This is a genomic window from Kitasatospora sp. NPDC091276 (genome assembly GCF_040684355.1).
Lineage (GTDB): Bacteria > Actinomycetota > Actinomycetes > Streptomycetales > Streptomycetaceae > Kitasatospora.
The window spans coordinates 1-56,676 of record NZ_JBFBFU010000015.1 but is presented as its reverse complement, the minus strand read 5'-3'; the positions used below and the strand labels follow the sequence as shown (position 1 = coordinate 56,676).

Sequence of the window (56,676 nt, the reverse complement as noted above, 5' to 3'; positions counted from 1 at the left end):
GCGCTGCGCGAGGGTGTCGGCGCGCAGGTCGTCGACCGCTTCTCGAAGGTCGCCTTCGGCTCGGTCGCGGTGCTGGCCGCCACCGGCGTCTACCAGTCCTGGCGCGGCCTCGGCAGCTGGGGCGCGCTGACCGGCACCGAGTACGGGCGGCTGCTGCTGGTGAAGACCGGCTGCGTGGCCGTGATGCTCGGCGCCGCCTGGTTCTCCCGCACCTGGCTGGCCCGGCTGCGCGCGGCCCCGACCGAGGCGGCGGAGGTCGAGCCGGCCGCTGTGCCGGAGCCGGTCGGCGTCGCCGCCGCGCACTCCGAGGACCCGCTCCGGCAGGCCCAGCTGGCCCGCCAGCAGGCGGCCCGGGAGAGCGCCGGGCGCGAGCGCGGACTGACCCCGACCCGGGCCGGGCTGCGCCGCTCGGTGCTGGTCGAGGCACTGGTCGCGGTGGCGGTGCTGGTGGTCACCACGATGCTCACCAACTCCCCGCCCGGGCGGGTGGCGAGCGAGGTCAAGGCCGGTGCCGCCGCACCCGCCGCCGGACCGGCCGCCGGGGGCGCGCCCGCCCCGCAGACCGAGCCGGGCCGCACCGTGGAGCTCAAGCTCCCGTACGACACCAAGGGCCGCACCCCGAACGCCAAGGGGACGGCGACCGTCACCCTCAACCCGGCCCGGACCGGTCCGAACGAGGTGCACCTCGCGCTGACCGGCGCGGACGGGCAGCCGGTGGACGTCCCCGAGGTGCAGCTCGCCTTCACCCTGCCGGACCGCGACCTCGGCCCGCTGCCGGTGGCGCTCACCCCGGAGGGCACCGGCCGCTGGAGCGGCACCGCGCAGCTGCCGCTGGCCGGCACCTGGGTGGTGTCGGTGCAGATCCGCTCCTCCGACATCGACCAGACCACCCCGACCCAGCAGTTCAAGATCGGCTGACCGCGATGGAGCACACCTCGACGGACCGCACCACGGCGGACCGCACCACGGCGGACCGCACCACGGCGGACCGGGCCACGGTGCCGAGGCCCGCGGCACAGGGTGCTCAGGCGCCCGGCCGCGCCGGCTTCACCCGGCGGGCCCTGCTCGGCACCGCCGGCGCCGGGCTGCTGGCCGGCGCCGGAGCCGGCGTCGCCGGGGCGGTCGCCCTGGACCGCCGCCCCGGCGCGGCGCCCGCCGCCGGGCCGGGCGGCGCGCTCGGCGCGGCCCGGGTGCCGTTCCACGGCGAGCACCAGGCCGGCATCCTCGAACCCCAGCAGGCCCGGGTCCAGCTGGCCGCCTTCGACCTGGCCGAGGGCGCCGGCCGGGACGGGCTGCGCGCCCTGCTCCAGCGCTGGACGAAGACCGCCGAGCGGCTGACCGCCGGGGAGCCGGCCGAGGACGCCGACAACCAGGTGGCGCTGGACGCCGGCCCCTGCTCGCTCACCCTCACCGTCGGCTTCGGCGCCGCCCTGTTCGACAAGGCCGGGCTGGCCGACCGCCGCCCGCAGGCGCTCGAACCGCTGCCGCCCTTCCCCGCCGACGCGCTCGACCCCGCACGCGGCGACGGCGACCTGTTCGTCCAGATCGGCGCCGACGACGCCCTGGTGGCCGTGCACGCGCTGCGGGTGCTGCAACGCCAGGCGGCCGGCACGGCGGCGCTGCGCTGGCAGTCGGCCGGCTTCGCCCGTACGCCGGGTGCCACCGCGCGCCCGATGACCGGCCGCAACCTGATGGGCCAGATCGACGGCACCAACAACCCCCGGCCGGGCGAGGACGGCTTCGCCGCCAAGGTGTTCTGCACCGCCGGGCCGGACCAGCCGGCCTGGCTCGCCGGCGGCTCGTACCTGGTGTTCCGGCGGATCCGGATGCTGCTGGACAACTGGGAGGCGCTGCCGACCGACCGGCAGGAGCGGGTGATCGGGCGGCGCAAGTCGGACGGCGCGCCGCTCGGCGCACCCGCCGGGGCCGGCGAGCGCACCCCCGTCGACCTGGCCGCGCAGGGCCCGGACGGCGCGCTGGCGATCCCCGCCGACGCGCACGTCCGGGTGGCCGCCCCGGCCGCCAACGGCGGGGCGGCGATGCTGCGGCGCGGGTTCTCGTACCACGACGGCCTGCTGCCCGACGGCTCGCCGGACGCCGGGCTGCTCTTCCTCGCCTTCCAGGCCGACCCGCGCAAGGGCTTCACCCCGGTGCAGCGCAAGCTGGCCCGGGGGGACGGACTCTCCCGCTTCCTGCGGCACGAGGCCAGCGGCCTGTACGCGGTGCCGCCGGGCGTCCCGGCCGGCGGCTACCTCGGCCAGCAGCTCTTCGAGTAGCACGCCCCCGGCGGTCTCCGGTCCCGGCCACCGAAACGCTTTCCTGGCCGACGGGCGGAGTCGTTATGGTGACTTCTTCGGCAACACCCCTGCCCCGGTTCCCCCCTGTTTCCCACGGAGGCGTCATGTCGGCCACCCGCTACACCTACCTCGGCCCGGCCGGCACCTTCACCGAGGCTGCGCTGCGCACCCTGCCCGAGGCCGCGACCCGGGAGCTGGTGCCGCTGGCCTCGGTACCGCTGGTGCTGGACGCGGTGCGCGGCGGGGACGCCTCCGGGGCGTTCGTCCCGATCGAGAACTCGGTCGAGGGCGCCGTCACCGCGACCAATGACGAACTCGCCGCCGGTGCACCGCTGATGATCTACCGTGAGGTCCTGCTGCCGATCTCCTTCGCGCTGCTGGTGCGGCCGGGCACCGACCTGGCGGGGGTCAAGACGGTGACCAGCCACCCGGTGGCCCAGGCGCAGGTGCGCCGCTGGCTGGCGGCCAACCTGCCGGACGCGCAGTGGGAGTCGGCCGCCTCCAACGCGGACGGCGCCCGGCTGGTCGCCGAGGGCCGCTACGACGGGGCGTTCGCGGGCGAGTTCGCGGCGCCGATCTACGGCCTGGACCCGCTGGTCAAGGACATCGCGGACGCGCAGACCGCGACCACCCGGTTCGTCCTGGTCGGCCGCCCGGGCCGGGTCTCCTCGCCGACCGGCGCGGACAAGACCTCGATGGTGGTCTGGCTGCCGGACGACCACCCGGGCGCGCTGCTGGAGCTGCTCCAGGAGTTCGCGGTGCGCGGGGTCAACCTGATGCGGATCGAGTCGCGGCCGACCGGCGAGGGCATCGGCAACTACTGCTTCCTGATCGACTGCGAGGGGCACCTGTCCGAGCGCCGGGTGGCGGAGGCCCTGATGGGGCTGAAGCGGATCAGCCCGCAGGTGCGGTTCCTCGGCTCCTATCCGCGCGCCGACCGGCAGGTCTCCACGCACCGGCGGCCGGGGACCTCGGACGACGATTTCACGGCCGCCGCCGACTGGCTCTCCCGGTGCCTCGACGGGCGCGGCGACATCTGATCCACGCGAGGGCATTGTGACGACATCTGATCGATGCCCTTTGTCTTTCCACCCTTTTCCGATCGTTTTCTCCCGGCCGGACGGAAGGGGGCGGGTGACCGCACCCTTCGTCCACAGGGGCCCGCGGCGCCGGAACCCGCCATCCACAGGGGCGGGGACTATCCACAGCCGAAAGTTATCCACAGGCCTGGGGATGAGTCGACAAACCGGTATAGCCACTGCAGGTTTCGGTCGGATCATTGGTTAGCGGCGTAGAGATGACTAATCGGACCAGAGTCACCCGTGTGCCAGCAAATCACCCGTCTGAGTGCTTCAATTCCCTCACCCGAGAAGGTCAAATGAGGTTTGAAACCTCAATTCCCTGGCTTCGGTGATCGGAGGGCCAACCTCCCCTTCAATCCACAGGCACCGCCCGGATCCTGTGGATAACCCCGGCCCCGCCCGTTCCCCACAGAAGTTATCCACAGGATCCGGGCGGTTATCCCCAGGGGAAAACCCGTACCGGTGGATGAGCCTCCGCCCGGTACGCTTGGGCCTGTGATTGACCTTCGCCTGCTTCGTGAGGACCCTGACCGAGTGCGCGCCTCGCAGCGCGTCCGTGGCGAGGACGTCGACCTGGTCGACGCCCTCCTCTCCGCCGACGAACGGCGCCGGTCCTCGGGCAGTCGCTTCGACGAACTGCGCAGCGAGCAGCGGACGCTCGGCAAGCAGGTCGCCCAGGCCAAGGGCGAGGAGAAGGCCGCCCTGCTGCAGCGCACCAAGGAGCTGGCCGCCGAGGTCAAGGCCGCGGACGCCGAGCAGGGCGCGGCCAAGGAGGAGGCCGATCGCCTGCTCCGCTCGCTGGCGAACCTCATCGACCCGGCCGCCCCGGTCGGCGGCGAGGAGGACTTCGTCACCCTGGAGGAGATCGGCACCCCGCGCGACTTCGCCGCCGAGGGCTTCGAGCCGCGCGACCACGTCGAGCTCGGCCAGATCCTGGGCGCGATCGACACCGAGCGCGGCGCCAAGGTCGCCGGCGCCCGCTCCTACTACCTGACCGGCGTCGGCGCGCTGCTGGAGCTCGCCCTGGTCAACATGGCCATCGCCCAGGCCACCGCGGCCGGCTTCATCCCGATGATCACCCCGACCCTGGTCCGGCCCGCCGCCATGGACGGCACCGGCTTCCTCGGCCAGGCCGCCGAGAACGTGTACCACCTCGCCGAGGACGACCGGTACCTGGTCGGCACCAGCGAGGTCCCGCTCGCCGCGTACCACATGGACGAGATCCTCGACGCCGAGAAGCTGCCGCTGCGCTACGCCGGCTACTCGTCCTGCTTCCGCCGCGAGGCCGGCACCTACGGCAAGGACACCCGCGGCATCATCCGCGTCCACCAGTTCGAGAAGGTGGAGATGTTCGTCTACACCACTCCCGAGGACGCCGAGAACGAGCACCGCCGCCTGCTCCAGTGGGAGAAGGACTTCCTCAACGCGCTGGAGCTGCCCTACCGGGTGATCGACGTCGCCTCCGGCGACCTCGGCGCCTCGGCCGCGCGCAAGTTCGACATCGAGGCCTGGATCCCGACCCAGGGCAAGTACCGCGAGGTCACCTCGACCTCCAACACCACCGAGTACCAGGCCCGCCGGCTCGCCATCCGGATGCGCGAGGAGGGCAAGACCCGCCCGCTGGCCACCCTGAACGGCACCCTGGTCGCCGTCCCGCGCACCATCGTGGCGATCCTGGAGAACCACCAGCAGGCCGACGGCTCGGTGGTCGTGCCCGAGGCACTGCGGCCGTTCCTCGGCGGGCGGACCGTCCTCGAACCGGTCAAGTAGCACCGCGCCACCCGCACCACCCGCAACTCCCGGGAGACGTACGGCCCATGAGCACCACCAGCCCCAGCCCCGTCTCCCCCAACGGTGAGCGCCCGAGCGGTGAGCGCCCGAGCGGTGGCGACCTGCCCTACCGGCTGGTCGCCACCGACCTCGACGGCACCCTGCTGACCAGCACGGAAACCGTCTCCGAGCGCACCCGCGCCGCCCTGGCCACGGCCACCGGCGCGGGCGCGCTGCACATCGTCGTCACCGGCCGCTCCGCCGCCTGGGCCCGCCCGGTCTTCGACGAGATCGGCTACACCGGGATAGCCGTCTGCGGCCAGGGCGCCCAGGTGTACGACGCCGGCGCGCACCGGCTGCTCACCTCCCTCACCCTCGACCGCCGGCTCGCCGCGCTCGCCATCGCCAAGATCGAGGCCGAGACCGGCCCGCTGGCCGTCGCCGCCAACCAGGACGGCCTGGACGGCCAGGTGCTGGCCGGCCCCGGCTACGAGCTGCTGATCGGCTCCGACCTCCCGGTCGTCCGGGTCGACCGCGACCAGCTGCTCGACGCCCCGGTGAGCAAGCTCTACATCCAGCACCCCGGCCTGACCGACGACGCGCTCGCCGAGGCCGCCCGCCGCGTCGCCGGGGACCTGGTCGGCGTCGTGATGGCCGGCGCCGGAGTGGTCGAACTGCTGCCGCTGGGCCTGTCCAAGGCCACCGGGCTGGCCGTCGCCGCCCGCCGCCTGGGCGTCCGCGGGGCCGACACCATCGCCTTCGGCGACATGCCCAACGACGTACCGATGTTCGGCTGGGCGGCCCGCGGCGTGGCGATGGCCAACGCCCACGAGGAACTGCTCGCCGTCGCCGACGAGGTCACCGCGAGCAACGACGAGGACGGCGTCGCCGTCGTCCTGGAACAGCTCTACCCGGGCGTCTAGGCCCTCCTCCTCCCGACCTCGCCGTAGTGTTCGGCGGGGGTTCACCTCCAGTTGTAGGATGACCGGGCAAGCGGTTGTAGGATGACCGATGACCGGCGTTGACCAGCGGCGCGGTGACCGACAACGAAGGGAGTACCGGCATGACCAACGACGGCAACAGCCTCCAGGCGGCCGGACGGCGCTCCCTGGTGGACACCGCGATCGACCAGCTGCGCGAACAACTGGCCGGCGGCGTCTGGCCGGTGGGATCGCAGATCCCCACCGAGCACGAACTCGCCGAGCGGCTCCAGGTCGGCCGGAACACCGTCCGGGAGGCGATCCGGGTGCTGGTGCACGCCGGCATGCTGGTCTCCCGCCAGGGCGAGGGGACGTTCGTCCGCTCCACCAGCGACCCGGCCGCCGTCCTGCGCGGCGTCCAGCGCTCGGGCATCCGGGACGTCCTGGAGGTCCGGGCCGCACTGGAGACCGAGGCCGCCCGGCTGGCCGCGCTGCGGCACACCCGCGAGGACGTCGAGCGGATGCGGGCCGCACTGGCCCGCGAGGCCGAGGTGATCGCCTCGCACGCCGAGCGGACCGACCGCGAGGCCACCGTCGAGCACGACCTGGAGTTCCACACCGCCATCGTCGAGGCCGCGCACAACCCGGCGCTCACCGAGGTCTACCGCTACTTCGGCGCCTCCGTGCGCGAGTCGATGACCTCGGCCTTCGGCGACCACGACATGCCCGAGGTGGCCGTGGCCACCCACGCGGCGCTGGTCGACGCGATCGAGAGCGGCGACCCGGACCGTGCCGAGGCCGCGTGTCGTGCGCTGCTCGCCGAGCCGACCGCGGCCGTCGAGCAGCTCCTCGCGGCCATCGCGGCCCGGAAGTGACGTAGGCACCCGCCTCCCTTCCGTCCTCCGCGCCCTCTCGCACATTCACGAAAGAACAGCACACCCATGGCCGTCACCCGTGCCCAGCAGCCGGTTGCCACCACGTCCCTCCCGCTTCCCGTCCGCACCCGGCTGGCCCACCCCGCGCTGCTGCTGACCGGCATCCTGCTGGTCGCGCTGAACATGCGCGCCTGCCTGGCGGCGGTGTCGCCGATGGTCGGCGAGATCCAGCGGACCTTCGGACTCTCCGCCACCGCGAGCGGACTGATCACCACCGTGCCGGTGCTGTTCCAGGGCGTCGGCGCCCCGCTCACGCCCCGGCTGACCCGGCGGTTCGGCACCGAACGGGTGGTACTGGGCGCGGTCCTGGTGCTGGGCGCGGGCGTGCTGCTGCGGGTGCTGCCCTCGGTGGCGGCGCTGTACGCGGGCTGCGTGGTGATCGGCGTGGCCATCGCGGTGCTGAACGTGTCGATGCCGGGCCTGGTGAAGCGGGAGTTCCCGGACCGGGCGGCGGCGATGACCGGCGTCTACTCGACCACCATGCTGGTCGGCGCGACCCTGGCGGCCGGTCTGTCGGTGCCGCTGGAGCACGCCCTCGGCGGCGGCTGGCAGGCCTCGCTGGGCACCTGGTCGCTGCTCGCGCTGATCGCCGCGGTGGCCTGGCTGCCGCAGGTGCTGCGCTCCCGGCAGGAGCGGGCGGCGGCGTCCGGGGCAGCGGCGTCCGGGGCAGCGGCCCCTGCCGGTCCTGCGGCCGGTCGTGTGGCCGGTCGTGTGGCCGAGAAGCCCATCGAGGGCATCTGGCGCTCGCCGATGGCCTGGCAGATCAGCCTCTTCATGGGCATCTCGTCGCTGCTGGTGTACACCCTGGTCGCCTGGATGCCGACCATCCTGGCCGACCACGGCATGGACCGCGGCGAGGCCGGTCTGGTCTTCGCCTTCTCCAACCTGGTGCAGGTCGCGGGCGCCTTCCTGGTGCCGCTGCTGGCCGGCCGGATGACCCGCCAGCGCGGGCTGGCGGTGGCCATGGCCGGGCTGAACGGCCTCGGCATCGCCCTGCTGCTGATCGCGCCGGTGTCCGGCGCCTGGGTGTCGGCGACCATCCTGGGCGTCGCCCAGGGCGGTTCGCTGGGCCTGGGCCTGGCCTTCATCGTGCTGCGCACCGGCAGCGCGGCCGGCGCCGCCCAGCTGGGCGGGATGTCGCAGGCGGTCGGCTACCTGGTCGCGGCGGCGGGCCCGGTCGGCGCCGGCGCGCTGCACCAGCTCACCGGCGGCTGGACGGCCACCCTGGTGCTGATGCTGGTGCTGGCCACCGTGGTCGGCGCGGCCGGCTGGGGCGCGGGCCGCAACCGGACGCTCGGCTAGCACCTCCGCTCGGGCCGACCCCGACTGCCTCGGGTCGGCCCGACTGCCTCGGGTCGGCCCGACTGCCCCCGGTCGGCCCCGTCCGGCTACTCCTCGGCGGCCAGGGTCAGTCCGGCCAGCTTCACCGAGGCCAGCACCGTCGCCGCCACGGTGACCGCCAGCAGCAGCGGGACGGCCACCCCGAGCGAGACGTCGGCGCCGATCGCGGCGTCCCCGGCGACCGCCTCGGCCACCGACCGGCCCCACTGCTGGACGCTCAGCGTCCGGGCGCCCGACACGAAGTTGCCGATCAGCGACTCCCAGACCAGCGCGTACCCCAGCCCGGCCACCACCGCGTGCCGGGTGACCACGCCGAGCAGCAGGAACAGCGCGCTGTACGCCGCCCCGGCGACCAGCACGGCCACGGTGTAGCCGAGCGCGATGCCGTCCCTGGTGCCGATCAGCAGCAGGCCGCAGAGCAGCGTCGGGAGGGCGGCGAACACCCAGGTGGTGCCGATCGCGACGACCAGCTTGGTGGTGACGATCTTCCACCGCGGCAGCGGCTTGGCCAGCAGGTAGACGATCGAGCCGTCGTCGATCTCGGTGGCGATCACGCCGGTGCCGACGACCAGGCCGAGGATCGGCACCAGGGTGCCGAGGCCGAGCTGCCCGAGGATCTTGACGGTGAGGTCGTGCTCGTTCCCGCTGGCGGTGCCGCTCGCGACGGCCGAGATGACCAGCAGCAGGGCGGGGACCACCAGCAGCAGGAGGCCGCGGCGGCGGCCCAGCAGGCCGCGCAGGGTCAGCCTGGCGACGGTCGGGTTCATGGTCGGTCGGCCCTTTCCTGGGTCCGGTACGGGAGTTCGGTGGCTCGGACGCCGGGCCTCACGCGGTTGCCCGGCCTCACGCGGACGCCGGGCCTCACGCGGTTGCCCGGCCTCACGCGGATGCCCGGCCTCACGCGGATGCCCGGCCTCACGCGGACACCAGGTAGGAGAAGACGCTCTCCAGCGACTCGTCCGCCGGCGAGACGGTGTACAGCCGGATGTCCGCCTCCCGGGCGACCCGGGGCAGCAGGGTGGTGAAGCCCTGGAAGTTCACCGCCTCGATCCGCAGCGCCCGTTCCCGCGCGTCCACCTCGACACCGGTCGTGGAGCCGTCGGCGATCAGCGCGGCGGCCAGCCGGCGGTCGTCGCTGGAGCGGACCAGGTAGCGGTGCGGCCGGTCGGTCATCAGTCGGCGGATCTTCCGGAAGTCGCCCGAGGCGGCGTGCCGGCCGGCCACCACGACCTCGATGTGCCGGGCCAGTTGCTCGACCTCCTCCAGGATGTGGGAGGAGAACAGCACCGTCCGGCCGTCCGCGCCGAACCGGCGCAGCAGCTCCATCAGCTGGAGCCGCTGGCGCGGGTCCATGCCGTTGAACGGCTCGTCGAGCAGCAGCACGGCCGGGTCGTGGACCAGCGCGGAGGCCATCTTGACCCGCTGCTTCATGCCCTTGGAGTACGTCCCGGTGCGGCGGTCCTTGGCGTAGGCCATCTCCACCAGGTCCAGGGCGCGCCGGGCGGCGGCGCCCGGGTCGGCGAGACCGTGCAGTTCGGCGTTGGCGAGCACGAACTCCCAGCCGGTCAGGTAGTCGTACATCGACTCCCGCTCCGGGACCAGGCCGATCTGCCGGTACACCTGCTGGTTGCGCCAGATCGGCGCGCCGTCCAGGGTGACCGCCCCGCTGGAGGGCGAGAGGAAGCCGCTCATCATGTGGATGAGGGTCGACTTGCCCGCGCCGTTCGGACCGAGCAGGCCGGTGATGCCTGGGCCGATCGTCATACTGATGTCGTTGACGGCGACCACGTTCCCGAACCAGCGGGAGACCTTGTCGATGGTGATGGTGGCCATGACGCCCTCTCAAACTCCTCGGTTCATCAGACGCTGCGATAGCGGCGCAGCAGCAGCCCGTACGAGCCGGACACCATCGCGAGGACGGCGGCGGTGAAGACGACCACGCCGAGCCCGCCGGGCGCGTGCATCCGGCCGTCCATCCCGCCGACGTCGAAGAGCTGGTTGGTCAGGCTCTCCACCAGGTCGTTCGGCGACAGCAGCGCGATCCACTGGGCGGAGTCCGGGACGGTGAGCTCGGTGGCGGTGCCGATCCGGGTCAGGATCGCCACCACGGCCGTGCTGATCGCCAGGTAGCCCATGATCCCGGCCACCCCGAAGCCGCGGCGCGGGGTCGCGGCGGCGACCACCAGCGCCACCGAGGTCGGCACCAGGGAGTACAGCAGGGCGGCGACCAGGCCGGACAGGAAGTGCCCGGTGTTGTGCCCGAAGTCCAGCCCGCCGAGCAGCGCCCCGATGTAGAGGACCAGCAACGGCGCCGCCATCAGCAGGAACTGGGCGCTGACCATGGCGGCGAACTTGGCCCGGACGTAGTCGGCGCGGGTGATCGGGCGGGAGAAGTACAGCGGGACGGTGTGGTGCCGGAGATCCCGGGAGAACAGCACCGGCGCCTGCGAGGCCAGGAAGATCGACACGACCAGCACGAACGAGGACAGGTACCGCGGGTAGTCCAGCGGCAGCTCCTTCGCGCTGGTGGCGAGCGCGATCGCCACCATGACCACGGCCGGCATCGTGACCACGCCGAGCACCAGCATCGGCAGCACCTTGGACTTGCCGGAGCGCCCGAGCCCGTACGCGGCGCGCAGGCTCTGGGTGAACAGCGAGCGGGTGGCGTAGGCCCGGCCGAGCCGGGGCCCGGTGTAGCCGCGGTAGCCGATGTCGTGGATGACGCCGGTGTCGGCGGACCTGGTGTCAGGAGGCAGCGACATCGTCCGTCCCTCCCCTGTTCTCGTCGGTGAAGAGTTCGGCGACCCGGTGGCGGCGCTGCTCCAGCCGGACCAGGCCGAGACCCAGGCCGGCGACGGTGTCGCGGATGGTGTCGTAGGTGTCGTCGCCGGCCAGCCGGACCAGCAGCAGGTGCGAGCCCTCCGGCTGGACGGACAGCCCGGCGGCGGCCAGCCGTTCGCGGACGGCGTCGCCAGGCTCCGGGACGGCGTCCTGCGGGTGGTCCGTCACCTCGACCGCCAGGACGGCCGTCGCCTCGGTGAAGGAGGCGGTGGAGGAGGAGCGCAGCAGCTTGCCGCCGTCGATCACGACCAGGTGGTCGCAGGTGCGCTCCAGCTCGCCGAGCAGGTGGGTGGTGACCAGCACCGAGATCCCGAAGTCGGTGTGCACCCGGCGGATCAGGCCCAGCATCTCGTCCCGGCCGGCCGGGTCGAGGCCGTTGGTCGGCTCGTCCAGCAGCACCAGCTTCGGGTCGTGCACCAGCGCCTGGGCGAGTTTGACCCGCTGCTTCATGCCGGTCGAGTACCCGCCCATCGGCCGGTACCGCTCCTCGTACAGGCCGACGTGCCGCAGGGTGTCCGCGGTGCGCTCACGGGCGGCGGTGGCCGGCAGCCCCGCCATCCGCGCCATGTGCACCACGAACTCGGTCGCCGACACGTCGGGTGGCAGGCAGTCGTGTTCGGGCATGTAGCCGACCCGTTCGCGGATCTCCGGGCCCCGGGTGGCGACGTCCAGGCCGAGGACCTCGCCGCGGCCGGACGTCGCCGGGGCGAGGCCGAGCAGGATCTTGATGAGGGTGGACTTGCCCGCCCCGTTGGCCCCGACCAGCCCGACCACCCCGGGCCGCACCTCGACGGTGAGCTGGTCGAGGGCGGTGACCCGGGGGAACCTCTTGGTGAGGCCGTCCGTCTTGATGACAGCAGTGGACACCTGCTCAACGTAACGGGCCTACGCGCCAAGGGCTATGAGCTGGAATGACGAGCCCGTCTGCTGCTGCGGTATGACGCCGCGGAGGATCTCCCCTAAGGGGCGGAGCACCTCCCCCTCAGGGTCAGGACGTCCTCGTCGCCCGTGCGAGGCCGCCCACGCGGTATCCGGCGCGAGGTCCGCCTCGGAAACGCCACCGGAGTCGCCGTGCCCGCGGTACCGGCCGCTTCCGATGCTCTCCGGGTCGAGGGCATGCGCTTGAGTACCGTGATCCTCCCCATCCACCGGTGGAGCGAGGGGCAGAAGATCTGGCGGCGGGCCGAGGAGCTCGGGTTCCATGCCGCGTACACGTATGACCACCTGTCGTGGCGCTCGTTCCGCGACGAGCCGTGGTTCGGATCGATCCCGACACTGACCGCGGCGGCCACCGCGACCGAGCGCCTGCGGCTCGGGACGCTCGTGACATCAGTCAATCCTTCTTCATGCATCACACGCTAACCTGCGATGTTCCGCTGGTTCAGCCCCTGATGCCACTATCCCTGTGAGTCGGCGGGCCAGAACTTGGGCGGGGCGCTGGCAGGATCCACGATCCGCAAGCGGCTCTGCTGGGACGGGTCGACCGCATTCAGCGAGATCAGGCGCTGACTGTCTGCCTGGTCGAGTTCAGCCAAGGCATGGGGCAGGCCGGCGCACACGGTGGCGATAGCTGCACCGAGACCCACCAACCCGCCGTGCTTGTGATTCTGGCGGTACTCGATGCGATGCAGGCCCGACTCGGCGATGGCGACTACCTCGAGTGGACGGCTCAGTTGCTTCGTGTCATTCGTGACAACGATCTGAAAGCCGTCCGCTGCCGCACGCGCATAGAGGTCGACGTCCCTGGTTCCCGCCCACCCGCTGAGTTCGGCCACGTGCTCGACAACGTGGTGCTTCAGGAGCAGCCGCACGATCCGTGCCATGGGAAGCGGCACGTTCTCGTCGAGCAGCAGCTTCAAGACGCTGCCTGCCGGATTTCCGCATCCTCGTAACTGTCGACATAGTCGGCGAAGTCCGCTGCGTCACGCGCTGCCTCTGCTGTGACGCCCGGGTAGTAGTCGCCGATCTGCTCAGGTGGCACGCCGTCCCGTAGGAGAGCAGCAACCTCTGTCGCTGGGATACGTGTCCCCTCGACGACCGGCTCGCCGCCTCGCACAGCAGGGTCAATAGACACGTGCGGCCGGGGTTCAAGGAGGTCCGGGATTCGCCGGCCACCACGGTAGAAAGGCGCAAGCACGTCCACCATGTCGTGAATGACGACATTGCCCTTGCTCCGCACAAGGTCCACTGCGTGGTCCGGGTCTGCCAGGTAGATCGTGTCACCGCCCGCGACCAGCCGGTAGGCCGAGAGGTGTTCCCCTTCGTCGAGGCCCTCGCGCAACGTGCTCAGCGCCCGCCTGATCTTCTGGAGGGATGCCTCCTCGCGAAGACGGACACAGACTCGGAGAGCGACCACGTCGCGAAAGGAGTAGAGGATCGGACGAGACGTCGAGATCTCCGGCACCAGGACAGCGCCGCGCTCGCCGGTGGCCCGCCGCCAGTGCGACAGCTGCCGCAGAGTCGCACCGGACAACGCGGCAGCCAGTTTGGGCTCGTACGACATGCGGCACCTCCTTGGCTCCAGACGACAATCCGACGCTACTTCATCGTCCCGTACGGGCATCAGGCTCGCCAGCATTTCACCCGGATGAGGCCGCCGAGACGCGCCGCGCCCTCGTCCAGCCGCCGCTCAGGGCCCGCCGCCTCCAGAAGGGCGGGAGTCAACCACCGATCGAAGCGCGCGCTCTGCGCGAAGGCGACCAACTCCCCCTTCAACTCGGCACTGCGCTCGATGAGATCGGTGAGCGAGCACTCGCCGTGATCCGTATCCCGAACGGCGATCGCCATGTCCTGCTTTCTCTGCAGGTGAGTTCCGAAGTGATGTGTGAGCTGCTTGGCGTCAGCCGGTCCAGTGGCGGTAAGCCTCGATCCACTCGGCGCCGTCCGGGGCAGGTGTCGGCATCGGCAGCTCCAGGATCCCGATCTCCTGTCGAACACGGCCGCGAAAGCACAGTGCGACGATCCGGCCATCCTGAGTGAGGTCGACGCCGCGCACAGTCACCTCCACTCCGAGAACCGTCGTGCCGAACGGCACCGCGAGGTTCTAAGCCAGCATGGTGAACAGACCGGTCAGCTGCTCGTCCTCGCCGTAGGCGTCGACGGTGGCCTCATCGATCATGGCCTCAAGCTCGGTCCTGCCCAATGCACCCATGGCACTACGCTAGCGGCTACGCATGTGTCGTCACTGCGGGTTGCTCGCAACCTCACCTGCCGGAGCACACGCGTAGGGTCGAGGGCATGCGCTTGAGTACCGTGATCCTCCCCATCCACCGGTGGAGCGAGGGGCAGAAGATCTGGCGGCGGGCCGAGGAGCTCGGGTTCCATGCCGCGTACACCTATGACCACCTGTCGTGGCGCTCGTTCCGCGACGAGCCGTGGTTCGGATCGATCCCGACACTGACCGCGGCGGCCACCGCGACCGAGCGCCTGCGGCTCGGGACGCTCGTGACCTCGCCGAACTTCCGCCACCCCGTGACACTGGCGAAGGAGCTGATCACGCTGGACGACGTGTCCGGCGGGCGGCTGACACTGGGGATCGGGGCCGGCGGGACGGGCTTCGACGCGACGGCGATGGGGCAGGAGGCGTGGTCGCCGAAGGAGCGGGCGGACCGGTTCGGCGAGTTCCTGCCGCTGCTGGACGAGCTGCTGCGCGAGGACGCCACCACCCGCGAGGGCACCTACTACTCGGCGGTCGAGGCCCGGAACATCCCCGGCTGCGTGCAGACCCCGCGGGTGCCGTTCTACGTGGCTGCCGCCGGCCCGCGCGGGCTGCGGCTGGCGGCCGAGTACGGGCAGGGCTGGGTGACGTACGGCGACCCGAAGGGCCCCGCGGACGTGCCGGTCGAGCAGGCGCCCGGCGTGATCGCCGCGCAGATCGCGAAGCTGACGGCCGCCTGCGAGGCACAGGGCCGGGACGCCGGCGAGCTGGAGAAGGTGCTGCTCCAGGGCTCGACCGCCGAGAAGCCTCTGCAGTCGCTGGACGCCTTCGTGGACTGGGCCGGCACCTACCGCGACCTGGGCATCACCGAGTTGGTGATCCACTGGCCCGTCCCGGACTCGATCTTCGAGAACGACCTCGCCGTCTTCGAGAGGATCGCCACCGAGGGCCTCGCCCAGCTGGCCTGATCAAGGGTTCGCTCCCCGTGGTTCGCGCCGCCGACCCACGCGAAGCAACCAGTCCGCCGGCGGCCGACGGGCCGTTGGCGGACTAGCGGCGGCACTCAGCCGTCTCGGCCCTGGGTGACCACGAACTCCGTTCCGTCGGGCGTCGCGCCGACGCCCGGCTCGGCCCACTCGGTCGTCCTTCTTGTTGCCGGGATCGCGGCACCCAGACGCGTGCCGTCGACCCTGCGTGTTCACTCCGGCAGGTGAGGTTTCGAGGGACCCTCGGCGACGGCGCCCTCACGACCGCTACCGTGGCGCCATGGGTGCAGCGGGCAGGGCGGGCCGAGCTTTTGGCCGTGCTGGATGAGGGCCACCGTCGATGCCCACGGCGGGAGCCGAGCAACTCGCACATCACTACTTCGGAACCGGCTTGTGGGGAGAGCAGGACATGGCGATCGCCGTTCGAGGCGCGGATCACGGCGAGCGCTCGCTCACCGACCTGATCGAGCGCTGTGCCGAGTTGAAGGGGGAGCTGGTCGCCTTCGCGCAGAGTGCGCGCTTCGACCGGTGGTTGACTCCCCTCCTGCTGGAGGCGGCCGGGCCCGAACGGCTGCTGGACGAGGGTGAGGCGGTCCGGATCACCGACCACTTCATCCTGCGCTTCCGCCTGCCGGACGGTTCGACGGTGGTGGACCGGTTCGTCGGTGGGCGGCGGGACCTGGACGGGATCGACCGGGAGATGCTGCTCGGCTGGCGGGACCCGGTCGAGGGGATCTTCGAGATCCGCCGCAAGGACGGGGATGCCCTCGTCCTGCTGAACCTGATCGACGACCTGGAGTACCGCACGTACTCGAACGCCGGACGGGCCGCTTTCCGGGGAGTGACGAAGGGAGGGTTCCTCCACACCTGCCTGGTGCCGGTCTTCTCGGCCGACGGGACGTGGCTGGTCTCCGGGGCGATGTCGTTCTACCCCAGGTCCAGCGCCACCGAGATCGCCCGGGCCGCACTCCAACTGGCCACCAGCCACCCCGAACTGGTCTTCCGCAACCCCGAGAAGATCGAGCAGGGATGGGAGTCGATGCGGGCGGACCGGGACGCGTTCGTCGAGTTCTTCGGCGGCGACGAACTGGTCCTTCCGCCCGCCGAAACCGAGGAACGGCTCAACGCCTACTACCGGCACCGGCAGGAGGACACCGCCGCCGGGCGTCCCGACCGCGCCCGGGGCAGGCGGCTCCCGGGCCTCGACTTTCCGGCTTTCGAGCTGCCGCCGGACCTCGCGGACGCGGACACCATCGGAGTCATCTACGACGAGGTCGACGGGCTCAACTTCTACGCGGACTACGGGCTGTTGCGGGACCTCTTCGCCGACCCCTCCCTCACGGGTCGCAAACCGCACCAGGACCTGCTGCGCACGTACCTGCGCGAGCGGTCGATCACGCCACTGCCGATCCGGCGACTGGCCGCCGCCCACCCGGAGACCGCCGACTCGGTGTTCCGGAAGCTGCTGCGGAAACCCGGGTTCGCCTGGAGCGAGCACGGCGAGGAGCTGTTGCGCCGACGCAAGCCCTGGTACTACGCGCAGGAGCCCCGGCCCGGCGTCTCCGTCGTCGGCGAGCGCCTCGGCGAACTGGCGGCCGGCGGGCGGCGGCAGCGGTTCACCAGCGCACGGCGCGTGCCGGGCCAACCCCATCGCCCGTAGCCGAGAACGCCGAGAACGCCGTGGCCGCCGTGGCCGCCACCGTCAGAAAGCCGCCGCCCGGTCAGAGCTGGCGCACGACGGGGAGGGTGGCCGTGCCGCGCTCGCGGGCGTCGCGGCGGGCGAGGCCGGGGGAGTTGCCGGTGCCGAGGATCCGGCCGTCGGCGATCGCGATCCAGGTGCCCGGTGCCAGCCCGGTGGGCGGGGTGAGGGACAGCGCCGACGTCACGGCGTGGTCCGGCTGAAGGCGGTCGGGGCGTGGGGCCGGCGACGCGGTGCCGGCGCGCCAGCGGGCCGTCGTCCGCTCGCCGCCCAGCCGGCGCGACCACACCACGTGCTGCACCACGATCAGGGGGCCGAGCACGGTCAGCAGGGGGAAGCCCGCCGTCAGCGCGCCCAGGGCGAACAGCGCGCTGACCGCGCTGGTCACGACCACTCCGACGACCGCCGCCAGCAACGCGGCCGTCCGCCCGAACGCCTTGGCGGCGACCAGCGGGAACAGCACGAGGAGCAGCAGGTCCCCGAGGCCCACGGCGACCGGCGGGCTGCCGCCCGTCAGGACGAGCATCGGGGCGAACGGCCTTCCCTGGACCTGGGTGACGAAGTTCGCGGTGACCTGCGTCAGGGTGGTCGCGACCAGGTCGTAGCAGGACAGGACGGCGGCCAGGCCGGCCGCGTGCGCCGATCGCATTCCGCTCTGCGTCCACAGGTTGGCCACGCCCACCACCGCGACGGCGAGCATCACGTCGGTGCAGGCGCGCACCGCGACGGGGTGGCCGCTGCACGCCGCCGTGGCTCCGGCGGCCACGAGCGCGAGGCCCCAGGCCCAGCGGCCGGAGCAGACCGGCGCCAGGGTGAACTGCACCGCCAGGCAGAGCACCAGGCCGAACAGCGCCGAGACGACCACGCCCGGCAGCTCGAGGTAGAGCAGCGGGGCCAGCACGACGCCGACGCACAGGACGGCGATGTCGCCGGAGGTGTAGACGCCCACCGGAGGCCTGGGCATCCGCACGCGGACCAGGTACCCCCCGGCCGCGGCCATCAGCAGGGCCACGCAGCAGCTCAGGGCGATGAGGGGGATCGCGTTCATGCGCCGCTCCCGGCCCGGACGCCGACCGGACGGGCCGACTCGAAGGTGTGTTCCCGCAGGTCCGCGCGGACCGGACTGGACGGCGGCAGTTTCGACCGGTCGTCGTGGAGCACGATGCCGGCCAGCGGCAGCCCCGCCGCCGACGCCCGCTCTTCCAGCCTGCGGTGCAGTGTCGCCGCGGGCAGCGCCCGGACCAGGAGGTGCAGCAGCGCACCGCCGTCCGGCTCCTCGGTCAGCGTGTACCTGGCCGGCAGCGGCACGTCCGGCTCCCCCTCGACCAGGTCGAGGACGTCCCTGGTCGGCACGGAGGCGCTGAGCGGCCCCGACCAGCGGCCCAGGACGGCGGACGTGGCCGGCAGGTGCGCCCACTCGCACCCCGTCCCGCCGACGGGCAGCCGGACCAGGTCGCCGGTGGCGTACCGCAGCAGCAGGGTGCACTCCCGGTAGGGCACGAAGGGGGTGTGCACCAGCATCCCGACCTCCCCCGGCGCGGTCGGCTCCCAGGTCTGCGGGTCGAGCACCTCCAGGTGCCCGAACTCGGTGGTGTGGTGCAGATGCCCCTGAGAGCACGGCGTGCCGCCCGAGGGGAGCGTCTCCGTCATCAGGTAGGACGTGGACAACGGTGCCCCGAACGCCGCTTCGGCCCGTTCCCGCAGGGGGGCCGACAGCACCTCGCCGCCCACCCCGATGCTCTCCAGCCCGAAGTCCGCGGACCGCCACCCGGCCTGTTCGGCCTCCTGCACGAGCGCGGAGAGGTACGACGCGGAGGCGGTGAGGTGGGTGATCTGCGGGGCCTTGCCGGGCAGGCCGAGCGGTGCGGCGAGGCGTTCCAGGGCGAGCGCGGGGTCGATCGTCCCGAACTGGACGAACGAGGCGCCGACCCGGGTGGTGGACTCCTCGGCGACGACCAGTGGCAGGGTGGCCCTGGAGCAGCCCGCGTAGGCCACGGTGTGCCGGGGGCGCAGCCCGAGGGTCAGGGCCGCCGAGATGGTGCTGAGGGCGATCGTGGTCTCCAACTCGGCCCGGGAGTACCAGACCGCGGTCGGGGTGCCGCTGGTGCCGGTGGTCAGCGCCATCAGGGCGGGCGTGGCGGCGGCGGAGACGAACGCGGCGGGCAGGCCGCGCAGGGCCGCCTTCGGGGTGACGGGCACCCGCGACCAGGTCTCCGTGTCGAGCGTCTCGGGGTCGATCCCGAGGTCGTCGAAGGTCCGCCGGTAGTAGGCCGTGTGGCGGACGGCGGCGCGCGCGGTGGCCCGCAGGCTCCGCCGGGTGACCGTGCGCCGCACCTCCGGGTCGACCTGACCGGCCTGCCCCGGCAGCAGCGCCGAGTCCGCGCCCGGTTCGCCGAACTCGGCGAGCGTGCGGACCATGTCGTCGGCGATCCGCCCGAGGTCCTGGGGCCGGATCCTGCGGTTGAGCAGGATCGATGCGCCGTACCGGAGTTGACTCACCGCAGTGCCGAACACGAGACCTCCTGGAACCTGGGCCGGGGATGCTCACCCCGGCCCAGGCCGGGACGACTCGGTCAGGCCATGTGGGCGAACATGGCGGCGGTGAGGGTGCTCAGGGCGTACTTGAAGTAGTGCTTGACCATGTCAAGACCTCCTGGTGGGGCTGGCCGGCGCGGCCGAGCACGCCCCGATGACGTGCTCCGGTGCCGGCGGGTGGGGAGTGCAGTTTAGGGAATCGAACAAGCCTCGACCAGGGGTGAGGCGGCATCAAATTCCTTGCCCCGAAAGGGCGGTGCCGCAGCTACGGGTGCGGGCGGGTGCGCTGGGCCGGGAGGCGGGGCTCGGGGGCGCGGCGGGCGATCTCGGCGAGGGTGTGGAAGAGGACGTCGCCGAGCAGGACCGGCTCGCGGGAGGCGTCCGGAGAAGCGCCCGAGGAGACGTCCGGGGAGACGTCCCGGGAGGCGTCCGGGGAGGCGGCGGGCGGGATGGTCGGGGGAGGCTCGTCTCGGAGCTGGCGAGTGGGCATGGCTCTTCCTGCCGACGGGGTGGCCGTGCACACTCCTGCCCGTCGCGCCCCGGGGACACCCCGGCCGGCGGGCGAATAGGCCGGAAACGGAGCCCCGGGGGCCGAAAGGGGGCCGAAAAGGGGGCCGAAAGCCACAGGTCCGGCGGGTCGGCGGCGCCGTCCTGCGGGTCCGCGACGAGGTCCGTCCTCGCCGGTGACCGGTACGGCACCGATGGGCGAAGATGGACCGGTGACCGAAGCCCGTACCGCCCCCCGCCTCATCGCCACCGACCTGGACGGCACCCTGCTGTGCGCCGGCGGCACCGTCAGCGAACGCACCGCCGCGGCCCTGGCGGCCGCGGAGGCGGCCGGGGTGCAGGTGGTGTTCGTCACCGGGCGTCCGCCGCGCTGGATGCAGCAGGTGAGCGCGCACATCGGCGGCCACGGGGTGGCGATCTGCTCGAACGGCGGCGCGGTGGTGGACGTGCGGCGCGGCGAGCTGCTGGAGTCGTTCCCGCTGCCGGTGGAGACCACCCTGGCGGTGGTCGAGGTGCTGCGCGCCAAGCTGCCCGGGACCGCGTTCGCCTTCGAGTACCCGGACGGGTGGGCCCGCGAGCCCGAGTACGCGGTGCCGATGTGGGGCGACGACCTGGAGCACGCGGTCGGCCCGGCGGAGAAGCTGCTGGGCGCCGGCGGGCCGGTCCGGGGCCTGTTCAAGCTGCTGGCCAAGCACCCCGACCTCGCCCCGGACGCGTTCCTCACCCAGGCCCGGGAGGCGGCCGGGCACCTGGCCGAGATCACCCGCTCGGCGCCGATCCCGCTGCTGGAGATCAGCGCGCCCGGCGTCACCAAGGCCAGCACGCTGGCCCGTTGGTGCGCCGGGCACGGGATCGACCGGAGCGAGGTGGTGGCCTTCGGCGACATGCCGAACGACCTGGAGATGCTGGACTGGGCCGGCACCGCGTACGCCGTCGCCAACGCGCACCCGCAGGTGCTGGCGGCGGTGCCGCTGCACACCGTGAGCAACGAGCAGGACGGCGTCGCGGCGGTACTGGAGGAGCTGCTGCGGCTCCCCTGAAGGCGTGCCGCCCGGGCCCTGGACAGGGCCTAGCCGAAGCGGCCGTTCACGTAGTCGGAGGTCCGCTGGTCGCGCGGGTTGCCGAAGACCTGAGCGGTCGGCCCGGCCTCCACGATCCGGCCCGGGGTGTCGTGGGTGGCCAGGAAGAAGGCGCAGGTCTGCGAGACGCGCTGGGCCTGCTGCATGTTGTGGGTGACGATCACGATGGTGAGCCGCCCGCGCAGTTCGGCGATGGTCTCCTCGACCCTCCGGGTGGAGGTCGGGTCGAGCGCGGAGCACGGCTCGTCCATCAGCAGGATGTCCGGCGAGACCGCCAACGACCGTGCGATGCACAGGCGTTGCTGCTGCCCGCCGGAGAGCGCGCCGCCCGGGGTGTGCAGCCGGGTGGAGACCTCGTCCCAGAGCCCGGCGCGGCGCAGGCTGGTCTCCACCAGGTCCCGGCGCTCCTCCTTGGAGACCTTGATCCCGGCCAGCTTCAGGCCGCTGGCGACGTTGTCCTGGATGGACATCGCCGGGAACGGGTTGGGCCGCTGGAACACCATGCCGATCCGGCGCCGCACCTCGGCGGGGCGCCGGCCGGGACGGTAGACGTCGTCGCCCTCCAGCAGCACCTCGCCGGCGAGCGCGGCGCCGCGCACCATCTCGTGCATCCGGTTGAGGATCCGCAGGTAGGTGGACTTGCCGCAGCCGGACGGGCCGATCAGCGCGGTGACCTCGCCGGCCGGCATCGCCAGCGAGACCCGCTCCAGCACCTTGCGGGCGCCGAACCACGCGGAGACCTCCCTGGTCTCCAGCCCGGCCAGCGGCTCGCCGCCGGGGTGCGGGGCCGGCGGCAGCGGCGGGAGGGTGAGGGTGTCGGCGGCCGGGTCGGTCGCCGGGGCGTCCGCCGTGCCCAGGCCGGTGGTCGGGGTGTCGGTCATCGGTGCATCCGTCATCGGTACGGCCTTCCGGGCGCGCTTCAGTAGAGGTTGGGCAGCAGGGCCGCGGCGTTCTCGTAGACCGCCCAGAGCAGCGCGCCGAGCACCGGCGCGAGGCTCAGGTAGGCCGCCGAGGCCCGCCAGTACCGGGCCAGCACGAGCGCGCCGAGCACCGCGCCCAGCAGCCCGAGCGACCACAGCTGCAGCGTGGCCAGCGCGCCCTTGTCGGCGGCCAGCGCCTTGTCGTACGGGACGGTCCTGGGCCGGCCGCCGGGGTTCTGCTCGGGGTCGCCGTCCAGCCGGGCGCCGACCATCACGGTCGAGCCGGGGATCCAGTCCGAGTCCCCGGTGACCAGGACGAGCCGGTTGCGGGCCGGGTCGGTGATCGGGTGGTCGCCGTCGCCGTACACGTTGACGGTGTAGGTGAACTTGCCCTGCCCGGTGGTGGCCTCGATCTTGTCGCCGACCCGGAGCCCGGACAGTTCGGCGAAGGGCGCGCCGAAGGTGGCGCCGCGGCCGAACAGCACCGCGACGCCGCCCTGGCCGGGCAGGGCGGTGTCCCGGCGGTGGCCGGGCCCGCGCATGAGGTCCCGGCCGGTGGTGCCCTCGACCACGACGGCCTGGTGCAGGCCGATCGCCGGGATGTCCAGCAGGGCCACCGGGGCGCCGTCGGCGGCGGCCCCGGTGGGGGCGACGGCCCGGGCGAGCTGGTCCCGGAAGGTCTTGTACGCGGTGGACTGGAAGTGCCGTTCCTGGACGTGCGAGAGCGTGAACAGGTAGCCGACGAAGCCCAGCACCAGCGCGGCCAGCAGGCTGGCCACCCGGGCGCCCTGGAGGAGGCGGCGCCGCGCGGGGGCGGCGCCGGGCCCGGCCGCGGGGGTCGCGGCGGGCGGGACCGCGGGCGTGGCCGGCCGCGCGGGGGCGGCCGGCTTCTCCAGCACCGGGGCGGTCACGAGGCGCCGTCCGAGGACTTGCGCCGGCGCAGCAGCCGTCGGCCGAGCAGCGGCGGGACGAGCACCACGGCGAGCAGTTCGAGGGCGGTGAGCGTGCTCAGCGTCCAGTCCTCGGGCTTGCCGGCCACCTCGACCACGTTCGCCGCGACCTCGGTGCTGCCGCCGCGGCCGCGGGCGACCACCTGGCCGGTCTGCGGGTCGACCACGTCCTCGGTGCCCGGGTCGCCCGGTGCGGCGCCGGCCGCGTTCGGGTCCGTGCCGGCCGCGCCGTCGGCCGCCGCGGCGCCGTCCCCGGTGCCGCCGGTGCCCGCGGCGCCACCGCCCGTGCCGCCGGCGCCGCCGGCCGCACCACCGCTCGTTCCGCTCCCGGTCCGGCCCGTACCGCCGCCGCTGCCGCCGCCCGTGCCACCCGTACCGCCGCCGCCACCGGTACCGCCGGCCGCGCCGCCGGCACTGCCGCCGCTGCTGGAACCGCCGGCGCCCGAACCGGTCTTGACCGCCTGGCCGCCCTGCACGGTGCAGTCCAGCGGAGCGCCCTGCTTGTCGCAGGGGCTGGGCTGCGGCGCGTTCTTGAGGACGGTCAGCTCACCGGTGGAGTTGAAGGTCGGGTTGGCGCAGTTGGACAGGGTGTCCGGGTCGACCGGGCTGGCGTTGCCGGGGATGCTCCTGGTCTGCAGCAGGCCGCCCTTGACCAGGCCGCGCGGGATCGGCGAGTAGCCGAGGCCGTCCGCCTCGCCCTGGCCCTCGCACAGCACGTAGGCGAGGAAGCGGCTGAGGGCACTGCCCTTGTCGTTGTTGAAGCGGGGCGGCGGGGGCAGCGCGGCCCCGGAGCGCGGCACGATCACGTAGCTGTAGCTGGAGATCGGGTAGGAGCGCGGGTCGTCCATGGTGTAGACGCCGTCGAGGTTCTGCTGCAGGTAGTTCGGGTCGGACACCGGGGTGTTGTCGTCGACGCCGCGGATCTTCGCCGCGGTGAGCGCCACGGCGACGTTGGAGGCGGTCGGCAGCGAGTAGTAGCCGGCCTGGTTGAGCACCTTCACGACCGGCCAGTTGCTGCGCTTGGCGAAGGCGTACTCGTCGTAGCCGATGGTGCCGAGGCCGGAGGAGGCCTTGATGTAGCCGGCGACGACGTCCGAGCCGTTCTGGGCGACCATCCGACCGGACGGCGGGAAGAACTCGGTGTAGTCGCCGCAGGAGACGCCGTTGACGGAGGAGCAGTACGCGTCCCACTGGTCCTTGTGGGTGTGCTCCATCCAGCGGGTGAACTGCGCGGTGGCGCCGGAGCCGTCCGAGCGGACCACCGGGGTGATCGGCAGGTTGGGCAGCGTCTTGCCGTAGTCGGCGGTGATCTTCGGGTCGTTCCAGTTGGTGATCTTGTTGGTGAAGATGTCGACGACGGTCTGCGGCGAGAGCCGCAGGTCGCGGACCTGCTTGCCGCCGACCACCAGGTTGTACATGAAGGTGGTGCCGCCGGCGGTGATCGGCACGTACGAGAAGCCGTAGGTCGGCTGCTCCGCACTGCCCTGGCCGTTGCGGCGGCCCGCGTCGTTCACGCCGGCGTCGGGCGTGGTGCGGAACGGCACGTCGGAGGCGGTGAAGTCGTTCTGCCCGAGGGTCCAGGAGTTGCGGCCGGCCGCCGAGCCGACCGGGTTGAAGCTGATCTGGATGCCCTGCGACCCGACGTCCTGGCGCCACTGGTCGATGGCCGGACCGGCCCAGCTGGACCCGTCCGCGCTCAGCGCGACGCTCGCCGCGAAGGCCCGGGAGCCCGGCCCCAGCATCGGCGCGGCCGCGAGCAGCAACAGGGACATCAGCAGGGCGAGCGCGCGGGCCACGGGGCGGCCGGCAGCCTCCCACGACATGGGGACTCCTCTGGGACGGAGGGTGGTTGGGTGGGTCATCAGCTGTTCCCGGGGAGTGGGACGGCGGTGGCCGGCGCATGGGCGGACGCGGTCCGCGCCAGCGCCGGACGGACGGTGTCGGACGGCCGGGCGGCTCGTGCGGCGGCCTCGGCGCGCCGCGCCTCCAGGTCGATCCGGCGCTTCTGCCGCCTGGTCAGCTCGCCCGGCTTGCGGCCGCCGAGCACGCGCGCGGTGACGAAGAGGATCAGCACCAGGACCATCAGGGTCAGTCCGGCCGCGAAGGCACGGGCGACCATCTCGGGGTAGGGCTGTTTGACGTAGTTCCAGATGTACAGCGGCAGCGACACCTGGTGCTCGTGGAGCGGGTCGGCGTTGAACTGCGAGGTGAAGCCCGAGGTCAGCAGGACCGGCGAGGTCTCGCCGACGCCGCGCGCCATGCCGAGCACCACCGCCGTCACCAGACCGGGCCGGGCGGTGGGAAGGACCACGTTCCACACCGTGCGCCACTGGCTGCCGCCGAGCGCGTACGAGGCCTCCCGCAGGGTGCCGGGCACCAGCCGGATGACCACCTCGGCGGCCCGGGTGACGATCGGCATCATCATCACGGTCAGCGCCAGCGAGGCCGCGAAGCCGCTCTTCTCGAAGCCGAAGGTGATGATGAAGACGCCGAGGATGAACAGGCCGGCCACGATGGAGGGCAGCGCGGTCATCGCCTCGACCAGCGTCCGCACCGGGCGCGCCAGCCGGCCGCCGACCTCGGACATGAAGATCGCCGCCGCGATGCCCAGTGGCACCGCGAACAGCGTTGCCAGGCCCAGCTGTTCGAGCGAGCCGACGATCGCGTTGAGCGCGCCGCCGGAGGTGATCGGGGAGAGCGCGGCGGTCCGCTCCATCGACTCGGTGAAGAAGTTGAGGTGCTGGGCCGCCTCGAAGCCGCGGCTGGCCACGTAGCCGATCTGGTCGACGATCAGCGCGACCACCAGCAGCCCGGAGCTCCAGGAGGCCACCGACACCAGCCGGTCGCGCACCATCAGCCTGCCCCACTGGAGCCGGCCGAGCGCGAAGTAGCCCGCCAGGAACAGGAGGTACCAGCAGACCAGGAAGCCGAACGCGCCGCTGAACGGCAGCACCCGCTCGTACAGCGCCCAGTTCAGCGCCAGCGAGCCGACCAGTGAGCCGGCCACGGTGAACACGTCCTCGCGGGTCACACCGCCGAGCCGCACCTTGGTCTGGGAGCGCGGTGGCGCGGCCTCGGCGGGTGCCTCGGCGGAGCCGGAGGGCGTCGGACCTCCGGGCCCGGACGCGGCGACCGGTGGCAGGTCGAGCGTGGTCATCGGGTCGTCCCTTCGACGCGGTGGGTCATGTCGGTACGCCGCCTCAGTCCGCGGTGGAGGCCCCGGAGCGGGACCGGTTGATCACGAAGCCGGCCGCCACGTTGACCAGCAGGGTCAGCGCGAACAGCACCAGGCCGGCTGCCATCAGCGCGGAGAGCGAGAGCGCGTCCGACTCGCCGAAGCGCAGCGCGATGAGCGCCGAGATCGAGTTGGCGCCGTTCTCCAGGATGTGCGTGATGGTCTTGAAGCTCGGCGAGACGATCAGCGCGACCGCGATCGTCTCCCCCATCGCCCGGCCGAAGCCCAGCATGATCGCGCCGATCACCCCGCCCTTGCCGAACGGCAGGACCACCGCGCGCACCATCCCCCAACGGGTCGAGCCCAGCGCGTACGCGCCCTCCCGCTCGCCCTGCGGGGCCTGGGAGAACACCTCCCGGCTGAGCGAGGTCACGATCGGGATGATCATCAACGCGACGACCACGCCCGCGATGAAGGTGGAGGAGGTGTAGGAGGTGCCGATGTCGCCGGTGCGCACCTTGAGGAAGGGGATCGTGTCGCCGAGGTGGTTGGTCAGCCAGCGGACGAAGCCGATGATGCGCGGCTGGAGGAAGAACAGCCCCCACAGGCCGTAGATGATGCTGGGGATCGCCGCCATCAGGTCGATCAGCGAGATCAGCGCCGCCCGCAACCGGACCGGCGCGTACTCGGAGATGAAGATCGCGGTGAAGAGGGCGACCGGGACGGCGATCACCAGGGCGATGACGGCGATCAGCAGGCCGTTCGGCAGGACGGCCGCGATGCCGAAGTTGTGCGCGGCGGTCTGCCACTTCTGCTCGGTCAGGAAGGACCAGCCGACCGCGCGCAGCGCGTCCGTGCCCCGCAGGATCAGGAAGAACGCGATCATCCCCATGATCGCGAAGACTGAGAGCCCGGCGACCCGCAGCACCCCGCGGAACACCCGGTCGCCCGGGGTCGCGGGGGCGGTGATGGTGCGCGGGACGTCCCGGTCGGGCCCGTGGCCGGGTTGGCCTGGCACCCCGGCGTACGGTGCCGCGGGCTCGGCGGCGGATGTCATGGTCTGCTCTCCGTGCTCGGGTGCGGGGGACGGATCCGGTGCGTACCCATTCGGCCAGCCACAGGTGGCCGGATCGGGTCGTGCGTGTGTACGAGGGCCCAACGCGGCAACTCGGTGGCGGAGTTGGGAACTCCGAATGGCCGGACCGGACCGGCGAATGACATGTCCGTGCTGGGGCTTATCACCCAAGTCCTTTGATGTGAAAGGTATTTGCCTTCGATCACGCGCGGCCGAAGCATTGGCCGATTCCACCCCAGACGCAACGCGCGTTGACTCCAAGCGACTTCAGCTATGCGAAAACGACTCGGCGGGGCCGAAACGGCGGCCCCGCCGAGTCGTGCTTCGGTGATTCTGTTGTGTCCCCGCGTCAGACCGTCACGGGCGGCGGCGCAACCGCGACCAGCCCTTCCGCACCTCCGCCAGCGCCCGCGCCCCGGCGGGCGTCCCGCCCAGGAAGAGGACCGCCGGACCGCCGACCAGCAGCACCAGGCCGCCGATCAGCGCGACGGGCAGCAGCAGCCGCGCGGCGCCGGAACGGTCGGGCGCCGGAGTACCGGCCGCGACGGGCGCGGCGGACAGCGGCTTGCCGGGCGTGCTGGGCGTCGTGCCGGGCTTGGCACCGGCACCGGCACCCGCCGCCGCTCCGCCCGCCGCAGTTCCACCGGCCGCCGTTCCCGCTCCACCGGACGCGGAGCCCGCACCGGTGCCGGACAGGCCACCGGTGGCGGACCCGCCGGACCCGCCGGACGCCTGGTCCCCGGTCTCGCCGGAGGCCGCGGCCCCGCTCCCGCCGGACGCTCCGCCCTCACCGACCTGGGTGACCGGGGCGACGCCCTGCCCGCCCCCCGTACCGGAGGCCGGCGTCGAACCGTCGCCGCCGGTCGCGGGCGGGTTCGGCGGGGCGGCCTGGTTGCCGGGCAGCTTGGCGTCCTGCGCCTCCAGGTGGCCGATCGCGTCCCCGGCCTGGGTCCGCTGGGCGGCGGTCAGGGCGAGGAAGCCGGGGGCGAGGTGGCCGGGCTCGTACCCGTAGACCTGGCCGGTGGTGGTCACCGCGCGCATGAACTTGGTCATCGCGGCCACCTTGCCGGCCGCGACGTCCTTGGTCGGGAGCATCGCGTACTGCACGGCGGTCAGCGGGTAGGCCTTCTGGTCACGCGCGAGGGCCGAGTCGGACGCGCCGTACGGCAGGGACTGCACGCCGGTGGCCTGGTCGACGGTCATGTCGGCGACGGCCGCCTGGAAGCCCGGGCCGTCCGGTGAGACGAAACCGCCGGCCGGGTTGAGCAGTTGGGCCTCGGGCAGCGAGTAGGCCTTCGCCTCGCCGGTGTCCATGATCGCGAACAGCGTCCGCTTCCCGATCTTGAGCGGCGGGCACAGGTCGTGCGAGCCGTCCGACTTCGTGTCCCCGTTGACGCAGTTGGGCTGGTTCCACAGCACCTTGCGCACCACGTCGTTCAGCCCGGTCGAGATCGGGTTCCACTCGAACTGCTTCCAGTTGCGCTTGGCGTCCTCCTTCGCGTCCGGGATCCCCGAGGAGTCCTGCCGGACGAGGGAGTCGGTCGGGTAGCCGGAGAAGGCCGGGCGCAGGTAGAAGCTGTCCACGTGCATGCCCCACGGGTCGGACTCGCCGTCCAGGAAGCGCACCGCGTCGGGGTCGGAGGCGATCCACGACGTCAGCTGGTACGTCATGTCCGCCGTCCCGCCGAACACCGTCGGGGTGGTGTTGTTCGAGAGGCACCCCGTGGGCCAGGAGACCGTGCCGTCCGAGGGCAGCGGGTTCAGCTTCTGGAACTCCGGGTCGTCGAAGATGCAGATCGGGTTGCCCTTCACCGACGGGATCGCGGCGCCGGGCGAGGCGTAGGACTGCGTGAGCAGCTTGGCCAGCAACCGCGCGTTGAGCTTCATGCTCCTGATCTGCCGACCGGTGTTCGGGTCGTCCACGACGAACACCACGGAGATCCCCGAGGTCGCGATCGGCGCGTACACGTACGGGCGCGGTGGCGGCGCCTGGGTGTCCGGCCGGGACGCCAGCGCCATGTCGCCGCCGCCCGACAGGAAGTCCGTGCGGGCCTGGGCGTCGCCGTTCGCGAAGCCGTACGTGAGCGACATCGGCTCGGTGCCCTGGCACAGCCCGGCCTGCCACTGCGCCATCGCCCGCTTGGCCGGTTCGAGTCCGGCCACCCTGAAGGCCGCGTGCTGGTCCGGACAGGCCGCCGCCGTGGGGGCGAACTCCAACGGCACCACCGTGCGGCGCTCCCAGGAGCACTGCTCGGACGTCTTCATGTTCGTGTAGCGGTTGATGGTGCCGTTGAGCTTCAGGTCGGACGCCATGCCGAAGTCCAGGTCCAGGCTGTGGTTGTCGCAGCCGAGGACGCCCTTGCGGGTCTTGTCCGCCCAGGCGATCGAGTCGCCACCGTAGTTGGGCTCGACGACCAGCGAACACGGGTGCTTGTCGTCACAGCCCAGGGTGGGGCTCTGGTCGGCCGTGTAGAGCTCGATGTCCGCGAAGCCCGAACCGTCCGGGCCCGTGACCGAGACGACCATGTTCGACGGGTAGTCGGGGAAGGTCGTCCCCGGTGCGGGCGTCTTCTGCTGGAAGCCCGCCGCCGCGTCGGCGTTGTACAGGGTGCTGTCGTAGCAGTCGGTGACCTTGGGGTCGGTGCCCCGGCACTGGTACACCCGCACCTGGTAGAAGGGCTGCTCGCTGCGCGGTGCCGGCCCGTTCAGCCAGGGATCGCCGTTGGCGTCCGAGGTCGGGGTGAACCCCTTCCAGCCGACGTGGACCACCTGGTTGACCAGGTTCTTGGTCTGCACGACGCTCACACTGCCCTCGGGGCCGTACACGCCCTCGTTCGGCTGCCACACCTTGGGCCCCGGCACCGTGACGGCGGAGTCCTCCGCCACGGCCTGCGGCAGCGCCCCCAGGCCGATCGGCAGCACGCCGACAGCGACCACCGACGACCACACCATCGCGAGAGCGGGCAGTCGGCGGCGCCAACGGCCCAAGGGTCTCCGGTCGGGCGGTCGGACTCTCATGGCGGGCACCTCCGTGCGATTGCGCGCCGCCGGGAGACGCGGCGCAGGGGATCGGGCATCGAGCGGCCGACGATTCCGGTACCCGTCCATTCGGCCAGCCGCAGATGGCCGGATCCGGTCGCCCGCGTGTACGAGACCACAACGCGGCACCTCGCTAGCGGAGTTGACGCCTTCACGGAAAAACAGGCCCGCGCCTGTCGGCACGGGCCTGGACCAACCTGCGGGCGGTGCTCAGCCGTTGAAGGTCAGCGCGAAGGAACCGATCGCCTGACCGTTCGTGAAGAAGGAGGTGTTCAGCTTGCTGTCGAGGAACTGCGCACCCGCGGCGTCCACGGTGAGGGCGGAGGCGGTCAGCGACTGCGTGGTACCGCTCTGCTCGGTCCGCTGGAGGCCGGCCGGCTTGAACAGCAGGACCGGGTCGGTGGCGCCGTCCGGCACACCGGTGAGGCGCCAGTCGTCGGCGCTGAACGCGAGCTGCTTGAAGAGCACGCTCTTGCCGGTGAAGACGTCGACGAACAGCAGGCTGCCGCCGAGCGTCGCGTTGCCGTAGTAGCCGCGCAGGTTCACGCTGCCGCCGGTCACCGGGAGGCTCGTCGCCAGGCCCGCGGTGGTGTTGTAGGAGACGCTGGCGTTCGGCAGCGGAACGATGAACACACCGTTTCTCGCCGCGGCCTGGAGGAAGGTGTTGTTCTCGGTCACCACGGCGCTGCCGGTGGGGACGGGAGCGGTGTCGGCCGCGGCCACGCCGCCGAAGGCGGTGACGGCGAGGACGACCGCGACGCCGCCGGCGAGGAACCGACCGGTGGTACGGGACATGCTGGGCTCCTTGGGAGAGGAAGGTTTCGCGCTGAGGGTGGAGAACCGGTCCGAGGACCGGCCGACGGGTCCGACCGGAGCCGGCCCGTTCCCTTCGAGACGTCCCGCCGGTGGGCCGGCGACCACGGGCGCGAAGCCCGTGGCCGCCGGATGGTGCGGGGTGGATCAGGTGCGGGATGGATCAGGTGCGGGGTGAGTCAGGTGAGGGTGGATCAGGTGAGGGTGGCGACACCGCAGGCCGGGGTGGCCAGGAAGCCGTAGCTCGCCAGGTCGGCGGCGGCGACCGGGTCGTTGCAGATCCAGCCGTTGGAGCCGAAGATCGCCTGGAGCGCCTGGCCGTGCGCGTCGGTCGCCGTCCACTCGGTGTCGCGGATCACGTTGTAGACCACGCGGCCGAAGGAGGAGTTGGCGAACTTGGTGTTGATCACGTTGTTGGTGACCGGGGTCAGGGTGGCGCCGTTGACCACGATGTTGCGCAGGGTCAGGCTGCCGGGGGCGTCGGTCGCCGTGCCGTGGCCGCCGACGGTCTGGCCGAGGTAGTGGGCGACGGAGTAGGGGAAGACGACGTTCGGGTCGGTCAGGTTGGCGTCGGTGCCCTCGTTCTCCTCCGGGCCGGTGGTGACGCAGGCGCCGGGGGTGGTCACGCCGATCGCACCCAGGAAGAAGGAGCGCGTGCCGGAGTCGGCCTGCGGCAGGAACGGCTTGATGGTGGCGTTCGGCAGGCTCGCGCTGATCTGGTTCCAGTTGGTGGTGGTGCAGTTGTAGATCGCGGTCAGCTGCGCGGAGGTCAGCTGCGCCGGGGCGTTGCCGTTGCTCGGGGCGGACCAGGTGACGGCGTCCTTGGCGAGCGCGACGAAGTCCAGGCCGTGGGCGTCGGTGGCCGCCGGGCCGCGCGAGGAGCGGGCGAAGTCCACGGTCGCGCTGGTGTTGGCGACCAGGGCCTTGATGCCGGCGCCGGAGCCGTTCGGGCGGGCGATCGAGGTGGCGCCGGTCTTGGTGGTGATCGGCGAGGTGCCGGTCGCGTCCCAGCTGTACAGGCGCGGCGCGGTGGAACCGGCGCCCAGGGAGGCGTTGTAGTCGGCCGAGAACTGGTTCAGCAGGACCTGGATGGTGTCCGAGCCGACACCCACGATGTCCTGGGCGGCCGGGGTGACACCGGCGGCCGGGTCGGCGATGGCCGAGCCCGAGGCGACGGTGGCGAGGGAGGTCGCCAGGGCGGCAACGGTGAGCAGCTTGGCAGCGGTCTTACGCATGTTTCTCTTCCTCCGGTGGGAGAGACGTCCATCGCGTGAACCCGTGCTCTGGTTGGGAGCCCGGGGCCGGTGGCCGCGTCCGCTGCGGCCGCTCCGGCAGTGCAGATCCTGTCCGGCCCGGAGGTTCCGCCGGAAGGGAGGTCGAGGGCGGGTCGGGATTGTCGACTCATCGGTTCGACGAGGTTTAGCGACTGGTCAGCACGGGCGCGGCGGAGGGGAAAGGGGGTGGTCGGAGGCCGGTGACGTTCTTCTCCAGGTGGCGACTCGGGGTGTTGCCGGAAACCTGCGCTTCACCGGAACTGCACGTGGGCCCCGGCCGCCTCACAGCGGCCAGCGGCCGTCCCGACCGCCCCGCCGCAACTCCTGCCCCACCCACTGGAGTCCGGACAGGAAGCCCTCGGCGCCGGCCTGGCACTGGTCGCGCCGCAGGTAGCCGCGGGCGCTGCGTGCCACCGGCGCGGGCTCGACCGCCGCCCGCCGGGTGCTGCGCGCCGGCAGGTAGGCGGACCACACCCACTGCCGACCCTCGGACTGGGCCACCGAACATCGAAGGGCCGCCCGCTCGATCAGCAACACCCGGACCGCCTCGGCGAGTTCCTCCTCGCTGCGGTAGGTGCGCACGCCCACGCCGAGCGGCCGCCCGTTGGCGGCGCGCAGCGCCCAGCCCAGGCAGCGTTCGGGTGCGGGGACGATCAGCAGACGGGGGCCGCGCCCCTCAGCGGCCATCGGGGCGTCTCAACGAGACCGTGTTCCGGGGAAGTTCACGGCCCGGCAGATCACGAACCGGCCGCTCCCTGGCAGGCCGCTCACGAACGGCTTGGTCGCGAACGGACTGGTCGCGAACGGGCCGGTCACGCGCGGGCAGCTCCCGCACGGGCAGGTCCCGCGCGGGCTGTTTGGCCAGCAGCACGACGAAGCGCCGGAAGGCGTTCTGGCAGGTCGCGTACCGCTCGTACGCGCGGCTGGAGCGCACCTCGGGCAGGCTGCGCGACCCGGGGACGACCCAGATCCAGCCGATGCCGTCCCGGACGTGGGTGATCCGCGCGGTGAGTTCGGCGGCCCCGACGCGTAATCCGTCGAAGCCGCGCTCGGCCTCGCCGGGCGTCTCGAACATGGCGGCGGTGATGGCCACCACCCGGCCGTTCGGCGCCTTCAGCTGCCAGCGGTACCGCCCGTCCGGGGCGCGCTCCGTCCTGAACCCGCCTCGACTTGCCCCTGCTGCGGTGTTCCCGCGGCCAGACGCGTCCACTGCTCCCCCCGTCCGGTTACCCCTCCGAGACCGGTGCAAAGCTATGTGTGCACACGGACCCACGGAAAGCCCAGAACGTTCACAACTTGCGGTGTTGGTCGGGAAGTTCTCCCTCGTTTAACTTTCACCGGCCAACCGCCGAGGAGGATCGGGCCGGGCTCAGAGCCGGGCCGTCCAGCGGACCATGGTGCCCTTCCCGTACGGTCCGTTCTCGTGCCAGGCGGCGCCGCCGAGCGCCTCGGCCCGCCGGGTCAGGTTGAGCAGGCCGCTGCGGCGCCCGCCCGCCGGGATGCCGACGCCGTCGTCGGTCACCGTCAGCAGCACGCCCGGGCGCCCGCCCCGGTCCAGCGACTCCGGGTCGCCGCTCACCGGCCGGCCGGTGTCGTCCAGGTGGGCGGTCGCGTCGATCTCGACGCCGACCCGGGAGGCCCGCGCGTGCCGGGCCGTGTTGGAGAGCATCTCCCTGAGCGCGGCGAGCAGTTGACGGCCGTTCTTCTCCTCGACCAGGCTCTCCACCGGCCCGACGAAGCTCACCGAGGGTTTGAAGCCGAGCGCCGCCGCGGCCTGGCTGGCCTCCCGCAGCACCCGGGTGCGCAGGGTGTCCGGCGCGTCGCCGTGGTTGTCGTGCTGGAGGGCGTAGATGGTGGTGCGGACCTCCTGGATGGTGGCGTCCAGCTCGTCCACCGCCTTGCCGATGCCGACCTTCACCTCGGGCACCACGGACCGCCGGGCCGCGCTCTCCAGCATCATCCCGGTGGCGAACAGCCGCTGGATCACCAGGTCGTGCAGGTCGCGGGCGATCCGGTCGCGGTCCTGGAAGACGGCCAGGCGCTGCTGGTCGCGCTGGCCCTCGGCGAGCCGCAGGGCCAGCGCGGCCTGCGAGGCGAAGGTCTCGGCGAGCTGCTTCTCGGTGTCGGTGAACGGCAGGGCGCCGCGCGGGCGCCAGACGCAGAGTCCGCCGAGCACCCGCCCGGCGGCGACCATCGGGACGGCCATCGACGGGCCGAAGGCGCGGGCGAGCCGGATCTCCACGGTCGGGTCGCTGGACATGTCGTCCAGGTGGATGCTCTCCCCGGCGAGCAGCCGGGCCGCGAAGCTCTCCCTGGGCAGCAGCTCGCCCCGGACGAACTCGGCGGCCTCGCCGGAGGCGTGGGCGACCCGCATCTGCCCGTCGCCGTCCTCCGTCGGTTCGGTCGGGAGCAGGATCATGCCGAGCGCGGCGTCCGCCAGCTCCCGGACCTGCTCGGCCGCGACGGTGAGCGCGGTCTCGGCCTGGTCGGTGGAGAGCAGCGCCGTGGTGACGGCGGAGGCGCCGGCGATCCAGCGTTCCCGGCGCCGCCCCTCCTCGTACAGCCGGGAGTTCTCGATGGCGACGCCGGCCGCCGCGGCGAGCGCGTGCACCACCTGTTCGTCCTCGGGGGTGAAGGCGCCGCCGCCCTTCTTCTCGGTGAGGTAGAGGTTGCCGAAGACCTCGTCGCGGACCCGGATCGGCTCGCCGAGGAAGGTCTTCATCTCCGGGTGGTGCGGCGGGAATCCGGAGGAGCGCGGGTCGGCGCCGAGGTCGGCGAGCCGCAGCGGCTCGGGGCGGTCGATCAGCGCGCCGAGGATGCCGCGGCCGGCGGGCAGGTCGCCGATCTCGGCGGCGGTCTCGTCGTCGACGCCGACGTGGATGAAGTCGGCCAGGCCGGTGCGGCCGGGGGCGATCACGCCGAGGGCCGCGTACCGGGCGTCGACGAGTTCGGCGGCGCCGGTGGCGATCCGGTGCAGGGTGGCGTGCAGGTCGAGCCCGGCGCCGATGGAGACCACCGCCTCCAGCAGCCGCTGCATCCGGTCGGTGACCGCGGCGGCCGACTGCAGGCGCTCCGCGACCTCGGTGACCAGGGTGTCCAGCCCGAGCGAGGCGATCTCCGGCACCCGATGGGGTGTCGGCTCGGGCGCGGCGGCGGAGGGCTCTGGCGTGGGGTCCATGCAGAAAGCCTAGTTTGTACGCTTTTCATCCGAAGGACGGCGCGACTCGGGAACCGCGCCCTGCCCGGGCCCGACGAGCGGCCCCGACCAGGCTGAACGGGCGGCCCCGACCGGGTCTAACGGGTGGCCCCGACCGGTTCCAGCAGCCCGTCCGCCTCCCGCTCCCGCCGCCACATGGTGTGCAGCCGCCCGTCCCGGTCCGCGATCAGCTCCGACCAGCGGCCGCGCTCGGCGACCCGGCCGCCGTCCAGCACCAACACCTCGTCGACGGTGGTGTCGTCCAGTCCGGCCAGCCGGTGGGTGATCAGCACGGTGGTGCGGCCCTCGGTGGCGGCCAGCAGGTCGGTGGTGAGCGCGTCGGCGGTGGGCAGGTCGAGGTGTTCGGCGGGCTCGTCCAGGACGAGCACCGGGAAGTCGGCGAGCAGGGCCCGGGCCAGTGCGAGCCGCTGCCGCTGGCCGCCGGAGAGCCGGGCGCCGTGCTCGCCGACCATGGTGTCCAGGCCGTCGGGCAGGGTCAGCGTCCAGTCCAGCAGCCGGGCGGCGGCGAGCGCGGCACGCAGGTCGTCCTCGGTGGCGCCCGGCCGGGCCAGCCGCAGGTTCTCCCGCAGCGAGCTGTCGAAGACGTGGGCGTCCTGGGCGCACAGTCCGATCACCCGGCGGACGTCCTCGCCCGCGAGCGCGCGGCTGTCCACAGCCTGTGGACAGCCGTCGGCGAAGGTGACGCCGCCCGCGCTCGGCTCCAGGAACCGCAGCAGCGCCTGGGCCAGGGTGGTCTTGCCGGAGCCGGACGGGCCGACCACGGCGATCCGGCGGCCGGCCGCGAGGTCGAGGTCGACGCCGGTGAGCGCGTCCACGGCCTGCCCGGGGTGCCGGACGGTCAGTCCGCGCACGGCGACCGGCAGCGGCTGTTCGGGCAGCGCGGCGGGCGCGGCCGGCTCCGGGACGGCGGCCTCGGCCTCCAGCACCTCGTCCAGCCGGGCCCGCGCGGCCCGGCTGCGCTGGCGCGCCTGGACGGCCAGCGGCATCCCGGTGACGGCCTCGAACGCGGCCAGCGGGGTGAGCACGACCACGGCCAGGCAGACCGGCGCCAGCGCGCCGCCGTGCACCCCCTGGACGCCGACGGCCGCCGCGGCGGTCACGGTCAGCCCGGTGAGCAGCGCGATCAGCCCGGTGCCGAGCGCGGTGGTGGCCGCCGAGCGGGCGGCCAGCCGGGTGAGCGCGGCGTCGGCGCCGTGGACGGCCGCGAGCCGGCCGGGCAGCGCGCCGGCCACGGTGAGTTCGGCGGTGCCGGTGAAGGCGTCGACGACGGTGGTGGCGAGCCGCCCGCGCTCCGGGGCCTGCCGCCGTTCGGCACCGGCCGACCAGCGGGCGGCCAGGGCGGGCACCACCGCGCCCGCGAGCAGCAGCCCGACCCCGAGCACGACCCCGGCGGCGGGCAGGAAGGCGCCCATCGCCGCCGCCGCGGCCAGCGAGACCACGCCCGCCACGGCGGCCGGCAGCCGCCAGCGCAGGTGGTGGTCCTGGATCGCGTCGACGTCGGAGACCAGCCGGGAGAGCAGGTCGCCGCGCCGGAAGGCGGGCAGCCCGGCCGGGGCGAGCGCGGTGAGCCGCCGGTAGACGGCGGCCCGCAGGGTGCCGAGGGTGCGCAGCACGGCGTCGTGCGAGACCAGCCGCTCGGCGTAGCGGAAGACGCTGCGGCCGATGCCGAAGGCCCGTACCGAGGTGACGGCCATCATCAGGTAGAGCACCGGCGGCATCTCGGAGGCCCGGGAGATCAGGTAGCCGGAGGTGGCCATCAGCGCGACGGCGCAGCCGAGGGCGAGCGCGCCGAGCAGGACGGACAGCGCCAGTCTCGGGGTGGCGGCGGCGGCTTCGGGCTCGTCCTGTGCCGCGGCGGGGGCGGGCGTCGGCCGCCCGCTGTGCGCGGGCCGCTCGACCGCAGCGGAGGACGCAGCGGAGGCCGCAGCCGCGGCCGGGCCGGCGGCCGGGGCGGGTGCCCCCGTCAGCCGGACCCGGTGGTCGGCGACGGCCAGCAGCGCCGGCCGGTGGGCGACGATCAGCACGGTGCGCGCCGGGTCCTCGGCGAGCGTCCGGACGGCGTCCACGACGGCGGCCTCGGAGGCGCCGTCCAGGTTGGCGGTCGGCTCGTCGAGGAGGACCAGCGGCCGGTCGTCGGCGAGCAGGACGCGGGCGAGCGCGAGCCGCTGGCGCTGCCCGGCGGAGAGCCCGGCGCCGTCCTCGCCGAGCGGGGCGTCCAGCCTGGTCACGAAGTCGAGCGCGTGCGCGGCCCGAAGCGCCGTCCACAGCTGCTCGTCGGTGGCCTCCGGGCGGTAGAGCCGCAGGTTGTCGGCGACCGTCCCGGCGAACAGGTGCGGGTGCTGCGGCACCCAGGCGATCTGCCGCCGCCAGCTCGCCGGTTCCAGTGCGGCCAGGTCGTGGGTCCGCCCGTCGGCGGCGGTGATCCGGACGGTGCCGGCGTCCGGGGCGACGAGGCCGAGCAGGACGGCGAGCAGGGTGGACTTGCCGGCCCCGCTCGGGCCGGTGAGGGCGGTGGTGGTGCCCGGGCGCAGGGTCAGCGCGGCGCCGTCCAGCGCGGGCTCGGCCCGCCCGGGGTGGCGTACGACCAGGTCGGAGACGGCGACGACGGCCCCGGTGAGGGCGGGTGCGGGCACCGTGCCGGCGGCGGGCAGCGGGGTCTCCAGCACCTGGAAGATCTCGTCGGCGGCGGTCAGGCCCTCCACGCTGGAGTGGTAGAGCGCGCCGACCTGGCGGATCGGGAAGTACACCTCGGGGGCGAGGATCAGGATCAGCAGCCCGGTCTCCAGGTCGAGCGTGCCGTCCACCAGCCGGAAGCCGACGGTGACCGCGACCAGCGCGACCGACAGGGTGGAGAGCAGTTCCAGCGCGAAGGAGGAGATGAAGGCGATCCGCAGGGTGCGCAGGGTGGCGCGGCGGTAGTCGGCGGTGATCCGGGCGATGGTGGCGGCCTGGGCGCGGGCCCGGTTGAACACCTTGAGGGTGGGCAGTCCGGCCACCACGTCGAGGAAGTGGTGCGAGAGCCGGGCCAGGGTGCCCCACTGCCGGTCCATCCGGCTCTGGGTGGCCATCCCGATCAGCACCATGAACAGCGGGATCAGCGGGAGCGTCCCGGCGATGATCGCGGCCGAGGCGAAGTCGGCGCCGACGATCCGCAGCAGCACGATCACCGGGACGACGACGGCGAGCGCCAGCTGCGGCAGGTAGCGGGCGAAGTAGTCGTCCAGCGCGTCGACGCCGCGGGTGGCGAGGGTGGTGAGTTCGCCGGTGCGCCGGCCCGCCAGGTAGGCCGGGCCGAGCGCGGTGGCGTGGTCGAGCAGCCGGCGCCGCAGGGTGGACTTCACCCGGGCGACGGACCGGTGCGCGGTGAGTTCGGTGAGCCAGCCGACCAGCCCGCGCCCGACGGCCGTCAGGGCGAGCAGCAGCAGCGGCGTGGTCAGCTCGCCGAGGGTCGCCTGGCGCTGGAAGGCGCGGACGACGATCTCGGCGATCAGACTCGCCTGGGCGACCACCAGGGCCGCTCCCGCCCCGCCGAGGAGCACGGATCCGGCGAGGAAGGCACGGGTGGTGCGGGCGTACCCGAGGAGTCGGGGGTCGACCGGCTTCACGGCGTCAGGCCTGGTCGAGCGCGGCGGCCGGGTCGTGCCCGGGGATGTGCTGGACGCCGATGCGCTTGCGGAACACCCAGTACGTCCAGCCCTGGTAGAGCAGCACGAGCGGCGTGAACACCGCGGCCACGATGGTCATCAGCTTCAGCGTGTACGGCGAGGAGGCCGCGTTGGCGACGGTCAGGCTCCAGCCGTCGTTGAGGGTGGAGGGCATGACGTCCGGGAAGAGCGCCAGGAAGAGCATCGCGACGGCGGCCACGATGGTCGCCCCGGAGAGGATGAACGCCCAGCCCTCGCGCCCGAGCTGGTTGGCCGCCAGCGCTCCGACCAGGGCCAGCACCGCGATGACCAGGGCGGCCAGGCTGCGGCCGTTGCCGTTGTCGGCCTGCGTCCAGAGCAGGAAGGCCAGCGCCAGCACCGCCGCCACCACGCCCACCCGCAGGGCGGTGGCCCGCGCCCGGTCGCGGATCTCGCCGACCGTCTTGAGCGCCGCGAACACCGCGCCGTGGAAGGTGAACAGGCTGAGCGTCACCAGTCCGCCGAGGATGGCGTACGGGTTGAGCAGGTCCCAGAAGGTGCCGACGTAGTTCTTCTGCGCGTCGATGTCGACGCCGCGCACGATGTTGGCGAAGGCCACGCCCCACAGGAAGGCCGGGAGCAGCGAGGTCCAGAAGATGGCCTCCTCCCAGTTGCGCTGCCAGCGCGCGTCGTCGCGCTTGGCCCGGTACTCGAAGGCCACGCCGCGCACGATGAGGCAGACCAGGATGATCAGCAGCGGGATGTAGAAGCCGCTGAACAGGGTCGCGTACCAGTCCGGGAAGGCCGCGAAGGTGGCGCCGCCGGCGGTCAGCAGCCAGACCTCGTTGCCGTCCCAGACCGGGCCGATGGTGTTGATCAGGACGCGCCGTTCGGCGGTGTTGCGGGCGAGCGGCTTGGTGAGGATGCCGATCCCGAAGTCGAAGCCCTCCAGGAAGAAGTAGCCGATCCACAGGACCGCGATCAGTACGAACCAGACGTCGTGGAGTTGCATGTCAGATCCCCTGTGGTCCTCAGTAGGCGAAGGCGAGAGGCTTGTCGGCGTCGTCGTCCGAGGACGGTCCGCGCAGGGTCGGGTCCTTGGCGGGGGGCTGCTCGGTCACCACCGGGCCGGCCTTGGCGTACTTCACCAGCAGCCGCACCTCGACGACGGCGAGGATCGCGTACAGCAGGGTGAAGGTGGTGAGGGCGCCGATCTGGGTGCCGACGCTCACGTTGGGGGAGACCGCGTTCGCCGTGGTCATCAGGCCGAAGACGGCCCACGGCTGGCGGCCCATCTCGGTGAAGATCCAGCCGAAGCTGTTGGCGATCAGCGGGAAGCCCATGGTCAGGATGCCGATCCGCCAGCTCCACTTGGTGAGGAACGGACCCATCTCCCGTCCGGGGGTGAGCATCAGCCGGGGCACCTCGGTCTCGCCGGTGCGGAACTCGGGGCGCAGGAACTTCTTGCGCCGGGTGGTCCAGAGCCCGATCAGGCCGGCCACGAAGGAGGTCATCCCGAAACCGATCATGAGGCGGAAGCCCCAGTAGGTGACGAAGATGCTCGGGATGTAGTCCTTGGGGTCGCCGCCGTACTTGGCGGCCTCGGCGGCCGCGGTGTCGTTGATTCCGGGGACGGAGGAGTTGAAGTCGCTGTGGGCGAGGAAGGAGAGTATCCCGGGGATCTCCAGCTCGACCGAGTTGTGCCCCTTGCTGACGTCGCCGACCGCGAAGATCGAGAACGGCGCGGGCGACTGGGTGTCCCACAGGGCCTCGGCGGCGGCCATCTTCATCGGCTGCTGCTCGAACATGACCTTGGCGAGCGAGTCGCCGCTGAGCGCGGTGCCGGCGCCGAAGACCACGGCGAGGACCAGGCCGAGCCGCAGCGAAGTGCGCATCACGGCGGTCTTCTTGGGGTCGGCGCTCTCCGGCTTGCGCTTGGCCTTCCAGAGGTGGAAGGAGGCGATGCCGACCATGAAGGCCGCGCCGGTGAGGAAGGCGGCGGTCAGGGTGTGCGCCACCACGGTGAGGGTGGTGTTCTGGAACAGCACCTTGGCGATGTCGGTGAGCTGGGCCTTGCCGGTGGCCGGGTCGATCGAGTAACCGACCGGGTGCTGCATCCAGGAGTTGGCCGCCAGGATGAAGTAGGCGGAGAGCACGGTACCCAGGGCGACCATCCACATGCAGGCGCAGTGGATCTTCTTCGGCAGCTTGTCCCAGCCGAAGATCCACAGGCCGATGAAGGTGGACTCGAAGAAGAAGGCGATCAGCGCCTCCATCGCGAGCGGGGCGCCGAAGACGTCGCCGACGAAGCGGGAGTAGTCGGACCAGTTCATGCCGAACTGGAATTCCTGGACGATGCCGGTGACCACACCCATCGCGATGTTGATCAGGAAGAGCTTCCCCCAGAACTTGGTGGCGTGGAAGTACTTCTCCTTGTTCGTCCTCACCCAGGCGGTCTCCAGCCCGGCCACGATGGCGGCGAGGCTGATGGTGAGCGGGACGAAGAGGAAGTGGTAAACGGTGGTGATGCCGAATTGCCATCGCGCGATGGTCTCGTGAGCGATTGCCAGCTCCACGTCGCCCTCTCTCCAACCGACCGGCCCTGTTGAAGGGCATGTTTCGGACAAACTTCATCTATAGCTGTAGACCGCTGCCCAACCACGCAAGCTTGTCCGCTTGTGAACGTGAACACGTTCACAAGGAGCAGTATCCATCATCCTTACGAAGGAATCGCAGGCGGGGTGGGATTGACACCTTCGGAACGGTGTGTAGCCGTACGTAGCGGGGCGTGGCCGTGTGTGGCCGTGTGTGGCCATGCGGCGGCGGTGCAGTGGTGAACGCAGTGGCGGTGGGGACAGTCTGCGGAGCCGCCGACGGCCCTGACAACGAACGGCCGGGCACCCGGCGGAGCGATCTTGGCCGATCCGTCGCTTGACACGACGGCGCCCACGCCGTCGCGGACGGCGTGGGCGCTGACCGGGCCAGGGGGCCCTGGCCCTTTCCGCGTTCTTCCGCTACGCCCTTCGGCTACGTCCGGCCATTACGCCCGGCCATTACGCCCGGCCGAGGAGCTGGGTGCCGGGGGTGGAGTCGGCGCGGGCGGTGAAGAACTCGGTGAAACCGTGCAGGAACTCCTCCACGGTGATCCGGCCGTCCCCGTCCACGTCCAACTGGCGGAACCCGTGCGAGAGTTCGGCCGGATGGACGCGCGGTCCACCGAACACCGCCCGGTACTCGTCCGCCTCCAGGAAGCCGCTGCCGTCGGTGTCGGCGGCGGTGAACACGGCCCGCAGCGCGGGCAGCAGCCCCTGCTCCAGATAGGCAGGATCCCGGTCGCAGCCCGCGACGGTGGCCGCCACGAACTCCTCCCGGCTCACCTTGCCGTCGCCGTTCGCGTCCATCGCCTCGCGCAGCTGCTCCCACCAGCCGTCGAAGGCCTGGTACACCCGCGCCTCGGCGGCCTCGTCCAACTCCAGCTGCCAGCACACGTTGTGCGCCATCGCCCGCAGGTCGTGGACGGTGAGGAAGCCGTCGCCGGTCTGGTCCAGCACCTCGCGGAAGAACCGGTCCACCCGGGACCCGCGCGCGTCCCGGCGCGGCGGACGCCACCGGGACGGGGCACCCCCCTGCCCCGGGGAGCGGTAGCGCAGCCGGTCCGGCAGCCGCGGGACGACCGCGCCGGCGCCCCGGTGCAGCAGCCAGGACAGCAGCGCGGCCCGCCGCGTCCGCACCAGCCCGAACCGCTCCCGCACCGCCGGCGGCAGATCCGCCACCGTCAGCGCCGTGATCGCCCGCGCCACCACCGCCCGCAGCACCCGCCACCCGGCGTCGCCGAGGAACCACAGCCGGCGCGGCCGCGGCGCCCCGCGCAGCATGTCCTCCAGCAGGTAGCGGGCCGCCTCGGTGAACTCCAGCCGCTCGCGCGCCGCCCGGGCGAAGTACGCGGGCAACTCGGCCGCACTGCCGGGAAGTTCGCCCTCAGGCAGCCCGAAGGCCGCCACCGACCCGGTGAACTCCTGGTACGCCGCCTCCAGTTGACCGGCATCGTACGGGTCCCCGCCCAGCCGCCGCATCGCGACCACGCACTCGAACAGCGTCAGCAGCACCCACGCCCGGGTCGCCGCGTCCTCGGCGTCGTACGCCCGCCCGTCCGGCGCCGTCCCACGGATCCGCTTGTGCGCCCGGTCCAGCCGCGCGACCTCCCGCCGCAGCGCCTCCCCGTCCTGGTAGAACAGCCGCCGCCCGCTCCCCAGCGTGTGCTCCACCCGCCGCCACGGATGCGCCTGGTACGTCGAGTGCTCGGCCATCCCGGCCCCCACCACCGGATCCGCCGCCTGCAGCACCAGCAGCCGCCACGCGACCAGCGCGATCCGCCACTCGGACAGGTCCCGCCGGAACGACACCCCGGGATCAACCACGGGATCAACCACGGCGCTCACCGGTGACCTCCGGCCCGATCACGAACCCCTTGGCGGGGCCCTCGGGGATCACGGCCTCCTCGCCGTACGGGATCCGGGTCGAGGACGCGTACGCACGGCGTTCGGGGTCGGGGCGAGAAAGTACGGTCACGGTACCGCCGTGACCGTAGTCATCGATGACCACGTACACCGGAATGTCCGCGGAAGCGTAGGCGCGCGGCTTGAATTCCTGGTCACGGCGTTCGTAGCAGTCGGGCCACACGACCTCGGCGACAAGGGGGATCCCGGACGCCAGAAGCCCCACACCCTCCGGGTGTTCGATCGCCTTCGTGTCGTCCGGTGCCACGGCGAAGTCAGGTTTCATCGCCTTCAAACCGGCGATCACATACCGGCCCTGCGTCGCCGTGTACCCCGTCCCGCGCAGGTGCTTCGTCAGCGCCTTCCTGAGGCCACCTCCCACCGCCGCATGGCGGAGGTCACCGATGACCGAGATGGTGATGCTGTCATCTCCGATCTCTGCGCGCGCGATCTTCGGGACGGCCATGGCCTTCCAGGCCTTCCATAACCTCTGATCAGGGTCCATAGCGATCTCCCGGTGCGTGAGTGAGCACGTGGACCGTCGCACACGACCGGGGGGCCGGTCGGGTGAACGGCCGAGGTTCACCCGATCGGGGCGTTTCGGGCCCGGAAACGCGAGACCGCAGGGCGGGCCGGGAGGGGGCCTGCCCTGCGGTTCGGGGGTGCTGTGGGGTTCGCGCCCTCCTCCCGAGCGGGCGCGAACCGGGTGGATCAGGAGGAGGAGCGGGCCGGCTTGCGGCGGGAGACGTAGAGGGCCGCGGCACCCAGGCTGAGGGCCAGGCCGGAACCCAGCGCCAGGTACGGGGTGGCCGGGTTGGAACCGGTCTCGGCGAGCTCGGTGGTCGAACCGGTGGTCGCCTTGGCCGGGGCGGCGGTCGTCGACCTGGCCTGGCTGCTCGCGGTGGTCGCCTTGGTGCCGGCACCGGTGCCGTTGTTGGTGGTGGTCGCGGTGGTGTCCGAGACCGGGGTGACGGCGGCGGGCTGCTGGGCCGGCTGCTCCGCCGGGGCCGGGGCGGGCTGCTCGACCGGCTTCTCGCTCGGCTTGTCGGCGGGCTTGTCGGCGGGCTTCTCAGCGGCGGCCTTGGCCTCGGCGAGGGCCTTGTCCGCGGTGGCCTTGGCGGCGGCCGCGGTCTTGGTGGCCTCCTGCAGCACGCCGAGCTTGCGCATCGCCGCGACCTTGGCGTCGTCCAGCGCCGTGCCGGCGGCGGTCACGGCGGCCTTGGCCTTGGTGTCCGCGTCGGTGGCGGCGTTGGCGGCGTCGAACGCCGCCAGCATCCGTACCCTGGCCGCTTCCAGTTCCTCCGGCTTCGCGGAGCGGTACGCGGCCGAGGCCTCCACGGCTTCGTTGTAGGTCTTCTCGTGGGCCGCGGCGGCCGTCTTGGCGGCGGCCTGGGCCTCCTGGAGCTTGCCGAGGTAGGGCTGCGGGTTGTTCATGAAGGCCGTGGTCTCGGCCTGCCCGGCGGCCTCGGCGGCGACGGCGGCCTGGTGGGCCTTGGCCGCGGCGGCGGCGGCCTTCTCCAGCTCCGCGATCGAGCCGGTGTCGTTCCGGGTCTGCGCCGTCGAAGCCGACTCCGCGAAGGCGGGTGCCGCGGAGAGCATGGCTGCGGGCGAGATCACGGCGGCGACGAGGGCGGCCGAGACCAGCGTACGGCGGAGTTTCACAATGACCCCTTTCGGGTCGGAAAGAAAGCAAAAGCCGTGTGCCGGGCTGTTCTTGACGACCCGACGGCGTTGATCATAGGCGCACGGATTCTTTACGCTCCATGCCGCATTCCGGCAATGAAAACGGCCCGCCATTGCTTGGTCAGCAAGGGAATTGACGTGTCGACAATGCCGTCAGGAAGTCCGGTCACCGTTGGTGGGCAGTTCGACCCGGAACGTGGCGCCGGCGCCGGGGGCGGTGTCCAGGGTGAGGGTGCCGCCGTGCGCGTGGGTGAGCGCGGTGGCGATGGCGAGGCCGAGTCCGGCGCCGCCTCCGCCGTGCCGGCTGCGGGAGGCGTCGACCCGGTAGAAGCGGTCGAAGACCCGCTGGGCCTGGCCGTCGGTGAGCCCCGGCCCGGCGTCGGCGACCTCCAGCAGGCAGACACCGCCCGCGCCGCCGACCCCGATCCGCACGGGGGTGCCGGGCGGGGTGTGCTTGACCGCGTTGCCGACCAGGTTGGTGACCACCTGGCGCAGCCGGGCCTCGTCGCCGAGGACGGGGGCCGCGCCGGGGGCGCCGGTGCCGGACGGGCCGGTGAGGGAGACGGGCCGGGTCGGGTCGAGGGCGGTGAGGTCGTGCAGCGCGTCCGCGGCGAGGGTGCGCAGGTCCATCGGGGCGAGGTCGAGCGGGCGTTCCTCGTCGAGCCGGGCGAGCACCAGCAGGTCCTCGACCAGGGCGCCCATCCGGACGGCCTCGCTCTCGATCCGGGTCATGGTCCGCTTGACGTCCCCGTCGGTGGGCAGCGCGCCCATCCGGTAGAGCTCGGTGAAGCCGCGGATCCCGGCGAGCGGGGTGCGCAGTTCGTGCGAGGCGTCGGCGACGAACCGGCGCATCCGAGCCTCGGATTCGGCGCGGGCGGCGAAGGCGGCCTCGATCTGGGTGAGCATGCCGTTGAGCGCGATGGAGAGCCGCCCGACCTCGGTGCCGGGGGAGAGTTCCGGCATCCGGTGGGAGAGTTCGCCGTCGGCGATCCGGGCGGCGCCGGCCTCGATCCGGCGCAGTGGCCGCAGCCCGGCCCGGACGGCGAAGAAGCCGAGCCCGGCGATCAGCAGCAGGACGGCGCCGCCGATCGCGAGGAAGGAGCTGCGCAGCTTGCCGACGGTGGCGTCGATGTCCGCGCGGGAGACGGCCACCATGACGTAGGTCGCGGTGACGGCGGGCGAGGCGTAGTCGCTGGGGCTGGCGGCGGCCGGGGCCCGGGGGGTCTGGATCGGCAGCACGAGCACCCGCCAGTTGTAGTGGCCGCGCTGGTCGGGCAGGTCGAAGGGGACGTCGGGCTCGGTGCGGGTCGGGTCGAGGCCGGCGAGTTGGGGTGCCGGGTCGCTGTCGGAGACGGGCTGGCGCATGACGGCCTGCACCTTGCCGTCCGAGGAGAGGTACTGGACCAGGTACTGGCTGGGCAGGGTGCTGCGCTTGCCGGTGACGGCGGGGCGCCCGGCCTCCGGGGTGCCGACCCGTACCGGGCCCTTGTGGGACAGCGGCAGCCCGTACCGCTGGAGCTGCTCGTCGAGTTGGTCGACCAGCTGTACCCGGACGGTGCCGAGCACGACGGCGTCGCTGACCGCGAGCCCGGTGGTGACCAGCACCAGCGCGAGCACCAGCAGCCGGGCGCGCAGGGACAGCCGGGACAGTCGGGACAGCCCGGACAGCCTCGACAGCCGGGAGAACAGCCGGGAGAACGGCCGCCGGGGCAGGGGCAGCCGGGAGAACGGCCGCCGGAACACCGACAGCCGGGTGGAGAGCCGGGCGGACACGGAGCGGACCGGTCAGCCCTGCGGGGGGCGGCGCAGCGCGTAGCCGATGCCGCGCACGGTGTGGATCAGCTTGGGGCCGTGGGCCGGGCCGGAGTCGAGCTTGCGGCGCAGGTAGGAGATGTACGACTCGACGATGGAGAGGTCGCCGCCGAAGTCGTAGGCCCAGACGTGGTCGAGGATCTGCGCCTTGGAGACCACCCGGCCGACGTTGGCCATCAGGTAGTGCAGCAGCTTGAACTCGGTCGGGGAGAGCGCGACGGGGGTGCCGGCCCGGGTGACCTCGTGGGCGACCGGGTCGAGGCTGAGGTCGGCGACGATGAGCCGGCCGTCCTCGGCGGGCCCGCCGGAGCGGCGCAGGATGGCGCGGATCCGGGCGATCAGCTCCTCCAGGCTGAACGGCTTGGTGACGTAGTCGTCGGCGCCCGCGGCGAGGCCCTGGACCTTGTCGCCGACGCCGTCCTTGGCGGTGAGGAAGAGCACCGGGAGGTGGTCGCCGGGGTGGCCGTGCACGGGCCCGGCGATCTGGCCGCGGTTGGTCCGCTCGCGCAGCTTCTCGACGACGGTGAAGCCGTCGAGGTCCGGGAGCATCACGTCGAGGACGACGAGGTCGGGGCGTTCGACGGCTATCAGGTCGAGGGCCTCGGTGCCGCTGGCGGCGGAGGCGACCCGGAAACCGGAGAAGCGCAGCGAGGCGGCGAGCAGCTCGCGGATGTTGGGTTCGTCGTCGACGACGAGGAGGAAGGCCTCGCCAGGGCCGCCGGCCACCGCGGACCCGCCTGGTGTGGTGACTGTGCCTTGCACGGGGCTTTCGCCTCCTGGTCGGACGATGGCATTCGGCATGAGGCTAGCCCCCGGAGGCTATGCGGCATCGATGAATGTTGGATTAACACCTTATCGGTCGGTTTTTTAAGCACAAGGCCCCCAGCGCAGGCTGGGTGGTATGCGCACGGACGGTAACGCCCCGGAAGCGCCGACGGCCGAGAGGCCGACGGCAGGGAACCCGACGCCCGCGGCCGGGGAGACCGCTCTCCGGCCGCGGAACGGGCTCCGGTCAGGCGTGCTGGCCGGGCCGGTAGCCGCCGGCGGGCATCCGGGCGATGACGTTGCCGCGGTTGAAGGCGTTGATGATCGCGATGAGGGACACCAGGGCCGCGAGCTGCTCCTCGTCGTAGTGCTTCGCGGCGTTCGCCCAGGCCTCGTCCGTGACCCCGCCGGCCGCGTCGGCCAGGCGGGTGCCCTGCTCCGCCAGCTCCAGGGCGGCGCGCTCGGCGTCGGTGAACACCGTCGCCTCCCGCCAGGCCGCGACCAGGTTGAGGCGGGTCGCCTCCTCCCCGCCGTGCACGGCGTCCTTGAAGTGCATGTCGACGCAGAAGCCGCAGCCGTTGATCTGGCTGGCGCGCAGCTTCACCAACTCCTGCGTCGCGAACGGCAGAGTCGATTCCACGATCACCTTGTTGGCCGCGATGAGGTGCTTGAGGAACTTGGACATGGTCTGGCTGGCGAAGGGGTTCAGGCGGGCTTCCATCGTGTGCTCCCTTGTCGTCGTCCGCTGGTGCCCTCTGAGACAGGGCACCCCGGCGGGCCGTGACAGGCGAGGATGTGATCTGTGCCACTGCCGTCTGGGCGCCGTTGGATACCCTGCTCGGCGAACCGAGGGAGGGGTTCCAGTGCCGGAATCAGCCATCACCACGGACGCGACCGGATACCGGCCGCTGCTGTTCTCCATCGCCTACGGGATGACGGGCTCCGTGGGCGACGCCGAGGACATCGTCCAGGACGCCTTCCTCGGTCTGACCCGGGCCGACCAGGCCGGGACCACGATCACCAACCTCAAGGCGTACCTGACCACGTCGGTGACCAGGCTGGGCATCAACCATCTGACGTCGGCCCGGGTCCGCCGGGAGACGTACGTCGGCGAGTGGCTGCCCGAGCCCGTCGTGGTCACCGCCGACCGCCCGGGGCCGGCCGAACACGCCGAGCTGGCCGACGCGTTGTCGATGGCGTTCCTCGTCCTGCTGGAGGCCCTCTCCCCGACCGAGCGGGCGGTGTTCATGCTCCGCGAGGCCTTCGGGTACGGCTACCCGGAGATCGCCGACGCCGTCGGCAAGTCCGAGGCCAACTGCCGCCAGATCCTCACCCGCGCCCGCAAGCGCCTAGTCCCCTCGGCCCAAGCCGTCGACACCCGGGCGCGCACGGCGGAGGCCGACGAACTCGCCCGCAGGTTCTTCGAAGCCACCGAAGGCGGCGACCTGGACGCCCTGCTCCGACTCCTCTCCCCCGACGTCGTCTTCCACGGCGACGGCGGCGGCAAGGCCCGCGCCCTCGGCAAGGCCCTCACCGGCCTGCGCCGCGTCGCCCAGCTCCTCATAGGCGGCCTCCGCCGCAACCGCAAACTCGGCGTCACGCTGACGCCCGCCACCGTCAACGGCCGCCCGGGCGCCGTCCTCCACGACGCCGCCGGCCGCGTCGCCAGCGTCCTCGAACTCGACATCGCCGACGGCACCATCCAGGCCGTCCACGCCGTCTCCAACCCCGACAAGCTCACCCACCTCGGCCCGGTCTCCGACATCGGTCTGCTACCTCAAAGCCCCCACCGAACCGAGGATCCGTCCGGCGCCACGTAACCCGCGTACTGCCCCTCCGGCCCCGCCTCGACGGTGAACCACTCACGGCGCGGCCGGTTGCCTTCGAGCCAGCTCCGGTACGCGGCTTCAACGGCCTGCCAGAGGTCGCGGGGGCCGCTGACGTCGACCGTGGACGAGCCGTCGGGGTGGTCCTGCACGCGGGCGGCCGAGCCATCGGCAGGATCGTGCAGGGTACGGCCGTTCCGAATGACCGTGGGGGCGAGGTGGAGACCCGCCCAAAAAGAGAACCCGTAGTCGTCCAGAACTCGGGCGCTGATTTCCGTGATTCGCCCGCCGGCTCGCGGTTCCCGAGCCGGCGGGCTGGGCTCGGCACCTGAACGCAGCGGCATGAACCCGGCGGGCCGGTGCAGGAACCGCCCTGCCGCGCGCCCGTCCGACAGCTTGGTCAGCCGGGCCAGGGCGCCTCCGCCCAGGACATCACCGATCGGGGCGACGATGAGACCGCCCGGCGCGCATTGGTCAAGCCAGGCCTGCGGAATCCGCCGCACCGAACACGTGGCGATGATCCGGTCGAACGGCGCTCCGCCGGGGTGCCCCTCCGCCCCGTCCCGCGGATTGGCGTGAAGGGCTTGTAGACCACGGGCTTCCCGATGCCGGTCGCGAACTCCCTTGCCGCTTCAGGATCGTTGGTGATCAACGTCCGGGGGACTCGCAGCCCCGATTCAGCCGCCACCCGGAGCTGGAACGGCTTGTACTCGGCGTCAGCAGCACGGCCTGGCGGCGGCAGCCAGCGGCACCGCAACGCGGACAGCAGACCCCCGAACCCGCGCCGCGCCTCGGCGGACGCCACGCCGCGGGCCTCGGAGGACATCGACTCCGGAAACTCCGGCACGGGCGGCCGACGGTAGTAGACCGCTCGTACCGCCGAGAGGTCGAGCGTGCGTCGTTCCGTGGCCAGCGTCCCGCACCAGCCGGCCGCCCCGTCGAGGCTGGCCGACAGGGCCAACCTCGACGGAAACCACGCCGTGTCCGCCCGGAAGACGGGGGTACCGCGCCGATTCAGCTCCTCGATCACGAGGTCGGCGGTGGGATCGAACGCCCCCGTGAGCACGAGGACGGCATCGGCGGTCGGCATCTCAGTCGTCGCTGCTTCCCGGGTCGTCCGGCGCGTCCATCTGCCCGGTGGGCTGGGTCGGGCCGTACGTCTTCGGCGGCGTGCTGGTCATGTAGACGCCGGGCGGGAGTCCCTCGTAGGTGCACGTCTGCGTGTCGTCGTCGTAGTCGATGTCGGCCGACAGGATGCCCCCGGCCCCGGTGACCGGCACCAGGAACCGGAAGGCGAACGGGCTCTCCGGGCCACGCTCGCCGTCCAACTCGGGCAGCGGCGTCGCCCCGGCCGTGCCCATCGGCAGCCGGGACTCCGCCCGGTCGAAAACCGGGACTCCCCGCGCCCGGCTCATAACGATGGTGGACATCTATACCTCCCTGTTGTTGCGCCGCATCGAATCGCAGGCCGCGCACTACCGCGCGCGGCCTGCCACACCTCGGCCACACTGCCCTCAGCGCCGTTGGACCGGGCACCAAACTATGGGCAGGGAGACCTATTTCCGCCCCGGCACGTCGGATTGAGGCGCGGCGAGAGGAACGATTCGAATATCCACATGCGGCAGGCGAGAAACGGAGATGATGCGGTCCAGCTGGCCAGCCATCATCGCGGCTGAAACGAGGCGCCATCGGAGAACAGGCTCGGTGATGACGAACCGCAGCGTTTTGGTGGTGTCGCAGAGGGATTGCTGCCTTGCAAGGCGTGCTGCGACCACCCTCGACAACTGCTCTTCGGTGAGGCCCCTTCTCGCGAACACGGCACGCACGTACTCCGGGGTTTGCAGCAGCCCGGGAACCAGGGAAGGCTGGAACAGGCGAAGAAGCTTTCGCGTTTCCGATACTGGAAACCGCCCAACTTCGAACAGGTGATCAGAAGTTCATCGACCGCACGCCTGTCCGGCGACAGCCCCTCGCGCGGGTGGGCGCGAGGGGGAGGCGGCTTCGGCGCAGGAAGTCGGCTTGGCCGACTTCCTGCGCCGGGGCGCGGGCAGCGCCGTGACGTGCCGCCGGCGACTGGGTGCGGGGCGCGCAGGGGTGCCGCCGGTGGGGCTGGGTGGGGGCGGATCGCACGAGTCGGCGTCGGGGCTCACCGGGCGTAGGCAACCTTTCGGCCCGTTCGCGGCATCTAAGTGGTGTCAGGGCCGCGAGAGGGGGAGGGCGCGGCAGGCGGGAGCCACGGGTACCGCAGGCGTGGTCCGTGGTCGTGCCTCGGGGGGGCTGGATTAGTTAAAGGCAGCCTGTATTTCCATTGCGCCAATTTGGTGCGTATGCGATTTGACGCGCCGCGGTCGACTTCCGCTATCTGTTGCACAGCCGTGACAGCCTTGCGCGAAAAAACGTTCGATCCGCAGAGTGCGTGAGGACTAGCATTCCGGGATGGAATCGAATCTCCCTCCGATATTGAATTCCTCCGACAGTGCGGCTCTCCCCCCGCCCCGCAGGACGCCGCTCCGGCTGGCCCGCTTCGGTGCGATCTTCCTGGCGGCGAGCGTGGTGTCCGGTGTGCTGCTGGCTGGCCTCGCCCTGCCCGCCGCCGGCGGTTTCGGGCTGACCGCCAAGGGCACGGCGGAGGGCTTCGAGGACATCCCCAGTGACTTCAAGACCCCGCCGCTCACCCAGGCGACGCAGATCTTCGACGCCAGGGGCGGCCTGATCGCCAAGGTGTACGAGCGCGACCGCACGGTCATCACTCCTGAGCAGATGTCGCCGTTCATGCGACAGGCTCAAGTCGACATCGAGGACGCCCGGTTCTACGAGCACGGCGCCGTCGACCTCAAGGGCGTGCTCCGCGCGATCAGCAAGAACGCCGAGAGCGGCACCGCCTCGCAGGGTGCCTCGACGCTGACCCAGCAGTACGTGAAGAACGTCAACGTCGAGAAGGCGGGCGAGGACCAGGCCGCGGTGCTGGAGGCGCAGCGCAAGACCCTGGGTCGCAAGATCCAGGAGCTCAAGGTCGCGATCAAGCTGGAGGAGGACCTGTCGAAGGACCAGATCCTCACCAACTACCTCAACATCACGTACTACGGGAACGGCGCCTACGGCGTGGAGGCCGCCTCCCAGCGCTACTTCAGCAAGAGCAACAAGGACCTGACCATCGCCGAGGCCGCCATGCTGGCCGGGCTGGTGCAGAACCCCTCCCAGTACGACCCGAAGCTGCACCCGGTGGCCGCGCAGAAGCGCCGGGACACGGTCATCGACAAGATGCTGGAGAACAAGCACATCACCGCGGACCAGGCCAAGGAGGCCAAGGCCGCCCCGCTGGGTCTCAACTTCAAGGACCCGCAGAACGGTTGCATCACCGCCACCGCCCAGGGCGGCATGGGCTTCTTCTGCGACTACGTCCGGCACGTGGTCAAGCAGGACCCGGCGTTCGGCCAGAGCGCCGCCGACCGCAAGAAGTTCTGGGACACCGGCGGCCTCAACATCTACACCACGCTGGACCCGGACAAGCAGGCCGCCGCCCAGAACGCCGTGACCTCCAACGTGAAGATCACCGACAGCGTCTCGGCCGCCGCCACCATGGTCGAGCCGGGCACCGGCAAGATCCTGGCCATGGCCCAGACCCGCCCGTACGGCCTGGACGCCAACAAGAACCAGACCGTCGTCAACCTCAACGTCGACGCGGCGATGGGCGGCGGCAACGGCTTCCAGCCCGGCTCCACGTTCAAACCGGTCGTCGCGGCCGCCGCCCTGGAGGCGGGCCTGCCGGCGACCCAGGAGTACTCGGCCCCGAACAAGCTCGAATACCCGACGATGAAGACCTGCGAGGGCACCTGGAAGAACCAGGGCCGGCCCAAGACGGTGGTGCCCAACGAAAGCGAGAACGAGAAGGGCCCCTACCAGCTGAAGCAGGCGATGGCGCTCTCGGTCAACACCTACTTCGTGCAGATGGAGCAGGAGATCGGCCTCTGCGCGGTCAAGCAGATGGCCAACAAGCTGGGCGTCACCGGCAAGGCCAGCGGCAAGCCGCTGGAGGAGGTCCCCGCGATGGCGCTGGGAGTGGAGGAGATGAGCCCGCTGACCATGGCCAACATCTACGCGACCTTCGCCGCCCAGGGCACGCACTGCGCCCCGATCGCCATCAACAAGATCACCACCGTGGACGGCAAGGACGTCCCCGTCCCGGCCGGCCAGTGCGAGAAGGCGTTCTCCGATGACACGGCGCGGGCGATGAACACCGTCCTGAACGGCGTGACCGAGAACAAGGGCACCGGCGCGGCGCTCAACCTGGACGACAACCGGCAGATCGCCGGCAAGACCGGCACCTCGGACCGCAAGCGGGCCGCCTGGTTCAACGGCTACACCCCGCAGCTCGCCACCGCCGTCTGGCTCGGCGGCCCCAACGGCGGCGTCGAGATGCGCAACATCACCATCAACGGGAAGTACCACAGCGAGGTGTTCGGCGCCGACGGCCCCGGCCCGATCTGGCAGGACGCCATGAACCAGGCCCTGCGCGGCACGCCCAAGAAGTCCCTGCCGATGGCCGACATCCCCGACCCGGCACCCAAGTCCGACCCGAACAACACCGGCACCGGCACGGGCGCCCCCGCCACCACCCCGCCCGGCCCGCAGCACTGACAGCAGTCACACCGGCGGCCCCTTGCGAGAACAGCAAGGGGCCGCCGGATCGTTTCGCTCAGGCGTCACCGGTGAAGTGGTCGAACTCCCCGGCCTTCGCGCCCCGGAGGAACGCGGCGAACGTGAGGGCGGTGGTGCGGACGATGACCTCGCCCTCGTCGGACTCCCGGAGTTCGATCACCCCGGCGACCGCGCGGACCTCCACACAGTTTTCGCTGGAGCTACTGAAGGACGACTTCTGCCATTGGTCTTGAGACATCTCAGCCTTTCAGGTTCTTGGCCGTGCGATGGATCAGATCTCGCGAATCCTCGCCGCTGAGGGCAGCCTTCTCGATGCGGTTGAAGACTTCACGATAGGACTCAAGCTCGCTCGGGGCATCGAAGAAAATCGGGCCCTGCGATGACTCCACCTCGGCCGTATCAAGCTCGGGTACCTCCCCGGAGGTGTAGATGAGGCTCTCGACCGGTCCGGGATAGGTGTGGGCGGTGAAGGGGATGACGCGGATGCTTATGTCATCCCTGAGGGAGTCATCGATCAGGCTGTGAAGCTGCCCTCGCAGCACGTCGGTGCCACCGAAGCGTGTGAGCAGACTGGACTCATGTAGATAGGCTTCGAGCTTCTTCCGAGGGCTCTGAAGGACCCTCGTTCTGCGCTCCGAACGGAACGCGACATGCAGATCGAGTTCGTCGGCAGGAAGTCGAGGGATCCGTCGACTGAAGATTCCTCGTGTGTAGTCGTCTGTCTGCAGAAGTCCCGGAAGGAACGTCGACGCGCAAACCCTGATCGTCGTTGCCGCGAAGTCCTCGTGCTCGGCGGATTCGAGGAAGACGTCGGGGATGTGGTTGCGGTACTGCTCCCACCAACCCTTGTCTCGCACTGTGATGATGCCGTTGAGGGCGTCGATGAGCGGCTGGTTGTAGCACTCGCAGGCATCGGCGACTGTCCGGAGCCGGTCCACGCTGACGCTGGTCTTCCCGCTCTCCATCTGCGTCACCTGGGCAGGGCTCACACCGAGCACGCGGGCAAGTTGGCTGCCTCCGAGGCCTGCCTGCTCTCTCATCTTTCGCAGTTCAGCGCCCAGGCGACGCTGACGAAGGGTTGGGTTGTGGCGACCTGGCATGGCGTCCTCTCAACATCCTGTGGGATCAGTGTGCCGCGTCGGCTACGGCAAGGACCATCCGTCCCCCGGGAGAGGGATCTTCCTCGCAACTACCTAAATTTAAGTTCCGATGCGCTATCGTCAACTTCAGATCGATCCGATGGATCGTCAGAAATGCCTGTTCGTCGGGCAGTAGGCGCCTGCTGCCCACGCGCTGAAGGCATCCCCCTCTCCACACCAGCAGCCTCGCGGAGGTTCCCGTGTGCACCCTCAACACCCCCTCGCTCGCGCTCGCCCGGCAGTCCCTGCGGGACGCCCTGACCCGCTCCGGGTGGGACGCCGAGACCATCTTCTTCGCCGAACTCGCCCTGGCCGAACTGGTCGTCAACGCCTGGAGGCACGGCAAGACCGCCTCCCCCGTCGTCCTCCTCTCGCTCCTAGACGGCACCCTCCGGGTCTCCGTCTCGGACGAGAGCGACGTCCTCCCCGAGCGACACCAGCTCCCCGACCTGGCCACGACCGGCCGGGGGCTCCAGCTCATCGAGGGGCTCACGCACCGCTGGGGCGTGGACACCCAGGAGCGCGGCAAAACGGTCTGGTACGAGCTGGACTTCGCCGCGTGAGCGCCGCCCGCGAACCCGTCGCGCCGGACGACCCCCGGATGCGCGACTACACCCCGCCCCAGATCGTCGCCCTGCTCGGCGAGGTGCACCAGCGCGGACGCTCCTACGGTCTCCTCTGGGGCTCCGCCTTCCCCCACGAGACCACCCTCGACGGCCGGATCCTCGTCGACTTCGGCAACGCCCCCGTGAGCACTCTGCTCAACCTCCTCCACCTCCTCCGCGACGTGGAACGGGACGAGGCGTGGGGGTGATGAGCTTCTTCGTCGGCGCGGCCCTGGTCTTCCTCCTCGCGCCCGCGATCGTCATCGTGGCCCTCGGTGCCATCGCGACCCTCAAAACGCCACACCCCGGCGACGACCGCGACGAGCAACACTGACCACATGCGAAGGCCCTCGCCCCAGGGCTTAGGTTCAAGGGGTCGTCGCAACACCGCTTGGTTTCAGACGGTGAGTAGATCACGTAGACGCTCGGCTGGGGTATCCCAGCCGAGCGTCTTGC

Annotated in this window: 49 protein-coding genes and 4 pseudogenes (1 of these 53 only partly in view); 16 read left to right on the top strand and 37 right to left on the bottom strand. The window is 71.9% G+C overall.

Annotated elements, in window-relative coordinates:
• The 7 genes from AB0O19_RS20155 to AB0O19_RS20125 all read left to right on the top strand — a co-directional run.
• Positions 1–918, top strand: partial view of a FixH family protein gene (locus AB0O19_RS20155; protein WP_363621126.1) — the end only. Its footprint begins 1,098 nt before the window's first position; 918 of the gene's 2,016 nt are visible here — the last part of the coding sequence; its start codon lies off the left edge, out of view; it ends in the stop codon at positions 916–918.
• A gap of 5 nt (positions 919–923) precedes the next feature.
• A complete protein-coding gene (efeB, locus tag AB0O19_RS20150) occupies positions 924–2,276 on the top strand; it encodes an iron uptake transporter deferrochelatase/peroxidase subunit (RefSeq protein WP_363621124.1) in 1,353 nt (450 codons plus the stop codon).
• Positions 2,277–2,401: 125 nt separating this feature from the next.
• Positions 2,402–3,337 (top strand): prephenate dehydratase, encoded by a 936-nt coding sequence (gene pheA, locus AB0O19_RS20145; RefSeq protein ID WP_363581480.1) that lies wholly within the window; start codon positions 2,402–2,404, stop codon positions 3,335–3,337.
• A 537-nt stretch (positions 3,338–3,874) separates the two neighbouring features.
• Positions 3,875–5,149, top strand: coding sequence for a serine--tRNA ligase (serS, locus tag AB0O19_RS20140; RefSeq protein WP_363581482.1), 1,275 nt, complete (start codon positions 3,875–3,877; stop codon positions 5,147–5,149).
• A gap of 47 nt (positions 5,150–5,196) precedes the next feature.
• Positions 5,197–6,072 (top strand): HAD family hydrolase, encoded by an 876-nt coding sequence (locus AB0O19_RS20135; protein ID WP_363581484.1) that lies wholly within the window; start codon positions 5,197–5,199, stop codon positions 6,070–6,072.
• Between the two features lie 140 nt (positions 6,073–6,212).
• The gene (locus AB0O19_RS20130; RefSeq protein ID WP_063351236.1) at positions 6,213–6,944 is read left to right on the top strand and encodes a FadR/GntR family transcriptional regulator; all 732 of its coding nucleotides are present in this window, start codon (positions 6,213–6,215) and stop codon (positions 6,942–6,944) included.
• Between the two features lie 66 nt (positions 6,945–7,010).
• Entirely contained in the window at positions 7,011–8,306 is a 1,296-nt protein-coding gene (locus tag AB0O19_RS20125) for an MFS transporter (RefSeq protein WP_363621123.1), read from the top strand.
• An 86-nt stretch (positions 8,307–8,392) separates the two neighbouring features.
• Here the strand turns inward: AB0O19_RS20125 and AB0O19_RS20120 are convergent, their stop codons facing one another.
• The 4 genes from AB0O19_RS20120 to AB0O19_RS20105 all read right to left on the bottom strand — a co-directional run bounded on the left by AB0O19_RS20120 (position 8,393) and on the right by AB0O19_RS20105 (position 12,053).
• Complete coding sequence (locus AB0O19_RS20120) at positions 8,393–9,112, bottom strand: ABC transporter permease subunit (protein ID WP_063348377.1); 720 nt, start codon at positions 9,110–9,112, stop codon at positions 8,393–8,395.
• A gap of 148 nt (positions 9,113–9,260) precedes the next feature.
• Positions 9,261–10,178 carry an ABC transporter ATP-binding protein gene (locus tag AB0O19_RS20115; RefSeq protein WP_363621121.1) on the bottom strand — a complete coding sequence of 306 codons (918 nt, stop codon included), beginning with the start codon at positions 10,176–10,178 and terminating at the stop codon, positions 9,261–9,263.
• Between the two features lie 26 nt (positions 10,179–10,204).
• Entirely contained in the window at positions 10,205–11,107 is a 903-nt protein-coding gene (locus tag AB0O19_RS20110) for an ABC-2 transporter permease (protein WP_363581492.1), read from the bottom strand.
• Complete coding sequence (locus tag AB0O19_RS20105; RefSeq protein ID WP_363581494.1) at positions 11,091–12,053, bottom strand: ABC transporter ATP-binding protein; 963 nt, start codon at positions 12,051–12,053, stop codon at positions 11,091–11,093. Before AB0O19_RS20105 ends, AB0O19_RS20110 begins: the two co-directional genes overlap by 17 nt.
• Before the next feature lie 249 nt (positions 12,054–12,302).
• On the opposite strand from AB0O19_RS20105, the pseudogene AB0O19_RS20100 reads away from it, so the two are divergent.
• Positions 12,303–12,518, top strand: a pseudogene (locus AB0O19_RS20100) (LLM class flavin-dependent oxidoreductase); the annotation flags it as partial.
• A gap of 65 nt (positions 12,519–12,583) precedes the next feature.
• Here AB0O19_RS20100 and AB0O19_RS20095 read toward each other — a convergent pair.
• From AB0O19_RS20095 to AB0O19_RS20080, 4 genes are read right to left on the bottom strand one after another with little or no spacing between them, the layout of a single operon-like run.
• Entirely contained in the window at positions 12,584–13,045 is a 462-nt protein-coding gene (locus tag AB0O19_RS20095; RefSeq protein ID WP_363581496.1) for a DUF5615 family PIN-like protein, read from the bottom strand.
• Positions 13,042–13,689 (bottom strand): DUF433 domain-containing protein, encoded by a 648-nt coding sequence (locus AB0O19_RS20090; protein WP_363581498.1) that lies wholly within the window; start codon positions 13,687–13,689, stop codon positions 13,042–13,044. Before AB0O19_RS20090 ends, AB0O19_RS20095 begins: the two co-directional genes overlap by 4 nt.
• A 59-nt stretch (positions 13,690–13,748) precedes the next feature.
• Positions 13,749–13,973 carry a hypothetical protein gene (locus AB0O19_RS20085; RefSeq protein ID WP_363621119.1) on the bottom strand — a complete coding sequence of 75 codons (225 nt, stop codon included), beginning with the start codon at positions 13,971–13,973 and terminating at the stop codon, positions 13,749–13,751.
• 52 nt (positions 13,974–14,025) lie between these two features.
• Positions 14,026–14,220, bottom strand: a complete 195-nt coding sequence (locus AB0O19_RS20080; protein WP_363621117.1) for a hypothetical protein — start codon at positions 14,218–14,220, stop codon at positions 14,026–14,028.
• Positions 14,221–14,423: 203 nt separating this feature from the next.
• Between AB0O19_RS20080 and AB0O19_RS20075 the strand changes: the two genes are divergently transcribed.
• Positions 14,424–15,311, top strand: coding sequence for an LLM class flavin-dependent oxidoreductase (locus AB0O19_RS20075; RefSeq protein ID WP_363621116.1), 888 nt, complete (start codon positions 14,424–14,426; stop codon positions 15,309–15,311).
• A gap of 427 nt (positions 15,312–15,738) precedes the next feature.
• Complete coding sequence (locus tag AB0O19_RS20070; protein ID WP_363621114.1) at positions 15,739–16,989, top strand: hypothetical protein; 1,251 nt, start codon at positions 15,739–15,741, stop codon at positions 16,987–16,989.
• 61 nt (positions 16,990–17,050) lie between these two features.
• On the opposite strand, the gene AB0O19_RS20065 is transcribed toward AB0O19_RS20070, so the two are convergent.
• The 3 genes from AB0O19_RS20065 to AB0O19_RS20055 form a co-directional block, all read right to left on the bottom strand.
• Positions 17,051–18,076 (bottom strand): hypothetical protein, encoded by a 1,026-nt coding sequence (locus AB0O19_RS20065; RefSeq protein WP_363621112.1) that lies wholly within the window; start codon positions 18,074–18,076, stop codon positions 17,051–17,053.
• Complete coding sequence (locus tag AB0O19_RS20060) at positions 18,073–19,542, bottom strand: phenylacetate--CoA ligase family protein (protein WP_363621110.1); 1,470 nt, start codon at positions 19,540–19,542, stop codon at positions 18,073–18,075. The genes AB0O19_RS20065 and AB0O19_RS20060 overlap by 4 nt, the downstream gene beginning before the upstream one ends.
• 286 nt (positions 19,543–19,828) lie before the next feature.
• Positions 19,829–20,053 (bottom strand): hypothetical protein, encoded by a 225-nt coding sequence (locus tag AB0O19_RS20055; protein ID WP_363581512.1) that lies wholly within the window; start codon positions 20,051–20,053, stop codon positions 19,829–19,831.
• Between the two features lie 229 nt (positions 20,054–20,282).
• Between AB0O19_RS20055 and AB0O19_RS20050 the strand changes: the two genes are divergently transcribed.
• The gene (locus AB0O19_RS20050; protein ID WP_363621109.1) at positions 20,283–21,110 is read left to right on the top strand and encodes an HAD family hydrolase; all 828 of its coding nucleotides are present in this window, start codon (positions 20,283–20,285) and stop codon (positions 21,108–21,110) included.
• A 29-nt stretch (positions 21,111–21,139) separates the two neighbouring features.
• On the opposite strand, the gene AB0O19_RS20045 is transcribed toward AB0O19_RS20050, so the two are convergent.
• The 20 genes from AB0O19_RS20045 to AB0O19_RS19950 form a co-directional block, all read right to left on the bottom strand.
• Positions 21,140–22,030 (bottom strand): phosphate ABC transporter ATP-binding protein, encoded by an 891-nt coding sequence (locus AB0O19_RS20045; RefSeq protein ID WP_363581516.1) that lies wholly within the window; start codon positions 22,028–22,030, stop codon positions 21,140–21,142.
• 38 nt (positions 22,031–22,068) lie between these two features.
• Positions 22,069–22,980 carry a class E sortase gene (locus AB0O19_RS20040; RefSeq protein WP_363621108.1) on the bottom strand — a complete coding sequence of 304 codons (912 nt, stop codon included), beginning with the start codon at positions 22,978–22,980 and terminating at the stop codon, positions 22,069–22,071.
• Positions 22,977–24,842 carry a substrate-binding domain-containing protein gene (locus AB0O19_RS20035; protein WP_363621106.1) on the bottom strand — a complete coding sequence of 622 codons (1,866 nt, stop codon included), beginning with the start codon at positions 24,840–24,842 and terminating at the stop codon, positions 22,977–22,979. The genes AB0O19_RS20040 and AB0O19_RS20035 overlap by 4 nt, the downstream gene beginning before the upstream one ends.
• A 38-nt stretch (positions 24,843–24,880) precedes the next feature.
• Positions 24,881–26,176, bottom strand: coding sequence for a phosphate ABC transporter permease PstA (gene pstA, locus AB0O19_RS20030; RefSeq protein WP_363581522.1), 1,296 nt, complete (start codon positions 26,174–26,176; stop codon positions 24,881–24,883).
• A 43-nt stretch (positions 26,177–26,219) separates the two neighbouring features.
• Complete coding sequence (pstC, locus tag AB0O19_RS20025; RefSeq protein ID WP_350876910.1) at positions 26,220–27,251, bottom strand: phosphate ABC transporter permease subunit PstC; 1,032 nt, start codon at positions 27,249–27,251, stop codon at positions 26,220–26,222.
• 375 nt (positions 27,252–27,626) lie between these two features.
• Positions 27,627–30,206, bottom strand: coding sequence for a hypothetical protein (locus tag AB0O19_RS20020; RefSeq protein ID WP_363621105.1), 2,580 nt, complete (start codon positions 30,204–30,206; stop codon positions 27,627–27,629).
• Positions 30,207–30,518: 312 nt separating this feature from the next.
• Positions 30,519–31,103, bottom strand: a complete 585-nt coding sequence (locus AB0O19_RS20015; RefSeq protein ID WP_350876906.1) for a hypothetical protein — start codon at positions 31,101–31,103, stop codon at positions 30,519–30,521.
• A gap of 212 nt (positions 31,104–31,315) precedes the next feature.
• The gene (locus tag AB0O19_RS20010) at positions 31,316–32,356 is read right to left on the bottom strand and encodes a substrate-binding domain-containing protein (RefSeq protein ID WP_363621103.1); all 1,041 of its coding nucleotides are present in this window, start codon (positions 32,354–32,356) and stop codon (positions 31,316–31,318) included.
• Positions 32,357–32,677: 321 nt separating this feature from the next.
• Positions 32,678–33,082 (bottom strand): hypothetical protein, encoded by a 405-nt coding sequence (locus AB0O19_RS20005; protein ID WP_363581528.1) that lies wholly within the window; start codon positions 33,080–33,082, stop codon positions 32,678–32,680.
• Entirely contained in the window at positions 33,072–33,488 is a 417-nt protein-coding gene (locus AB0O19_RS20000) for a hypothetical protein (RefSeq protein ID WP_363621101.1), read from the bottom strand. Before AB0O19_RS20000 ends, AB0O19_RS20005 begins: the two co-directional genes overlap by 11 nt.
• Before the next feature lie 276 nt (positions 33,489–33,764).
• Positions 33,765–35,432, bottom strand: a complete 1,668-nt coding sequence (locus tag AB0O19_RS19995) for a GAF domain-containing protein (RefSeq protein ID WP_363621297.1) — start codon at positions 35,430–35,432, stop codon at positions 33,765–33,767.
• A gap of 257 nt (positions 35,433–35,689) precedes the next feature.
• On the bottom strand, positions 35,690–39,217 hold the full coding sequence (cydD, locus tag AB0O19_RS19990) for a thiol reductant ABC exporter subunit CydD (protein ID WP_363621099.1): 3,528 nt from the start codon (positions 39,215–39,217) through the stop codon (positions 35,690–35,692).
• Between the two features lie 4 nt (positions 39,218–39,221).
• Positions 39,222–40,247 (bottom strand): cytochrome d ubiquinol oxidase subunit II, encoded by a 1,026-nt coding sequence (cydB, locus tag AB0O19_RS19985; protein WP_363621097.1) that lies wholly within the window; start codon positions 40,245–40,247, stop codon positions 39,222–39,224.
• Positions 40,248–40,266: 19 nt separating this feature from the next.
• On the bottom strand, positions 40,267–41,811 hold the full coding sequence (locus AB0O19_RS19980) for a cytochrome ubiquinol oxidase subunit I (RefSeq protein ID WP_363581536.1): 1,545 nt from the start codon (positions 41,809–41,811) through the stop codon (positions 40,267–40,269).
• A gap of 477 nt (positions 41,812–42,288) precedes the next feature.
• Complete coding sequence (locus tag AB0O19_RS19975) at positions 42,289–43,653, bottom strand: EF-hand domain-containing protein (RefSeq protein WP_363621095.1); 1,365 nt, start codon at positions 43,651–43,653, stop codon at positions 42,289–42,291.
• Between the two features lie 4 nt (positions 43,654–43,657).
• Positions 43,658–44,236, bottom strand: a complete 579-nt coding sequence (locus AB0O19_RS19970) for a Uma2 family endonuclease (protein ID WP_363581540.1) — start codon at positions 44,234–44,236, stop codon at positions 43,658–43,660.
• 206 nt (positions 44,237–44,442) lie between these two features.
• Positions 44,443–45,393, bottom strand: a complete 951-nt coding sequence (locus tag AB0O19_RS19965) for an LAETG motif-containing sortase-dependent surface protein (protein WP_363621093.1) — start codon at positions 45,391–45,393, stop codon at positions 44,443–44,445.
• A 174-nt stretch (positions 45,394–45,567) separates the two neighbouring features.
• Positions 45,568–47,187 (bottom strand): HAMP domain-containing sensor histidine kinase, encoded by a 1,620-nt coding sequence (locus tag AB0O19_RS19960; RefSeq protein WP_363621091.1) that lies wholly within the window; start codon positions 47,185–47,187, stop codon positions 45,568–45,570.
• 12 nt (positions 47,188–47,199) lie between these two features.
• Positions 47,200–47,952 (bottom strand): response regulator transcription factor, encoded by a 753-nt coding sequence (locus AB0O19_RS19955; protein WP_063348402.1) that lies wholly within the window; start codon positions 47,950–47,952, stop codon positions 47,200–47,202.
• 286 nt (positions 47,953–48,238) lie between these two features.
• The gene (locus AB0O19_RS19950) at positions 48,239–48,712 is read right to left on the bottom strand and encodes a carboxymuconolactone decarboxylase family protein (protein WP_363621089.1); all 474 of its coding nucleotides are present in this window, start codon (positions 48,710–48,712) and stop codon (positions 48,239–48,241) included.
• A 142-nt stretch (positions 48,713–48,854) separates the two neighbouring features.
• Between AB0O19_RS19950 and AB0O19_RS19945 the strand changes: the two genes are divergently transcribed.
• Complete coding sequence (locus AB0O19_RS19945) at positions 48,855–49,811, top strand: RNA polymerase sigma-70 factor (protein ID WP_363621087.1); 957 nt, start codon at positions 48,855–48,857, stop codon at positions 49,809–49,811.
• On the opposite strand, the pseudogene AB0O19_RS19940 reads toward AB0O19_RS19945, so the two are convergent.
• From AB0O19_RS19940 to AB0O19_RS19925, 4 genes and pseudogenes are all read right to left on the bottom strand, one after another.
• A pseudogene (locus AB0O19_RS19940) lies at positions 49,769–50,356 on the bottom strand (protein-L-isoaspartate(D-aspartate) O-methyltransferase); the annotation flags it as partial. The gene AB0O19_RS19945 and the pseudogene AB0O19_RS19940 overlap by 43 nt on opposite strands.
• A gap of 209 nt (positions 50,357–50,565) precedes the next feature.
• A pseudogene (locus AB0O19_RS19935) lies at positions 50,566–50,907 on the bottom strand (MvdC/MvdD family ATP grasp protein); the annotation flags it as partial.
• A 1-nt stretch (position 50,908) separates the two neighbouring features.
• Positions 50,909–51,247 carry a hypothetical protein gene (locus tag AB0O19_RS19930; protein WP_363621085.1) on the bottom strand — a complete coding sequence of 113 codons (339 nt, stop codon included), beginning with the start codon at positions 51,245–51,247 and terminating at the stop codon, positions 50,909–50,911.
• A 138-nt stretch (positions 51,248–51,385) separates the two neighbouring features.
• Positions 51,386–51,700, bottom strand: a pseudogene (locus AB0O19_RS19925) (DUF5753 domain-containing protein); the annotation flags it as partial.
• A gap of 553 nt (positions 51,701–52,253) precedes the next feature.
• Here AB0O19_RS19925 and AB0O19_RS19920 point away from each other — a divergent pair.
• Positions 52,254–54,455 carry a transglycosylase domain-containing protein gene (locus AB0O19_RS19920; protein WP_363621084.1) on the top strand — a complete coding sequence of 734 codons (2,202 nt, stop codon included), beginning with the start codon at positions 52,254–52,256 and terminating at the stop codon, positions 54,453–54,455.
• 58 nt (positions 54,456–54,513) lie between these two features.
• On the opposite strand, the gene AB0O19_RS19915 is transcribed toward AB0O19_RS19920, so the two are convergent.
• Positions 54,514–54,714 (bottom strand): DUF397 domain-containing protein, encoded by a 201-nt coding sequence (locus AB0O19_RS19915; RefSeq protein WP_363621082.1) that lies wholly within the window; start codon positions 54,712–54,714, stop codon positions 54,514–54,516.
• A gap of 1 nt (position 54,715) precedes the next feature.
• The gene (locus tag AB0O19_RS19910; RefSeq protein ID WP_363621080.1) at positions 54,716–55,576 is read right to left on the bottom strand and encodes a helix-turn-helix transcriptional regulator; all 861 of its coding nucleotides are present in this window, start codon (positions 55,574–55,576) and stop codon (positions 54,716–54,718) included.
• Positions 55,577–55,815: 239 nt separating this feature from the next.
• Between AB0O19_RS19910 and AB0O19_RS19905 the strand changes: the two genes are divergently transcribed.
• From AB0O19_RS19905 to AB0O19_RS19895, 3 genes are read left to right on the top strand one after another with little or no spacing between them, the layout of a single operon-like run.
• The gene (locus tag AB0O19_RS19905) at positions 55,816–56,178 is read left to right on the top strand and encodes an ATP-binding protein (protein WP_363621077.1); all 363 of its coding nucleotides are present in this window, start codon (positions 55,816–55,818) and stop codon (positions 56,176–56,178) included.
• Positions 56,175–56,429, top strand: coding sequence for a hypothetical protein (locus AB0O19_RS19900; protein WP_363581564.1), 255 nt, complete (start codon positions 56,175–56,177; stop codon positions 56,427–56,429). Before AB0O19_RS19905 ends, AB0O19_RS19900 begins: the two co-directional genes overlap by 4 nt.
• Positions 56,429–56,554, top strand: a complete 126-nt coding sequence (locus AB0O19_RS19895) for a hypothetical protein (protein ID WP_363621076.1) — start codon at positions 56,429–56,431, stop codon at positions 56,552–56,554. The genes AB0O19_RS19900 and AB0O19_RS19895 overlap by 1 nt, the downstream gene beginning before the upstream one ends.
• Positions 56,555–56,676: the final 122 nt, after the last annotated feature.

What these genes read in the sequence shown, in the direction of transcription:
- efeB (WP_363621124.1), top strand. Translation starts at nt 924, where the DNA reads ATGGAGCACACCTCGACGGACCGCACCACGGCGGACCGCACCACGGCG.
- pheA (WP_363581480.1), top strand. Translation starts at nt 2,402, where the DNA reads ATGTCGGCCACCCGCTACACCTACCTCGGCCCGGCCGGCACCTTCACC.
- AB0O19_RS20135 (WP_363581484.1), top strand. Translation starts at nt 5,197, where the DNA reads ATGAGCACCACCAGCCCCAGCCCCGTCTCCCCCAACGGTGAGCGCCCG.
- AB0O19_RS20130 (WP_063351236.1), top strand. Translation starts at nt 6,213, where the DNA reads ATGACCAACGACGGCAACAGCCTCCAGGCGGCCGGACGGCGCTCCCTG.
- AB0O19_RS20125 (WP_363621123.1), top strand. Translation starts at nt 7,011, where the DNA reads ATGGCCGTCACCCGTGCCCAGCAGCCGGTTGCCACCACGTCCCTCCCG.
- AB0O19_RS20120 (WP_063348377.1), bottom strand. Translation starts at nt 9,112, where the DNA reads ATGAACCCGACCGTCGCCAGGCTGACCCTGCGCGGCCTGCTGGGCCGC.
- AB0O19_RS20115 (WP_363621121.1), bottom strand. Translation starts at nt 10,178, where the DNA reads ATGGCCACCATCACCATCGACAAGGTCTCCCGCTGGTTCGGGAACGTG.
- AB0O19_RS20110 (WP_363581492.1), bottom strand. Translation starts at nt 11,107, where the DNA reads ATGTCGCTGCCTCCTGACACCAGGTCCGCCGACACCGGCGTCATCCAC.
- AB0O19_RS20090 (WP_363581498.1), bottom strand. Translation starts at nt 13,689, where the DNA reads ATGTCGTACGAGCCCAAACTGGCTGCCGCGTTGTCCGGTGCGACTCTG.
- AB0O19_RS20085 (WP_363621119.1), bottom strand. Translation starts at nt 13,973, where the DNA reads ATGGCGATCGCCGTTCGGGATACGGATCACGGCGAGTGCTCGCTCACC.
- AB0O19_RS20075 (WP_363621116.1), top strand. Translation starts at nt 14,424, where the DNA reads ATGCGCTTGAGTACCGTGATCCTCCCCATCCACCGGTGGAGCGAGGGG.
- AB0O19_RS20070 (WP_363621114.1), top strand. Translation starts at nt 15,739, where the DNA reads ATGGCGATCGCCGTTCGAGGCGCGGATCACGGCGAGCGCTCGCTCACC.
- AB0O19_RS20065 (WP_363621112.1), bottom strand. Translation starts at nt 18,076, where the DNA reads ATGAACGCGATCCCCCTCATCGCCCTGAGCTGCTGCGTGGCCCTGCTG.
- AB0O19_RS20055 (WP_363581512.1), bottom strand. Translation starts at nt 20,053, where the DNA reads ATGCCCACTCGCCAGCTCCGAGACGAGCCTCCCCCGACCATCCCGCCC.
- AB0O19_RS20045 (WP_363581516.1), bottom strand. Translation starts at nt 22,030, where the DNA reads ATGACCGACACCCCGACCACCGGCCTGGGCACGGCGGACGCCCCGGCG.
- AB0O19_RS20035 (WP_363621106.1), bottom strand. Translation starts at nt 24,842, where the DNA reads ATGTCGTGGGAGGCTGCCGGCCGCCCCGTGGCCCGCGCGCTCGCCCTG.
- pstA (WP_363581522.1), bottom strand. Translation starts at nt 26,176, where the DNA reads ATGACCACGCTCGACCTGCCACCGGTCGCCGCGTCCGGGCCCGGAGGT.
- pstC (WP_350876910.1), bottom strand. Translation starts at nt 27,251, where the DNA reads ATGACATCCGCCGCCGAGCCCGCGGCACCGTACGCCGGGGTGCCAGGC.
- AB0O19_RS20015 (WP_350876906.1), bottom strand. Translation starts at nt 31,103, where the DNA reads ATGTCCCGTACCACCGGTCGGTTCCTCGCCGGCGGCGTCGCGGTCGTC.
- AB0O19_RS20010 (WP_363621103.1), bottom strand. Translation starts at nt 32,356, where the DNA reads ATGCGTAAGACCGCTGCCAAGCTGCTCACCGTTGCCGCCCTGGCGACC.
- AB0O19_RS20005 (WP_363581528.1), bottom strand. Translation starts at nt 33,082, where the DNA reads ATGGCCGCTGAGGGGCGCGGCCCCCGTCTGCTGATCGTCCCCGCACCC.
- AB0O19_RS19995 (WP_363621297.1), bottom strand. Translation starts at nt 35,432, where the DNA reads ATGCAGCGGCTGCTGGAGGCGGTGGTCTCCATCGGCGCCGGGCTCGAC.
- cydB (WP_363621097.1), bottom strand. Translation starts at nt 40,247, where the DNA reads ATGCAACTCCACGACGTCTGGTTCGTACTGATCGCGGTCCTGTGGATC.
- AB0O19_RS19970 (WP_363581540.1), bottom strand. Translation starts at nt 44,236, where the DNA reads ATGGACCCTGATCAGAGGTTATGGAAGGCCTGGAAGGCCATGGCCGTC.
- AB0O19_RS19950 (WP_363621089.1), bottom strand. Translation starts at nt 48,712, where the DNA reads ATGGAAGCCCGCCTGAACCCCTTCGCCAGCCAGACCATGTCCAAGTTC.
- AB0O19_RS19930 (WP_363621085.1), bottom strand. Translation starts at nt 51,247, where the DNA reads ATGTCCACCATCGTTATGAGCCGGGCGCGGGGAGTCCCGGTTTTCGAC.
- AB0O19_RS19920 (WP_363621084.1), top strand. Translation starts at nt 52,254, where the DNA reads ATGGAATCGAATCTCCCTCCGATATTGAATTCCTCCGACAGTGCGGCT.
- AB0O19_RS19915 (WP_363621082.1), bottom strand. Translation starts at nt 54,714, where the DNA reads ATGTCTCAAGACCAATGGCAGAAGTCGTCCTTCAGTAGCTCCAGCGAA.
- AB0O19_RS19910 (WP_363621080.1), bottom strand. Translation starts at nt 55,576, where the DNA reads ATGCCAGGTCGCCACAACCCAACCCTTCGTCAGCGTCGCCTGGGCGCT.
- AB0O19_RS19895 (WP_363621076.1), top strand. Translation starts at nt 56,429, where the DNA reads ATGAGCTTCTTCGTCGGCGCGGCCCTGGTCTTCCTCCTCGCGCCCGCG.